Source organism: Herpetosiphon llansteffanensis (assembly GCF_003205875.1).
GTDB classification, from domain to species: Bacteria; Chloroflexota; Chloroflexia; order Chloroflexales; family Herpetosiphonaceae; genus Herpetosiphon; species Herpetosiphon llansteffanensis.
The window spans coordinates 57672-115342 of sequence record NZ_PUBZ01000147.1 but is presented as its reverse complement, the minus strand read 5'-3'; the positions used below and the strand labels follow the sequence as shown (position 1 = coordinate 115342).

General features: G+C 49.9%; 47 protein-coding genes, 1 tRNA gene and 1 pseudogene (2 of these 49 cut by a window edge). 32 read left to right on the top strand and 17 right to left on the bottom strand.

Going from position 1 to position 57671, the window contains the following annotated elements; all coding sequences use genetic code 11:
• The 3 genes from leuC to leuB form a co-directional block, all read left to right on the top strand.
• Positions 1 to 68 carry the 3' end of a 3-isopropylmalate dehydratase large subunit gene (gene leuC / locus C5S61_RS23940; protein ID WP_110519653.1) on the top strand. It extends 1348 nt beyond the left edge of the window, so only the last 68 of its 1416 coding nucleotides appear in the window; its start codon lies off the left edge, out of view; its stop codon occupies positions 66 to 68.
• Between the two features lie 128 nt (positions 69 to 196).
• Entirely contained in the window at positions 197 to 787 is a 591-nt protein-coding gene (gene leuD / locus C5S61_RS23935; RefSeq protein ID WP_110519651.1) for a 3-isopropylmalate dehydratase small subunit, read from the top strand.
• 333 nt (positions 788 to 1120) lie between these two features.
• Positions 1121 to 2194 carry a 3-isopropylmalate dehydrogenase gene (gene leuB / locus C5S61_RS23930; protein WP_110519649.1) on the top strand — a complete coding sequence of 358 codons (1074 nt, stop codon included), beginning with the start codon at positions 1121 to 1123 and terminating at the stop codon, positions 2192 to 2194.
• Between the two features lie 48 nt (positions 2195 to 2242).
• On the opposite strand, the gene C5S61_RS23925 is transcribed toward leuB, so the two are convergent.
• From C5S61_RS23925 to def, 7 genes are all read right to left on the bottom strand, one after another.
• Positions 2243 to 3397 carry a glycosyltransferase family 4 protein gene (locus tag C5S61_RS23925; RefSeq protein WP_110519647.1) on the bottom strand — a complete coding sequence of 385 codons (1155 nt, stop codon included), beginning with the start codon at positions 3395 to 3397 and terminating at the stop codon, positions 2243 to 2245.
• 369 nt (positions 3398 to 3766) lie between these two features.
• Positions 3767 to 4240 (bottom strand): DinB family protein, encoded by a 474-nt coding sequence (locus tag C5S61_RS23920; protein ID WP_110519645.1) that lies wholly within the window; start codon positions 4238 to 4240, stop codon positions 3767 to 3769.
• A 7-nt stretch (positions 4241 to 4247) separates the two neighbouring features.
• The gene (locus tag C5S61_RS23915; protein ID WP_110519643.1) at positions 4248 to 5408 is read right to left on the bottom strand and encodes a lysylphosphatidylglycerol synthase transmembrane domain-containing protein; all 1161 of its coding nucleotides are present in this window, start codon (positions 5406 to 5408) and stop codon (positions 4248 to 4250) included.
• A gap of 53 nt (positions 5409 to 5461) precedes the next feature.
• A complete protein-coding gene (locus C5S61_RS23910; RefSeq protein ID WP_110519641.1) occupies positions 5462 to 6415 on the bottom strand; it encodes a GDP-mannose 4,6-dehydratase in 954 nt (317 codons plus the stop codon).
• On the bottom strand, positions 6412 to 7836 hold the full coding sequence (locus C5S61_RS23905) for an O-antigen ligase family protein (RefSeq protein ID WP_110519639.1): 1425 nt from the start codon (positions 7834 to 7836) through the stop codon (positions 6412 to 6414). Before C5S61_RS23905 ends, C5S61_RS23910 begins: the two co-directional genes overlap by 4 nt.
• A gap of 96 nt (positions 7837 to 7932) precedes the next feature.
• Positions 7933 to 8889, bottom strand: a complete 957-nt coding sequence (locus tag C5S61_RS23900) for a UDP-glucuronic acid decarboxylase family protein (protein ID WP_110519637.1) — start codon at positions 8887 to 8889, stop codon at positions 7933 to 7935.
• Between the two features lie 109 nt (positions 8890 to 8998).
• Entirely contained in the window at positions 8999 to 9637 is a 639-nt protein-coding gene (gene def, locus C5S61_RS23895; RefSeq protein WP_110519635.1) for a peptide deformylase, read from the bottom strand.
• 155 nt (positions 9638 to 9792) lie between these two features.
• Here def and C5S61_RS23890 point away from each other — a divergent pair, with 155 nt between their 5' ends.
• The 4 genes from C5S61_RS23890 (at position 9793) to C5S61_RS23875 (ending at position 14652) form a co-directional block, all read left to right on the top strand.
• Positions 9793 to 11556: a PhoX family protein gene (locus tag C5S61_RS23890; protein WP_110519633.1), complete on the top strand. Its 1764-nt coding sequence runs from the start codon at positions 9793 to 9795 to the stop codon at positions 11554 to 11556.
• A gap of 72 nt (positions 11557 to 11628) precedes the next feature.
• Positions 11629 to 11949: a site-specific integrase gene (locus C5S61_RS23885; RefSeq protein ID WP_110519631.1), complete on the top strand. Its 321-nt coding sequence runs from the start codon at positions 11629 to 11631 to the stop codon at positions 11947 to 11949.
• 298 nt (positions 11950 to 12247) lie between these two features.
• Positions 12248 to 13846 carry a sensor histidine kinase gene (locus C5S61_RS23880; protein ID WP_124033501.1) on the top strand — a complete coding sequence of 533 codons (1599 nt, stop codon included), beginning with the start codon at positions 12248 to 12250 and terminating at the stop codon, positions 13844 to 13846.
• A 2-nt stretch (positions 13847 to 13848) separates the two neighbouring features.
• A complete protein-coding gene (locus C5S61_RS23875) occupies positions 13849 to 14652 on the top strand; it encodes a response regulator (RefSeq protein ID WP_110519627.1) in 804 nt (267 codons plus the stop codon).
• 8 nt (positions 14653 to 14660) lie between these two features.
• Here the strand turns inward: C5S61_RS23875 and C5S61_RS23870 are convergent, their stop codons facing one another.
• From C5S61_RS23870 to C5S61_RS23855, 4 genes are all read right to left on the bottom strand, one after another.
• Positions 14661 to 15320 carry a redox-sensing transcriptional repressor Rex gene (locus tag C5S61_RS23870; RefSeq protein WP_110519625.1) on the bottom strand — a complete coding sequence of 220 codons (660 nt, stop codon included), beginning with the start codon at positions 15318 to 15320 and terminating at the stop codon, positions 14661 to 14663.
• A gap of 225 nt (positions 15321 to 15545) precedes the next feature.
• Positions 15546 to 16139: a hypothetical protein gene (locus C5S61_RS23865; RefSeq protein WP_110519623.1), complete on the bottom strand. Its 594-nt coding sequence runs from the start codon at positions 16137 to 16139 to the stop codon at positions 15546 to 15548.
• A gap of 25 nt (positions 16140 to 16164) precedes the next feature.
• Entirely contained in the window at positions 16165 to 16503 is a 339-nt protein-coding gene (locus tag C5S61_RS23860; RefSeq protein ID WP_110519621.1) for a hypothetical protein, read from the bottom strand.
• A 716-nt stretch (positions 16504 to 17219) separates the two neighbouring features.
• Entirely contained in the window at positions 17220 to 17837 is a 618-nt protein-coding gene (locus C5S61_RS23855) for a class I SAM-dependent methyltransferase (protein ID WP_110519619.1), read from the bottom strand.
• Between the two features lie 194 nt (positions 17838 to 18031).
• Between C5S61_RS23855 and fsa the strand changes: the two genes are divergently transcribed.
• The 6 genes from fsa (at position 18032) to C5S61_RS23825 (ending at position 23231) form a co-directional block, all read left to right on the top strand.
• Positions 18032 to 18697, top strand: coding sequence for a fructose-6-phosphate aldolase (fsa, locus tag C5S61_RS23850; RefSeq protein WP_110519617.1), 666 nt, complete (start codon positions 18032 to 18034; stop codon positions 18695 to 18697).
• Between the two features lie 108 nt (positions 18698 to 18805).
• Positions 18806 to 19411 carry a CDP-diacylglycerol--glycerol-3-phosphate 3-phosphatidyltransferase gene (gene pgsA, locus C5S61_RS23845; RefSeq protein ID WP_164689756.1) on the top strand — a complete coding sequence of 202 codons (606 nt, stop codon included), beginning with the start codon at positions 18806 to 18808 and terminating at the stop codon, positions 19409 to 19411.
• Between the two features lie 9 nt (positions 19412 to 19420).
• Positions 19421 to 20035: a glycerol-3-phosphate 1-O-acyltransferase PlsY gene (plsY, locus tag C5S61_RS23840; RefSeq protein ID WP_110519613.1), complete on the top strand. Its 615-nt coding sequence runs from the start codon at positions 19421 to 19423 to the stop codon at positions 20033 to 20035.
• 84 nt (positions 20036 to 20119) lie between these two features.
• Positions 20120 to 20773: a uracil-DNA glycosylase gene (locus C5S61_RS23835; RefSeq protein WP_110519611.1), complete on the top strand. Its 654-nt coding sequence runs from the start codon at positions 20120 to 20122 to the stop codon at positions 20771 to 20773.
• A gap of 59 nt (positions 20774 to 20832) precedes the next feature.
• Complete coding sequence (locus C5S61_RS23830; protein ID WP_110519609.1) at positions 20833 to 21354, top strand: hypothetical protein; 522 nt, start codon at positions 20833 to 20835, stop codon at positions 21352 to 21354.
• A gap of 167 nt (positions 21355 to 21521) precedes the next feature.
• The gene (locus C5S61_RS23825; RefSeq protein ID WP_110519747.1) at positions 21522 to 23231 is read left to right on the top strand and encodes a ribonuclease J; all 1710 of its coding nucleotides are present in this window, start codon (positions 21522 to 21524) and stop codon (positions 23229 to 23231) included.
• A gap of 105 nt (positions 23232 to 23336) precedes the next feature.
• Here the strand turns inward: C5S61_RS23825 and C5S61_RS23820 are convergent, their stop codons facing one another.
• Entirely contained in the window at positions 23337 to 28682 is a 5346-nt protein-coding gene (locus tag C5S61_RS23820; RefSeq protein WP_110519607.1) for a carboxypeptidase regulatory-like domain-containing protein, read from the bottom strand.
• An 839-nt stretch (positions 28683 to 29521) separates the two neighbouring features.
• Here C5S61_RS23820 and leuS point away from each other — a divergent pair.
• From leuS to C5S61_RS23805, 3 genes are all read left to right on the top strand, one after another.
• Complete coding sequence (gene leuS / locus C5S61_RS23815) at positions 29522 to 31966, top strand: leucine--tRNA ligase (protein ID WP_110519605.1); 2445 nt, start codon at positions 29522 to 29524, stop codon at positions 31964 to 31966.
• A 108-nt stretch (positions 31967 to 32074) separates the two neighbouring features.
• Positions 32075 to 32890 carry an STAS domain-containing protein gene (locus C5S61_RS23810; RefSeq protein WP_110519603.1) on the top strand — a complete coding sequence of 272 codons (816 nt, stop codon included), beginning with the start codon at positions 32075 to 32077 and terminating at the stop codon, positions 32888 to 32890.
• A 110-nt stretch (positions 32891 to 33000) separates the two neighbouring features.
• Complete coding sequence (locus tag C5S61_RS23805) at positions 33001 to 33816, top strand: STAS domain-containing protein (protein ID WP_110519601.1); 816 nt, start codon at positions 33001 to 33003, stop codon at positions 33814 to 33816.
• A 32-nt stretch (positions 33817 to 33848) separates the two neighbouring features.
• Here the strand turns inward: C5S61_RS23805 and C5S61_RS23800 are convergent, their stop codons facing one another.
• The 3 genes from C5S61_RS23800 to C5S61_RS23790 form a co-directional block, all read right to left on the bottom strand.
• Positions 33849 to 35342, bottom strand: coding sequence for an STAS domain-containing protein (locus tag C5S61_RS23800; RefSeq protein WP_110519599.1), 1494 nt, complete (start codon positions 35340 to 35342; stop codon positions 33849 to 33851).
• A gap of 612 nt (positions 35343 to 35954) precedes the next feature.
• Positions 35955 to 36587 (bottom strand): hypothetical protein, encoded by a 633-nt coding sequence (locus tag C5S61_RS23795; RefSeq protein ID WP_110519597.1) that lies wholly within the window; start codon positions 36585 to 36587, stop codon positions 35955 to 35957.
• Positions 36588 to 36661: 74 nt separating this feature from the next.
• Positions 36662 to 40093 carry a hypothetical protein gene (locus C5S61_RS23790; RefSeq protein ID WP_124033500.1) on the bottom strand — a complete coding sequence of 1144 codons (3432 nt, stop codon included), beginning with the start codon at positions 40091 to 40093 and terminating at the stop codon, positions 36662 to 36664.
• 915 nt (positions 40094 to 41008) lie between these two features.
• Between C5S61_RS23790 and C5S61_RS23785 the strand changes: the two genes are divergently transcribed.
• From C5S61_RS23785 to C5S61_RS23740, 10 genes are all read left to right on the top strand, one after another.
• Entirely contained in the window at positions 41009 to 41911 is a 903-nt protein-coding gene (locus tag C5S61_RS23785; RefSeq protein WP_110519594.1) for a poly(ethylene terephthalate) hydrolase family protein, read from the top strand.
• A 135-nt stretch (positions 41912 to 42046) separates the two neighbouring features.
• Positions 42047 to 42619 (top strand): hypothetical protein, encoded by a 573-nt coding sequence (locus tag C5S61_RS23780; RefSeq protein ID WP_110519592.1) that lies wholly within the window; start codon positions 42047 to 42049, stop codon positions 42617 to 42619.
• 160 nt (positions 42620 to 42779) lie between these two features.
• Positions 42780 to 42866, top strand: a tRNA-Leu gene (locus C5S61_RS23775).
• 109 nt (positions 42867 to 42975) lie between these two features.
• Positions 42976 to 43650, top strand: a complete 675-nt coding sequence (locus C5S61_RS23770; RefSeq protein ID WP_110519590.1) for an adenylate kinase family protein — start codon at positions 42976 to 42978, stop codon at positions 43648 to 43650.
• A 97-nt stretch (positions 43651 to 43747) separates the two neighbouring features.
• Entirely contained in the window at positions 43748 to 44089 is a 342-nt protein-coding gene (gene trxA, locus C5S61_RS23765; protein WP_110519588.1) for a thioredoxin, read from the top strand.
• A 127-nt stretch (positions 44090 to 44216) separates the two neighbouring features.
• The gene (locus tag C5S61_RS23760) at positions 44217 to 44726 is read left to right on the top strand and encodes a glycine/sarcosine/betaine reductase selenoprotein B family protein (protein WP_164689755.1); all 510 of its coding nucleotides are present in this window, start codon (positions 44217 to 44219) and stop codon (positions 44724 to 44726) included.
• A gap of 18 nt (positions 44727 to 44744) precedes the next feature.
• Positions 44745 to 45053 carry a hypothetical protein gene (locus tag C5S61_RS23755; RefSeq protein WP_110519584.1) on the top strand — a complete coding sequence of 103 codons (309 nt, stop codon included), beginning with the start codon at positions 44745 to 44747 and terminating at the stop codon, positions 45051 to 45053.
• Between the two features lie 83 nt (positions 45054 to 45136).
• On the top strand, positions 45137 to 46630 hold the full coding sequence (locus C5S61_RS23750; protein ID WP_164689754.1) for a sensor histidine kinase: 1494 nt from the start codon (positions 45137 to 45139) through the stop codon (positions 46628 to 46630).
• Positions 46627 to 47043: a response regulator gene (locus C5S61_RS23745; RefSeq protein WP_110519580.1), complete on the top strand. Its 417-nt coding sequence runs from the start codon at positions 46627 to 46629 to the stop codon at positions 47041 to 47043. Before C5S61_RS23750 ends, C5S61_RS23745 begins: the two co-directional genes overlap by 4 nt.
• A gap of 26 nt (positions 47044 to 47069) precedes the next feature.
• Positions 47070 to 47783: a hypothetical protein gene (locus C5S61_RS23740; RefSeq protein WP_110519577.1), complete on the top strand. Its 714-nt coding sequence runs from the start codon at positions 47070 to 47072 to the stop codon at positions 47781 to 47783.
• Positions 47784 to 47813: 30 nt separating this feature from the next.
• Here C5S61_RS23740 and C5S61_RS23735 read toward each other — a convergent pair whose 3' ends face one another.
• Positions 47814 to 48641 carry an alpha/beta fold hydrolase gene (locus C5S61_RS23735; RefSeq protein ID WP_110519575.1) on the bottom strand — a complete coding sequence of 276 codons (828 nt, stop codon included), beginning with the start codon at positions 48639 to 48641 and terminating at the stop codon, positions 47814 to 47816.
• Positions 48642 to 48784: 143 nt separating this feature from the next.
• On the opposite strand from C5S61_RS23735, the gene C5S61_RS23730 reads away from it, so the two are divergent.
• The 5 genes and pseudogenes from C5S61_RS23730 to C5S61_RS23710 all read left to right on the top strand — a co-directional run bounded on the left by C5S61_RS23730 (position 48785) and on the right by C5S61_RS23710 (position 55524).
• On the top strand, positions 48785 to 49756 hold the full coding sequence (locus C5S61_RS23730) for an A/G-specific adenine glycosylase (RefSeq protein ID WP_110519573.1): 972 nt from the start codon (positions 48785 to 48787) through the stop codon (positions 49754 to 49756).
• A gap of 1027 nt (positions 49757 to 50783) precedes the next feature.
• A complete protein-coding gene (locus C5S61_RS23725) occupies positions 50784 to 51203 on the top strand; it encodes a MarR family winged helix-turn-helix transcriptional regulator (RefSeq protein WP_164689753.1) in 420 nt (139 codons plus the stop codon).
• Positions 51204 to 51304: 101 nt separating this feature from the next.
• Positions 51305 to 53719, top strand: coding sequence for a 3-hydroxyacyl-CoA dehydrogenase/enoyl-CoA hydratase family protein (locus tag C5S61_RS23720; protein WP_110519569.1), 2415 nt, complete (start codon positions 51305 to 51307; stop codon positions 53717 to 53719).
• A 170-nt stretch (positions 53720 to 53889) separates the two neighbouring features.
• Positions 53890 to 54353 (top strand): annotated as a pseudogene (locus C5S61_RS27630) (four helix bundle protein).
• A complete protein-coding gene (locus C5S61_RS23710; protein ID WP_110519567.1) occupies positions 54346 to 55524 on the top strand; it encodes an acetyl-CoA C-acyltransferase in 1179 nt (392 codons plus the stop codon). The pseudogene C5S61_RS27630 and the gene C5S61_RS23710 overlap by 8 nt, the downstream one beginning before the upstream one ends.
• Positions 55525 to 55700: 176 nt before the next feature.
• Here C5S61_RS23710 and C5S61_RS23705 read toward each other — a convergent pair whose 3' ends face one another.
• On the bottom strand, positions 55701 to 56669 hold the full coding sequence (locus C5S61_RS23705) for a C45 family autoproteolytic acyltransferase/hydrolase (RefSeq protein WP_164689752.1): 969 nt from the start codon (positions 56667 to 56669) through the stop codon (positions 55701 to 55703).
• Positions 56670 to 56840: 171 nt separating this feature from the next.
• Between C5S61_RS23705 and C5S61_RS23700 the strand changes: the two genes are divergently transcribed.
• Positions 56841 to 57671, top strand: partial view of an acyl-CoA dehydrogenase family protein gene (locus tag C5S61_RS23700; protein WP_110519563.1) — the 5' portion only. Its footprint extends 330 nt past the window's final position; the window shows 831 of its 1161 coding nt (coding positions 1-831); it begins with the start codon at positions 56841 to 56843; its stop codon lies beyond the right edge, outside the window.

The following is a 57671-nucleotide window of genomic DNA, read 5'->3' as shown; positions in this document are numbered from 1 at the left end:
CCAGCCCATTGACCGCCGCCGCCACCGCCATCAACGGCCATATCGTCGACGTGCGAGAAATTTTATAGAAGTATGAATTATGAAGGATGAGGGATGAAACCAGCGAAGTATAACTTATGAAGGATGAAGAATATATTGATGATATATATTCATACTTCATCCCTCATCCTTCATCCTTTGAAATAGGGGGTAAAAAATGCAGCCAATTAATACATTTCAGGCCAAAGCAGTGGCCTTGCCAATTGAAAATATCGACACCGACCAGATCATTCCTGCGCGCTATTTGAAAGTTACCGATAAAAATGGCTTGGGCGAAGCGCTGTTTACTGATTGGCGCGGCGAGCCAGATTTTGTACTCAACCAACCTTACGCTCAAGGTGCTGGCGTGCTTATTGCAGGCCATAACTTTGGCTGTGGCTCTTCGCGCGAGCATGCACCGTGGGCCTTGCAAGGCTTTGGCTTCCAAGCAGTCATCAGCACCTATTTCGCTGATATTTTCAAAGGCAACTCTTTGAAAAATGGCTTGTTGCCAATTGTGGTCGATGCGCCAACCTTGGCTCGCTTGACCGAGCAATGCTTAGCCAACCAAACGATCGACGTGAGCGTCGACCTTGCCAACCAACAAGTGCATGTTGCTGGCGAAACCATTAGCTTCCCAATTGATGCCTTCTCCAAACATTGCTTGTTGCATGGAGTCGATCAATTAGGCTATATTCAAGCCCAAGAAGCTGCAATCCAAGCCTACGAAACCAACCATGCCGCTCGCGTCAACACCGTCGGAGCATAATGAGGCTATTGGCTTTGGGCTATAGGCTATTGGTCTATTGGGTTAGCAACCAGCGTATTCCCACAACCCAACCCCATCCAAGGATCGGGTTCGGCTGCGTACCACGCATCCACAGGTTCATCAAGGGATACGGTTTGGTCGCAGATTGCCCTTGAGGGGGTGCAGGGGGGATTAAAGCCCCCTGCGTCTCCCGCTGGCGGGACGGAAGGGTGGAAAAGCGCCATGGTGGTTAACTTAATGAACCATTACACCTATAGCCTATAGCCCATTTTTGGATTGACGATGGGATATTTACTCCACCGCTTGTTGGTTAACTTAGCAAGGAGTGTTTTGATGCAAGCAACAATTGCCCTATTACCTGGCGATGGCATCGGCCCCGAAGTTGTCGCCGAAGGGGTCGAGGTGCTCAAAGCCGTGGCTGAGCGCTACGGCCATAGTTTTAGTTTTAGCGAAGGCTTAATCGGTGGCTGTGCAATCGATGCCCACGGCACAGCGTTGCCAGAAGCCACCGTCGAGATTTGCAAAGCTGCCGATGCGGTGCTGCTTGGCGCGGTTGGCGGCCCCAAGTGGGATGATCCCAAGGCCAAAGTTCGGCCAGAACAAGGCTTGTTGGGCATTCGCAAAACCTTGGGCTTGTACGCCAATTTACGCCCCGTTGCGGTCACGCCAGCCTTGGCCAGCCGCTCGCCGTTGCGCCCCGATTTGGTCGAGGGTGTCGATATGCTGGTGGTGCGCGAATTAACTGGCGGAATTTACTTCGGTGAAAAAACCAGTTTCTACATTCGCCCCGACGAAGAGCAAGCAATCGATACCTGCGTCTACACGACCAGCGAAATCGAGCGCGTGGTGCGGCGGGCTTGCGAATTGGCACGTGGTCGGCGTGGCAAAGTTACCTCGGTCGATAAAGCCAACGTGCTAGAAACCTCACGCTTGTGGCGGCGGGTCGCTAGCCGCGTGGTAGCCGAAGAATTCCCCGATATTGAGCTTGAGCATATTTTGGTTGATGCCTGCGCCATGCACTTATTGCGCCGCCCAGCAGATTTCGATGTGATTGTGACTGAAAATATGTTCGGCGATATTCTGACCGACGAGGCTTCAATGTTGGCTGGCTCGTTGGGATTGTTGCCATCTGCTTCGCTGGGCAAGGGCAAAGCAGGTTTGTACGAGCCAATTCACGGCAGCGCTCCCGATATTGCGGGCAAGGGCGTGGCCAATCCATTGGCAACCATTTTGAGCGTGGCCTTACTGTTGCGCTATTCGTTGGGGTTGAATGCAGAAGCTGAGGCAGTTGAAAAAGCTGTGTATGCAACGATCGATGCAGGCATTTTGACTGGCGATTTGGCTCCTGCTGGCCAAGCTCGCTCGACCAAAGAAGTTGGCGCTGCGGTTTTGGAGCGCTTGGGCTAGACATTCATTACGCCCCGCGTTCAATGGCGAGCACGGGGCGTTTGTATTTTAGGCGGATTGCCCGAGTAATTCGTATAACCCCAAAACCCCCAAACCAGTGCCTTCCCAGGTAAATTTAGCTGCTTGGCGTGGGCCTGCTTCAACTAAGGCTTGGCAAAATTCAGGCTCGGTTAATACTTTTTGCAAAGCCGCCGTCAGCGCCGCCGTATCGTGGGGATCGACCAGCAAGGCCGCGTTGCCAGCAATTTCGGGCAAACTAGAGATGGTCGAGGTAATCACTGGCGTGCCACAGGCTTGGGCCTCGACAATTGGCACACCAAAGCCTTCATATAGCGAAGGATAAACCATCGCCGTTGCACCACTATAGAGTTTAGGCAAATCGCTGTCGCTGACAAAATCCAAGAAGATGACTGATTGGGCTAGGCCATAGCGTTGCACCGCCGCGTAAATTGGCTCGGCCAACCAACCACGCTTGCCGCCAATCACCAAAGGCTGGCTGCGCAATTCGGCTGGCAACTTGCCAAAAGCTTCGATCAAACGCTCGACGTTTTTGCGTGGCTGCACTGTGCCAACATTCAAAAGATAACGCTCGGGCAAGCCAAGTCGCTGGCGCATTTCAGCAATTTCCCCCGCAGGCCGAGGGTAAAAATCGCTGCCACTGCCCGAATAAACAATCGTTGATTTATCTGGTGCAGTACCAAGCAAGCGCTCCATATCGGCCTTGGTTGCCCGCGAATTAACGTGAATATGGTCGGCGCGGCGAATATTACGCGGCACAACTCCACCCAAATAGCGGCGCAATTCTGGCGGCGCAGTTTCGGGATGGATAATATAAGCAAAATCGTGAATCGAAAGCAGAGTTTTAGCTTTGGTTGGCGGCAGCACAAAATCGGTGCCATGCACCACATCAACCGAGCCAACAATCCGTTCAACCGCCAAGGGAAGCCGCAAACGTTGCCAAAGAATCGTCAGCAAACGCTCGCTGATGGGAATTGGGCGCGGCTTGATATTGGGCAAACGCCGTTGAAGCTCATGCAAGGCCTGCATCTGAGCACTGTTGGGGTCAAGCCCACGCGCTGCATACCACAACGAAAATCGATGTTGGGGCGCTGCCTGCGCGGCAACTTGGGTTATTTCACGCACAAAACGGCCAATTCCACCGCCTTGGCGCACTGCTGCATTGTAATCAATTGCTATGTGCATAAGTTAAGAGCATAGAACATAGAACATAGAACATAGAACATTGATCCACGAAGAGTACAAAGGGCCGCGAAGGTTAAGTTTTTTTGCCACAGATTGGCACAGATTTTTGGGATTATGATTGTGCCAGCCAATAGCCAATAGCCTATAGCCTATAGCCTCATTCCCTCTGCGCCTCTGCGTTAACGTTTTGATCCACGAAGGACACGAAGGGCACGAAGGTTAAGTTTTTTAGCCACGAATTACACGAATTAATGTTCCGATAGCCAAAAGCCTGACCCCTCACCCCTAGTCCCTTCATCCCTCATCACTCTGACTTTTGATTTTTGCCTTTTGACTTTCCCTCATCCCTCATAATTCATCTTTCATCCTTCAGTTCGCTGCTGCTAGGGTTTGGCTAATTTGTTCAAGGTGCAGCTCGCCGTGGCGGGCATAGTAGCGGGCAATCTGCTCAAGCGTCATTTCGCCGTTTTCTGGATGCCAGCCAGTACGATCAAAACTGGCGAGATCAAGCGAATTGACCAAGGTTGCGGCGCGTTCTTGCAAGCCCTGCAAAATCAGCAACGATGGCTCGATTGGGCCAATGCTATCGGCGGTCGTTACCCACGTATCTTGATCGAACGGTTTGAGGGTTGGATGCTCTTCCAACAGCAACAGCTTCATGCGAATAAACAACGTCATGTGAGTATCGGCCAAGTGATGGATATTTTGGGCAATTGTCCATTCATTGGCCAAATACGCCGTGTTCAATTGCTCAAGATTCAAACGATCAACCAACGCATGCAATTGGGCTGGTAGGTGCAAAATCGTTGCTACAAGTGCATCGCGTTCGCTAGCAGTTAACATGGATGGCTCACTTTCGTTTGCTGAAAAGATACAACACTAAGCCCAAAATCACGATGCTCCAGTAGTTGATGATCCGATCGAGGAAGGCGACGGCGGTGCTGGTGGTTTGACCCACATCAAACAACATCATTACGCCAGCAATCCCGACTTCGACCAAGCCCAAGCCGCCAGGCAAGGCTGGCACGGCGGTCAACAGTGAGCTAGCCAAGGCCACGAAAATAATCGCCGATAACGATAAGCCTAATCCGCCCATCGCTTCAATCACAAAAAACAGCCGCATCGACTCGCCCAGCCAAACGACGATCGTCAACAGCAACAGCACAGGCAAGCGTGAAGGTCGGAACGATGAAAGCGTGCCTTCCTCGAAGCGGGCATAGAAATCGTGAAAGCGTTTTGGCAAGGCGCGGCGAATCAACGGGCTAAGATAGCGCATCGACATCAAGCCAATCACCAACAAAATCGTCAAAACGATGCCAATGATGAAGAGCCGTTCCGTCCAGCTATTGAGATGGCCTTGAAAGACCAATAAGCCAGAAACCACCAACATACCAAAGAGCACAATCATATCAACGATGCGCTCGGCGAAAATCGTGCCCAGCGTGCGCGAGAACGAAGCATCGCCGTTTTTCTTAACCAAATAGCCGCGATAGGCATCGCCTAATTTGGCGGGCACAACACAGTTGGCAAACCACGAAAGCCCAATAAATTCGCTGAGCGGCCCAACCCCAGCCCAACGTTTGCGGGATTGCGGGCTATCGACCTCGAAGCCAGCGCTGCGCAAAATAATGCGCCAACGTAACGCGCGCACTGGGAAAAGACCATAAAAAACGATAAACCCAGCAGCATACAGCCAAGGATTGGTCTGGCCGATTTGCCGCCACATGTCAGCCAAGTTAATATCGGCCCGCCAAAAAGCAAAGCCAAGAATCGCAAAGGCAATCCCAAACGAGGCCAATGATTTAATGTTCAGAAATTTATCGCGCAGCGAAAAACCACCAGAACGAACATCGGCCAAATCTTCGGGCATTTGATCAGCAGCTAAGGGTGCTGCTTCAGCCGCCTGTTCGACCAATTGCTCAAGCGCTTCGGTTTCAGCAGGGCGCGGGAAGCCTTGGTCGGTTTGCTCAGGGCGTAAACTCGGCGTATTAGCTTGAGATTGCGATTTCATAATGATCCAATTGTGTATAACACTAGGCCAAATGCCAGCAACTGCTTAATCAGCTAGCAATTGTACTCACTTTTGTACCAATGCCAATAGCGCTCTAGGCCATCCTCAATATCGGTGGTCGGCTTCCAACCAAGCAATTGTTGGGCCTTGTTGGTATCGGCAAAGGTAATTGGCGGGTCGGCAGAGGATAACGGCTTGGCTTCGATAATTGCTTCAATGCCAGTAATTGCTTGCAACGTATCAATAAAGCTGCGCAACATCACTGGCGTTGAGTTGCCAAGATTAAAAATATCAAAAGCACGATCGCTATCGAGCACCGCAATCACCCCCGAAACAATATCGTCAACGTAGGTCCAATCGCGGTAGACATCAACCCCGCCATTGTAAAGCACAATTGGTTCTTGTTTGCGCATGGCCTCAACAAAAATCGTTGGAGTCATGTCGGGGCGGCCTTTCGGGCCATAGACCGTGAAGAAACGCACCACGCGGGTGGGAATTTGGGTTTGATAATGGAAGGTGTAGGCCAGCAATTCGGCAGCTTTTTTGGTGGCCGCATACGGCGATAAGGGCTGATCGGTGGCTAAAGCTTCGTGCCATGGCGTTGGCGCAAGCCCATACACCGACGAGGTTGAGGCTTGAACAAAGGCTTGAATGCCATATTTGATCGCCGCCTGCCACACATTAACCGAGCCTTCAACATTAACTGCGCTATACAATGCAGGGTGTTGCAACGAATAGCGCGGATTGGCCATGCCCGCCAAATGGGCCACATGGCTCGGGCGATGTTGCTCAAACAAGGCCAATAAGCTGGCTGGATCGCGCAAATCGCCTTCCCAGAGCACAAAATTGGGGTGCTTGAGCAAATCAACCACGTTGCGCCGTTTGCGTTCTGGGCTGTAATAGTCGTTGAAATTATCGAATGCAATGACACGTTCGCCACGCTGCAACAGTGTTTCGCACAAATGCGAGCCAATAAAACCCGCACCACCCGTTACTAAATATGTCATGCACGCCACCCTTGGCGCTGTGTCAGAACCACACATAAGGCCCACACCGCGCTCAAATGAATTCCAAAATTCAACACATGGAGATTATCAAAAATGTTGTGCAACTGAATGGCGGTTATGATACCACAGCAGCCAATCGCTACCATCTGCCAAACCGTGCCGCGCGTCGCTTGAATTGCCAAATAGGCTTGGCGATAAACCGCCGCAATCAGCACCAAATAGGCCAGCAAGCCCAACAAACCAGCTTCTGCCGCAATATGAATGTAGTAGTTGTGCGAGTGGCCTTGCGATTCCGACCAGCGGCCAACAAAAAACTCAGGATAAGCCCGATTGAAATTATCGGGGCCAACGCCCAGCACTGGATTGGCTAGAAACATATTTGCCCCTGCTTGCCAATGTGCCATACGTTCGACAACCGCAAAATTTTCATCGGTTACGGTCACGCGTCCAGCATCAAAAATGCGCAAATTGTTGGTTAGGCTGCTAATTCGCTCGCTAATTACTGCGGGAAATAGCTCCGGCTGGCTGATAATTGCCAACAGCAACACGCCGCCAAGCCCAATTAATGGCAAGGCTCGTCGTCGATCAACCGCCAGCAACATCACCGCCAGCGCACCCATAATGCCAATCCAAGCGCCGCGCGAAAAGCTCACGCCAATTGCCGCCAGAATAATTAGGCTGGCTCCGCCGCTCAACGCAGCGCCCAATAAATAGTGCCAGCGTTGGCGTTGCTGCCACCAAAACCAGAGCAAACCCAAGGCCACGCTCAAAGTTAAAGGCCACATCAACTCCAAAAAGCCAGCAAAGGTGTTGGGCTTGCCAATCGTGCCGTAAGCGCGCACAGTTTCGCCAATTGCAAACGGGCCAGCGCCCAGCCGATATTGCTGAATGCCAATCAGCGCTTCGATCACGCCAACAGCAAACATCACCGCAATCAGGCCAATTGCCCGCTTGGGCGTGGTGATGGTGGCAACCGCCACCACGAAAGCCAGAAAAGCCATAAACCAGCGCACAACTTGCTTCAAGGCATCAACCGCGTTGTATTCGGTTAGGCCCGCCGAGAGCAGCAAGGCCATCAAAAAGAGGCCCCATGGCACCAGCAAGGTTGTATCGATGATGATCTTGCGCCGCGCCATGCCATATAGCAGCCACGCCCCCAGCGCCATAATGCCAATCACATGGGTTGCGGTGAGGCCAAGCGGAAAGCTCAGCAACTCTTGGATCATGACGGTGGCAACGGTTAAGCTCAAGCCTACCGCTGGCTGAATCAGCATGCCAACCAACAACATGCCACAAATAATTAATGTTGCTGCTTGGGCAAATGGCAGCAGGCTGATGATTGCTACTCCTGCCAGCCCCAAGCCTGCCAACAGCCAATCTAATGGCTGCACGGCGCGCAAAGTTAATGCTCGACGCTGCATGGCGTTGCGTGGCTCCTCTCTAAAGCTTGTTGGGTATGCCAAAAGCCCGAGCCATCAACGCCGATGCTCAGGGCGCTTTCGTTGCTGCGTTGGGGCTTATTGAATTTCGCCACGTTTGCGTAATTGATCAGCAAACCATGGAATGGTTTTTTCCAAGCCTGCTTGCAAGGTTACTTGTGGCTCCCAATCCAAGACCCGTTTGGCTTTGCTAATGTCGGGCTGGCGATTTTGGGGATCGTCTTTGATGCGCAGTTCAGGCTTGACGACCGTACCAGCTGGATTGTTGGTAATCGCATTGACGATTTCGGCAAACTCGCGCATGTTGAACTCGTGGGGATTGCCAATGTTAACTGGCTCGACCTCATCGGAGAGCAACAAACGATACACACCTTCGACCAAATCGCCAACGAACTGGAACGAGCGGGTTTGCAATCCATCGCCATAGAGGGTCAGTGGCTCGCCGCGCAAGGCTTGTTGAATGAAGTTTGGCACAACCCGTCCATCAGCCAAACGCATACGTGGGCCGTAGGTGTTGAAAATCCGCACAATCCGCGTTTGTACGCCGTGGTAGGTGTGATAGGCCATGGTCATGGCTTCGGCAAAGCGCTTGGCTTCGTCGTAAACACCACGTGGCCCAATTGGATTCACATGGCCCCAATAGGTTTCTGGTTGTGGGTGAACTTGCGGATCGCCATAAACTTCTGAGGTTGAGGCGATCAGGAAGCGAGCACCTTTGGCTTTGGCCAAACCAAGCGCATTGTGGGTTCCGTGCGCGCCGACCTTCAGGGTTTGAATCGGCAGTTCAAGATAATCGATTGGCGAGGCTGGCGAGGCAAAGTGCAGGACTGCATCCAGCGGGCCGGGCAAGAAAATATAGTTGGTCACATCGTGGCGAATAAATTGAAAGCCATCGTGACCAACTAAATGGGCAATATTTTCCGGATTGCCAGTGATGAAATTATCCATCCCCACAACCGAATGGCCTTCGGCAAGAAAACGCTCACACAAGTGTGAGCCTAAAAACCCTGCTGCTCCCGTGATCAACACGCGCATCGTGAACTCCTTCAAACAGAATAGTGGCGCAGAAGTCGCCCTATTCTAAACGCAGATTGCTTGGCTGAAAATTAACTATCTCTAAGCGTTGCTTCGCCGAAGCATGTGCTTATTCATTGGCTGCCGATTCTGGCTCTAGCTCAGCATCGGGGCGTTTTTTGCGCGCCAACAAACCGCGCCGTTTGAGGCGGGCACTTTCACTTTCTTTGCGATAATCGACCAACTTGCTTTCTTCGGTCATGCGGTCGATAAACATAATTCCATCAAGGTGATCAAACTCGTGCTGCGCAATATGGCCAACTTTGTAATCTTCAGCGGGAATATGGCGCAAGCGTTGTTCGCGACCTTTGAGATCGTAATATTTGATCGTGACCCATTTGTTGCGTGGCACTTTGGTGTAGCGGCCTGGCATGCTCAAGCAGCCTTCTTGCAACATATGGGTTTCTTCGCTGGCCTTAACAATCTCTGGGTTGACCATAACATATAAAACCGCAGGCGCAATTTCGGTGCGCTCGCCAGTTTCTTCGTCTTCTTCATATTGGGCTGGCTCTTCAATCACCACCACGCGGCGCGAAACCCCAACTTGTGGCGCAGCAATGCCCACCCCACGAGCCTCGCGCATGGTTTCGATCATATCATCAACCAAGCCCGCCAGGCTTTGGTCAAAACTGGTAATGCGTTTGGCCTTGGCTCGCAAGACCACTGCATCGGTTGGATCTTCTATCTGCAATACCCGTCGTACTGCCATGGGATAACCTCCTTATTGTTGCTAGCGTTCATTATAGCACCCTCATTTCTTAATCTGATCTTTACATACTGATGAGTTGGGCTTGACATGGCGTGGCTAGACTAGCGGCTGTGTCCAGTTGAAGAATGGTGTGTTGCCAAGTTGGAGGGATTTTCATGACCAGCCATGATCAGCGTGCAGAGCGCAAAAGTATTTGGCACGATTTATTAGAACGTCGGATTAATCGCCGGAGCCTTGTTGCGACTGGTGCTGCTGCCGCTGCGGTTGCAGCCTTGCCGTTAGATCTGCAAACTGCTGAAGCTGCCCAATATAACGCTCCAATGTCGGCCCCAGCCTTGGCCCAACGCCAAGCCCAAGGTTCCTTGCCATTCAAGCCAATCGGCACCAGCACTGCCGACGATTTGATTTTGCCCGAAGGTTTTCGCTACGATTTGTTGGCCCACCGCGGCCACGATATGGGCAACGGCAGCATGTTTGGCGAAAATGCCGACTTCTTGGCCTTCTTCCCAATCGATATGCTCGAAAAAGGCCTCGACCAAACTCGGCCTCAATTTGGCTTTACCCGCAGCGATTTATCGAGCAATGATGGCTTGTTGCTGGTCAACCACGAATATATCAACCCCATGTTTATCTCGGGCTACACTGGCTCGGGTGCAAAATCGAGCGATCAAATCAATGCCGAAAAGCATATGGTTGGCATGAGCGTGATTCGGGTCAAGCGCAACAGCGATGGCCGTTGGTATTTCGACCAAAGCGATGCCGCCCACAATCGCCGCATCGACGCAACCACGCCAATTACCCTGACTGGCCCTGCTGCCAACATCGATGGCGGCCCAATCGCGATTGGCTCACTTGGCAATTGTTCAGGTGGCGTAACGCCTTGGGGAACGGCGCTGAGCTGCGAAGAAAACTTCCAAGATTATCCCAACGCAGCCCCAACCGGCTACGGCTGGGAGCCAGAAATCTATGCCAAGCGCCACTATGGCTGGGTCGTCGAAGTTGACCCATTCGATAAAAATAGCACGCCACGCAAGCACACCGCCTTGGGCCGCTTCCGCCACGAAAATGTGGCCGTGCGCGTTGGCGGCGACGGCACAGTTGTGGCCTATATGGGCGACGACAAAGCCGATTCATGTGTCTATAAATTTGTGGCCGAACGCAAATTGACCAACTTGGCTGATCGCCCAGGCAATATGCAAATTCTCGAAAGCGGCCAACTCTACGCCGCCGACTTTGCCAATGGCAAATGGATTTTGCTCGATTACAACAGCCAAAGCGCCTTGCAAAGCGCCAAAGATAGCAAAGGCAATTTGCTCTTTACCTCGCAAGCAGATGTACTGGCCGATGCCCAAGCTGCTGCCATGGTGCTCAAAGCCACGCCCGTTGATCGCCCAGAAGATATTGAAATTCACCCACTCGACGGCAGCGTTTATATTGCTTTGACCAACAACACTGGCCACGGCAACTTCCACGGCCAAATTGTGCGCTTAGCCGAAACCGATGGCAACCCCGCCGCGATGAGCTTCGATTGGAGCATCTTTGCAGTTGGTGGCTCGCAAAGCGGCTTCTCATCGCCCGACAACTTGGTGTTCGACGGCGAAGGCAATTTGTGGATGGTAACCGACATCTCATCATCACGCACCAACAAAGGCATCTACAAATTCCAAGGCAACAACGGTCTGTTTTTCTTCCGCACCAGCGGCCCCGATGCAGGCATCGCCTTCCAATTTGCCTCAGGGCCAGTTGAATGCGAGCTAACCGGGCCATGCTGGTCGCCTGATGGCCGCACCCTGTTCCTCTCAATTCAACACCCAGGCGAAGAATCGAAGAGCCTGAGCGAATTGAGCAGCCACTGGCCAATCGGTGGCAACGAAGTACCACGTTCAGGGGTTGTCGCCATTACTGGCTTCAAACGCTAGAAAAAAGATCGCAGCTAGAGCGCAGCCTCCAACGCCGTGGGCTGCGCCTTGGTTTGATTTGGGAGTTTAGCCATGACCATGCAAGAATTTTTGGTTCACGAACGCACGTTGTTGGGCGCTTTAGATAGTTTTAGCGGAACCTTGGTGCGCACCCGCCCGCAACTCGCCGCCGATTACAACGAATATCTCGACGATTTTGCCCAGCGCTGGCTCGATAGCGGCTATCCCAACGAACTCGATAGCATTTCGACCTATTGGGTACAGGCTTATTTGAGCAGCCTCAGTCTTGCTGAACGCGAAGTTGCCAAAGCAGCCTTGCACAGCTTTTTCGATTGGGCAATCAGCCAAGCATTGATCGAGCAAGCACCCTTGGGCGGTGGCTATCTTTCGTGAATGGTGCTTGCATATACCAAACCTCAATTCGCCCAACGGCCCCAAATTCTCTATTAAAGTAAAGACCCCTCACCCCAACCCCTCTCCCGTGGCGCGGGCGAGGGGCTTTACTTTAATAGTTCAGCCGCAATGCGTGCTACAAAACGGCAGCTCCCCCTCGCCCGCGTCCAGTGGGCGAGGGGGTTGGGGGGTGAGGCAACGCTCCACAGCCGACCAATCGCAAAAAACCTACCCTTATTGGGGTGAGGGAACAATAATCCCAATTGCCTCAAGCGCTCGCCTCGCGTACAATCGCCATATGCATGAACGCTGGCATCGCTGGTTATATAGCCGTTGGTGGTATGCGGCGGCGCTTCTTTACTTGGCTGCGGCCCTAATCTGGCCCGAACTTGGCAAACGATCAGGCGCAACCAGTCGTTTGGTTGAGGTGCTTATTTTGCTGGTCTGTGTCGGGCGTTTTTGGTTGCCTGCCATCCAGCGCCCACATTCGGCGTTGGCCAAAGGCTGGCGGATTTTGGCCTTACAATGGGGCATGTTGGCACTGTATCGCAGCTTGGGTGGCTCGCTCACCAGCATCAAAGGCCTCAGCCAGGTTGTGCTGCCAATTATTGTCTATGTGCCAACCGTGGTGATGGCTGGGGCGTTTTTTGTGAGCCTGCCATTTAGCCAGCGCCGCCGCAGTAGTATTGCGCTCGATTGGTTTGGCTTGAGCGTTGGCTTGATGATTATTACCACGATTGCGATTCGCCAAGTTGTGCCTAACGTTGCTTGGTACGATGGACTGTTCGTTGGGGCCGATCTCTCGTTGCTCTACGCGCTTGATCTGATTCGACAGCAACAGCCGAAGCGCTGGCAAGCCTTATTTCACCAGCTCAGCAGCGGCATTTTGGCCTTGAGTTTGGTTGATTTGGGGTGGATTTTCGACCGCAGCAAATTAGTTGTGTTACCTATCGGCGCGTTATATTGTGTCGCTTGGCTGATTTTGGCCCAAGCAGCGGCAATTCATCCCAACGATACTAGCCCACTCAGCAATCAACTAAGCATCGATACGCTAGCCAAACGCAGCATTCCGTATGTGATTTTTTTGGGTGGCTTGGGCTTTACAATTGCCACTGGCGAGCTAAATTTTGCCCTTTTGCTGCTGCCACTATTGCTGCTACGCATCAGCGTTGAGATGAGCGAAGCCCAACAGCTTTCGCTTCGGCTTGAACAAGCGCGACGCGAGGCAACCCATGCACGCGACGAGGCCGAATTTCTGCGCGAACTGCTGCGCTCCTCAATTCACGATCTGCGTTCACCAATTGATGGAGCCACAGGCTTGATCAATGTGTTGGAGCGGCAACCGCAACGCATGCAATTATGGAATTTATTGCGAGTGCAAATTGAAGATATTGGCCAGCAAATGCACGATCTATTGGATATTGCTCGCGCTCAAACCAAGGCCATGCTGCAACAAACTCCGGTGAATTTGGCTGAAATCTGTAGTGCCGAAATTGCCCGTTTAGAAGCCAGCGCTGCTTTCGCCCAAAAAGCCAACAAACCGCAAATTCAAGCGACGCTGCAACCAATTCAGGCCCATACCAACCAGCGTTTACTTGGGCGGGCACTGTATAATCTCTTGAAAAATAGCCTTGATCATGGTGGCGATCAGCTGAGTTTAAGCATTGAACTCCAGGCAGCATCCATCAATATTCTGATTCACGATAATGGGTCGGGCTTTCCGCAACATGTGCTTAATTTAGAACCAAGCAGCAGCACTGGCGAGGGCTATGGTTTTGGCTTACGTGGCGTTTTGGCCAATCTAAGCTTAATTGGGGCCAGCCTACAATTGGAAAATCGCCAAGGGGCTTGGGCCTGCATTCAATTGCCACGAAGCGAGCGTTCTAGGAGGATTTAGCGGTGCAATATCGAGCATTTGTGGTCGAAGATAGCGACGTTCATGCAACCTTAGCTGAGTTGCTGTTGCAAGAAGCTGGCTTTGAAGTAACCATTTGGCGCTCAATTCGCCAAGCTTGGCAATGGTTTGAGCACGATCAAACCACGCAACCAATGTTGGGCTTGCTCGATATTAAATTACCCGACCCCAGTTTTCCGCGTTTAGAGGGCACGGTGCTGGCAGCAGCAATTAGCGATGCAGTGGCCCAAGGTCGCCATGCGCCAGTGCAGCTAGTGGCAATTAGCAGCGAACTCAATCCACAGCGTGAGTGGGCGGCGCTGGCAACTGGCTGTAGCGCAGTGCTGAGCAAACCATTAACTCCGCTTAAAGCTCAATGGCTAGCCGAATTAATCACCCAGCCAGTGCCTGCGCTGAGCGATGAAATTAGCGCTGTGGCGTTTCGCCAAGGCCAGCTTGATGTGCTGAATTTATTGGAGTTACAGCAGCGCCCAGCCCCGCGTTTGTGGAATATCGACGACGTGCGCAATCTTTTGGCGGTGCTAACGACGGGGTTTCATGTGGGCGAGCAAGGGCGGCAAGCAGGCATTGGTTTGCAACACGAATTTGGTGGGGCAACCGCCGCCCATGTTGCCTTGCGCTCATGCTTACCGTTGCTGGAAAGCGATCAGGCGCGTTTGTTGGGGCTTTTACTGCATGGAGTTGCCCAACAAACCATCGCTGGCCGTTTAGGGCTAGGTCGACGCAAACTTGAGAGCCAAATTGAACAGCTTTTGCAGCAATTAGCGATTTTGCTGAGCCAACGCTAGGTGTTGGCTCAATGCTCGTTCATCGCGTGGTGTTCGTCTTCGCGCGAGAGATAATAGGTCATGCTATGCAGCAAGGCCACGGGGTCGATATGCCGTACCCAAACATTCTCCGGCGTTTGCACGACCACCGGCGCATAGTTCAAAATACCTTGCACGCCATTTTCGACCAACACATCGACGACTTCTTGGGCGCGCACAGCTGGCACTGCCACAATTGCCAAACGAATGCCATGTTCTTTCAAAATCCTGGGCAAATCAGAATCGGGCTGAACAGTATTGCGGCCTAATTGCAAGCCAATTTTTGAGGCATCGTTATCGAAAACCCCAATAATATCGATGCCTCGCGAGCGAAAGCCCTCGTAGCGAGCAATTGCCTGGCCAAGCGGCCCGACCCCAACCAGCACCACTGGCCAAACTTCGTGCAAACCCAAAATTCGCCGAATATGGCCCAGCAAATACTCGACGTTATAGCCAATGCCCTGTTTGCCAAATTCACCAAAATAGGAAAGATCTTTGCGAATTTGCGCGGCAGTTACCCCAATGCGTTCCCCCAACTCTTGCGAGGAAACTGAGCGAACACCTTCTTCGGCCAAATAACTCAGGCTACGTGCGTAAATTGGCAATCGCCGCACTACAACATCGGGAATTGCGTTGGGGGAGATGTCCATCCCGCACACTCCTTTGGAAACACCACAAAACGAGCCGCTCTGGCCAAGCACCGTTGAGGCTGCTCAAACGAGGCTGGCGCTGCATTGCGCATCTCAATTGATATTGTGAAGTATAGTGCAAACTATGGAGATGTCAAGCGTTTTTAGGCGATTCTAATGCTTTGTTTAGCTAGTGCAGGCCAAAATTTTAAGTTTATTGCCCGATTCGCAAACTGTCGTTAACCATTATTGGGGCGGCAATCCATACTCGTTAATCATCACCTTGTTAGCATCGATAATCTGAGCTTTGAGTGCTGGATTCGTCAAGGGCAACGCCTTCACTTGTAAGCCAGAATTAGCCGCGAAATAAAGCACCTCGCCATTTTCCAAATAGATTTTGGCCATTTGATCAAAATCATTGGGCATATACCCATAAACCACATATTGATCTTGATCGGGTATTTTAAACTGAGCAATCGGTGCCTCAGGAACTTCTGTCCATAAGTTAATTAAGATGCAATGCTTGCTAGTTTCTTGCCTATTGGCATCAAATGTCCGTTCGATAAAGCCAAGACATAATCCAGAATCGCAAATAAACGAGAAGGCAAAGATTTGATTGGCGTTTAAACTAGCGATTGCTTGCACAACCACATTACGAACATTTTGCGACGAAAACGATTGATCAAGCCATTCTGCAAGCACTTGCTCAGTTGAGGGCGATCCAGTGGCAAACTGCTCAGTTGCTTGCAGAGTTGCAGTTGTACGCCGGGCACGCAGCAAACGAACAACCAGAAAACTGCCAAGCAGCAAACATACAATCACAACATAGAGCCATGTCATCATCTGCTCCTCTCACTTTTTAAGTTTAAGATAATGCTTTGAGGGTTTCAATCGTTAGAGGTTTTTGGCGAAACCAGGGATACTCAAACACTCGCTCGCGCTCTTGATCAAGATCCATTGTCTCAGAAGGAAAGCCTGTGCTAGGAGTTCCTTCCGCCTTCCGAACGACTAGAATTGTAATTGGCGGTAGGTTCTGATTTTTACAATAACGCAGCAGATGATCGAGATGCCTTGCAAGACCATGCTGTGGTAACCCAACTAGTTTCCCTAAGGTTGCATAGGTCAGGGTGTGGCGCTGATAGGCAAAACTCATCAACACTTGATAAATTTGCAATCCACGCTCATATGTTGTCATCTCTGGCATAACGGCTCCTTGCTTTACTGTTGAACCCAATACCGATTATCAAGTATTTGCAATCTACCCGTCAATAGGCTATTGGTTATGGGAACAGCAATCAAACAATCATTCGTGCAATTCGTGCAATTCGTGGCTAAAAAAGCCTTTGTGGATCGAACTTTTAACGTAGCGGCGCAGAGGAAGGAGGGCTTTGGGCTAAAGGCTTTTGGCTATCGGAACAGTAATCAAGTGAATCTGTGGAATCTGTGGCTAAAAACCTAGCCTTCGTGCCATTCGGGCAATTCGTGGAAAAAAAGCCTGCGAGTCCTTTTAACGCAGAGGCGCAGAGAAAGGAGGGCTTTGGGCTAAAGGCTTTTGGCTATGGAAACATCAATCAAGTGAATCTGTGGAATCTGTGGCTCAAAGTGGATTGCTTTTAACGCAGAGGCGCAGAGAAAGGAGGGCTATGGGCTAAAGGCTTTTGGCTATGGAAACATCAATCAAGTGAATCTGTGGAATCTGTGGCTCAAAGTGGATTGCTTTTAACACAGAGCCGCAGAGGAAGGAGGGCTATGGGCTAAAGGCTTTTGGCTATGGAAACATCAATCAAACGAATCTGTGGAATCTGTGGCTAAAAACCTAGCCTTCGTGCAATTCGTGCAATTCGTGGCCAAAAAAGCCTTCGTGCCCTTCGCGGTTAAGCTGCCCTCCTGACCTCTGACCCCTAACAACTGAATCTTCCGTTACAACCGTTCGATACACGCGGCGACTGAAGCAACTGGCGGCCCAACGCGATTGAGAAATTCGGCTGGATGCAAGGCCAAAATGCGCCAACCACGCTCAGCAGTGAATCGACTGCGAATTTCAGCTTCGGTAATTGCGCGGGGCACATTGACGCTAGCAAATTCAACCCCAAACGCCAAGAGATAATAGCGGCCTTGCGGTTGCAACGCTTGGGCTAAATCAGCAATAAATGGCTCGCTATCAGCATGGTTGAACAAATGATAAAAGCCAGTATCGACGATTGCGCCAAATTTGCTTGGCAACAACGAAGGCTTGAGGCCGTCGCCAACTTCAAAGCTTAGCCGTTGAGCAACCTCGACAGGCAAGGCTGCAACTTTCTCGCGCGCTTGCTCAATCGCGCTTGGCACAAAATCGACACCGACAACACTGTAGCCAAGTTGGGCTAAGCCAATTGCCAAATCGCCTGAACCACACCCAACATCAAGCACCAGATTTTGCGGTGGAAAAGCATTAATCAGGTCGATCAAGGCTGGTTGCGGGATGGCAACATCCCACGGCGGCACAGCAGTATAGACATTGGTAAAAAAATCCAGCGGTTCTTCGCCAAATCGGCCCATCACACACCTCCTAACAATTAACGCTTTTGGGCACTATAACAAAGTAGCGTAGGCCAAAACTCAGCCCTGATACTGAATTTATAAACTAAAGAATATAAACTACCTAGTTATAATGCAGCGCATTATGCTGCTATAATGCAAGAGGAAGTATGAGAGGCATAGGTTCTAACCAGGGCAATCAAAGGAGCAACTGGATGAAAATCTTTTTGGATACTGCTGATGTTGAAGAAATTCGCCAAGGTGTGGCGATGGGCGTGGTTGATGGTGTGACCACCAACCCTTCATTGGCAGCAAAAGCAGGCCGCAACTTCCGCGATGTAGTTTTAGAAATTGTTGAAATTTGCCCCGGCCCAGTCAGTGCCGAAACCGTGGCATTGCAAGCCGATGAAATAGTCCGCGAAGGCCGTATTTTGGCCAAATGGGCACCAAATATTGTGGTTAAAGTACCCTTGATGGCCGAAGGCTTGAAGGCAGTCAAGCAATTGACCAGCGAAGGCATCAAAACTAACGTAACCTTGGTCTTCTCGGCCTCACAAGCCTTGTTGGCCGCCAAAGCTGGCGCAACCTTCGTTAGCCCATTCCTTGGGCGGCTCGACGATATTGGCCAAGATGGCATGATTTTGATTCGCGATATTGTGCAGATTTTCAAGAATTACAATATCCAAACCGAAGTTTTGGCAGCTTCAATTCGCCACCCAGTTCACGTGCTCCAATCGGCATTGGCTGGCTCGCATGTTGCTACTATGCCATTCAAAGTGCTGCAACAATTGGTCAAGCACCCGTTAACCGACAAAGGCATCGAAACCTTCTTGGTTGATTGGAAACAAGTTCCCGATGCCGCAACTGTGTTTGCTGAGTAATCAATGAGTAATGCACCTTCATCAGGGCAATCACCGGCTCCGCGTTTTCAACGCAGTAAACGCCCCCCGCTGCTTCGGAGGAAGGAGCGGGCCGGGCGCAAGCCTTGGGTGAACCCATGGAATTGGGCCAATATCTTAAGTTCGATTCGCATCATCGCAACGATTCCGTTGTTGATGTTGTTGCTTAACGACACTGCCGTCAGCTATTTCTGGGCGTTTTGGTTTTATGCAGTCGTGGCGATCACCGATTTGCTTGATGGTCAATTGGCCCGCAAATATGGCTGGGTCAGCAATTTAGGCATCTTCCTTGATCTCACTGCCGATAAAATTTACACTGCCGGAATTCTGATCTGTTTGGTAGCAACTAATCTGCTCGCGCCTTGGGCAGCGATTATTATTTTGGTGCGCGAATTTGTGGTTACTGGTTTGCGCTCACTGGCAGCAGCAGAAGGCGTGGTTATTCCATCTGGGCGCTGGGGCAAGCTCAAAATGATTGTCACAATCCTAGCGCTTGGCTGGATTATGGTTCGAGCCAATCTCGACCGCGCTGGCTGGTTTAATGCAATTGATCTTGGTGGCGGCTTAACCTGGCTCAGCCATTTATCGTCAATTGTCTTGTGGCTGGCTGTGTTGCTCACCATCATGTCGGGCGTTGAATATATCTGGGCTGCTCGCGAAATTTTCCGCCAACCACCACGCCAAAACCAAGACTAAGGAGGCTGCGTGAATTACCTGCTGATTGCTGTGATCAGTTATTTGCTTGGGTCAATTCCTTTTGGATTGCTGATTGGACGCATGGTTGGTGGGATTGATGTTCGCTCGTTTGGCTCCAAGCGTACCGGTGCAACCAATGTGCTGCGCACGATGGGGCCGCGCTATGGCGGGTTGGTCTTTGTGCTCGATGCGCTCAAAGGCATCGCGGCAATTTGGGTCGCTCGTTGGCTGTTGCCCGATAATGCTTGGGCCATGGCGCTGGCAGCAACAATTGCCGTCATTGGCCATATCTACCCAATTTTTGCAGGCTTTCATGGCGGACGCGGCGTAGCCACAGGCTTGGGCGGTGTTTTAGGCCTCTTTCCTTGGGGCTTTTTGGCAGCAGCCTTGGTTTGGTGGGTTGTTGTTTGGCTGACGCGCTATGTATCGCTAGCCTCAATTTTGGCCAGTATTGCGGCAGCGATTACGGCTGGGGTGTTTTTTGCACTCGATCAAAGCCACATCGCCATTGTTACCTACTGCGGCTTGATCGCGTTGGCGGTGGTGGTTTCGCACCGCGATAATATTACCCGCCTACGCAACGGCACCGAAAGCAAATTTGGCCAGCGCGTGAGCGTCAAATAGCTATCCAGAATCAGACAAGCTTAAATTCGTGTACAATACCAAAAGACATGATTTGTATCAGCAACTCTGGGTTTAATGGCGCGTATGACCGATGCAGCAGCAACCTTGGCACGAATTGCTGAAGAAGTCGCCCACTGCACTGCTTGCCCACTTTGTCGCACCCGAATCAATGCAGTGCCGGGCGAAGGCCCAGCCGATGCCGAAATTTTGTTAATTGGTGAGGGGCCTGGCCAACGTGAAGATGCGCTTGGTCGGCCTTTCGTTGGGCCTTCGGGCGATTTACTCGAACAATGGTTGGCCGAAATTGGCCTCGTCCGTGAACAAGTGTTTATTGCCAATGTGGTCAAATGTCGGCCACCTGGCAACCGCGACCCTGAGCCAAGCGAAATTGCTGCTTGTGCCCATTTTCTCGATCGTCAAATTGCGGCCTTGGCTCCCAAGTTGATTGCGACACTTGGGCGGCATTCGATGAACAAATTTTTCCCTGGTGGCAAAATTACCAAAATTCATGGCATTCGGGGCGTGAAACGGGTTGGTCAAACGGTATTTCTACCCTTGTTTCACCCAGCCTATGTGCTGCGCAACATGAACGCCATGCCCGATGCAATCGCCGATATGCGGCTGGTTCCACGGCTGATTGCGCGGCTCAACCAGCGCTTGCACGAAGAAGCAAGCCAACCAAGCGAGCCTGAAATCGACCAGTCAACATCGCCACCACACCAAACATCAATGTTTTAAGGTCTCAGTGCCGAAACCACAGAACATCCGATTGGTTGATTTAGCGAATAGGATTATGCATGAGCTTTTTTCGGCAACGCAGATCATTAATTGTACTGGGTTTGCTGAACACTGGCTTATTAATCGCCACATGGTGGTTGCTGTTTAATCTGTTGGGCTTAGAATTAACTGCTTTGTTTCATTCATGGCAACAGCAAGCCCCAATATGGACTGCTGGCCAAAAAACGACCGCCTTTCTCTTGCTGAGTCTGGGTTTGACCTTGCCGCGCATGCTGTGGCAATTGCTCTTGGAATGGCAAACGAGTTATCAATTTGCAGCTGATGGCTTGACGATTCGCACAATTGGCTTGCTACAATTTTATCCGTGGCAGGCAGTTGAGCAGTTGCGGCCAGCCTATAGCTACGACGATTATGTGCAACGCATCGATGTACTGATGACAAATGCATTCGGCAAAGCGCCATGGTATCGGCGCTGGTTTTATCGCCATTATTGCAATAAAGTGCCCTTGTATGCCACATCTGGCCAATTAACCAGCTTGTTAAGCCAGATCAAGCAGCATTGGCCCAATAATGCAGTTTAGGCCAGCTGGCCTACGCTGTGATCTGAAGAACTGCTACCCATCGTTATGTGGAGTGGTACGACCAAGAAGCTTTATTTAACAACTATCTCAGCCAATGGGGTTGAGATTATCCATGAAAGGAGCCATGACGACAGTGCGAGCCTGCTTGCACTGTGGTTTGTATTCGTATGACTAAAAACAAATTACGGGTTATCCCACTTGGGGGCGCATCGGAAGTTGGCCGCAACATGTGGGTTTTTGAGTATGAAGAAGATATTATCATCTGCGATATGGGCGTGATGTTTCCCGAAAGCGAGATGATGGGCGTTGATTTGGTGTTGCCCGACATCACCTACCTGCGCGATAAAGTTGCCAATATTCGCGGCATTTTGCTCACCCACGGCCACGAAGACCACATTGGGGCCGTGCCTTGGTTAATTGGCGATTTGGGCTTTCCCACGGTCTATGGCACAACCTTGACCTTAGGTTTGCTCTCGAATAAACTCAAAGAACATCGCTTGACCGATAAAGTTTCGACCAAAACGATTGCCCCAGGCGATAAATTCCAGCTTGGCTGCTTCACGATTGAGCCATTCCACATTGCCCACTCGATTCCCGATTCGGTCGGCTTTGGCTTGACCTCGCCAGCAGGCTTGGCCTTGTATATCACCGACTGGAAGCTTGACCACACGCCGGTTGATAACTGGCCAACCGAAATCGATCGTTTGGTCGATTTTGGCCGCCGCAACCCCATCGTTTTGGTGACCGACTGTGTGCGGGTGGAATCGAAGGGCTATACGCCATCGGAGCGCGTGGTTGGCGATGCCTTTGATCAAATTTTTGCCACCGCACCTGGGCGGGTGATTATGGCAACCTTTGCCTCGAACATTTCGCGGGTGCAAATGGCGATCAATGCAGCGATTGATTATGGCCGCAAGGTTGTGCCCGTTGGCCGCTCGATGGAAAATAACACCACGATTGCCCGTGAATTGGGCTATTTGGAAGTGCCTGATGGCATGTTAATTCGGCCAGGCGATATGAAAAACCTGCCCGACGACCAAATTGCCATTGTTTGTACTGGCAGCCAAGGCGAACCAATGGCGGCGCTTTCGCGCATGGCCAACCGCGATCATCGCCAAATTTCAATTCAGCGTGGCGATACGGTGGTCATTTCGGCCTCACCAATTCCAGGCAACGAAGTTTCGGTCTACAAAGTGATCGACAACTTGTATAAACTTGGCGCGAATGTGATTTATGGCTCGGATTTGCCAGTGCACGTTTCAGGGCACGCGGCCCAAGAAGAGCTGAAAATGTTGCTCAACTTGGTCCAGCCTCAATATGTCATTCCCTTCCACGGCGATTATCGCCACCTTGCCCGTTACAAGCAATTGGCCGAGGGCATGGGCTTTAATGGCGACAATGTGCTGATTGCCGAGGGTGGCTCGATTATGGAATTCAGCCAAAACTATGGCAAACTGGTTAGCCGTGCGCCAGTTGGGCATGTCTTTGTTGATGGCGTTTCAGTCGGCGATATTGGTGGTGCTGTGGTTCGCGACCGCCAAATGTTGGCCAAAGATGGCATTTTGATGGTCGTCGTTTCAGTAGAATTGCAAACTGGCAATTTGGTTGCCGGGCCAGATATTGTCAGCCGTGGCTTTGTATCGACCCGCGACTCAACCGATTTGATCGAGGGAGCCAAGGAAGCAGTGCGGGCTTCATTTAGCGAAAGCTACGTTGTGCCAGCGCGGGCCTTCAGCGATGGTGAAGAAACCGCCGAGGGCAACTCGCCAGCAGTTTCATCGCCAGCAGCGCGCAAAATCAAAGAAGTGGTTGGGCGGTATCTCTACGAGCGCACCCGCCGCCGCCCCATGGTTATTCCAGTGGTAATGGAAGTCTAAACCACAAGCAACGAAAGGCCGCCTTGGAAGTGCTCCAAGGCGGCCTTTGCGTTTAACCAAAGCCGTTGGCGGCTACTGAGCAAGCCCAGTAGCGGTCAAGGATATTTAGTTCTTGTTGACCCAAGGCAAGTAGACCTTGCGGGTTGGATCAACATTCTCAGTCACGTTGATCGTTACTGGAATTTGAACGGTTGGATTGGTTGGGTCGTTCGATTGAACACACAGGTTGACCGTGTGGAGACCAGCGGCCAAGCCATTGGTGTTGAATTCAAGTGCCACATTGGCCACACCATCGGCTGCGATCGTGCCGCTATTTGGCACTGCGCGAACCCATGAAGCTGCGTCTGGCGAACAAGCAACACCCAAATCGAGCGAAATATCGTCGAGGAAAAAGTTGCTATTGCCACCAGCTTGAATAACTGCTTCAACCCGCAAGGTGTGGGTTGTCCCAGCATCAAAGTCTGCTGAATCAATTGGCACTTCAACCAAAGTGTAGGTTGGGAAGTTGACTCGTTGTGGATTGGTTACGCGATAGACTTCGTTACCATCGATCAAGAAACGCATATAGTCGTTTGGTCGGTTGGTAGTAGCCGTGATAAACATCCAGAACGAGAGCGTGCCTTCGCTATCGCTTGAAGCGGTGAAGGTTTGCTCAAGTGACGCTTCCTCGGTTGGCACGGTTGCGTTGATGCCGCCGAACCAAGCATAGAATTCGCCAGTATGTGGAACGTCCGAGCTTGAATTTTGATCGCAGTCTGCTGTACACATAACCACATCTTGGAAGTTGGTTGAGGTTTGTGTCCAGAATGGATTGCTGCCATCGGACTCGGTGGCTTCCAAGCTACCGTCTTGTACCACTTCAGCGGCTGGAGCAGTTTGCTTGTTGCCATTCAAGCGATTGCTTGCTGGCACTGGCTTGCGGGTTGCGACTTCGCCATTGCCACTGGTTGGGGCTGGGCGGCCATTAGCAGCCAATTCACCAATCGTCCACGTCAAAGGTGCAGCACCATGGTTTTCCAAGGTGAGGGTTTGGGTGGTGATGGTGTTGATGCCAACGGTTTCGCTGATTGGCGTGGTATCCACTGCCAAACATGGCGCGTTCAAGCGCAGTTCGGCATTTTGGGTCACAGTCCCGCCGGCGGCAACCGTTACGGTGAAGCTTTGGGTCACATAGCTAGCTTTCGAAATCGTAACTGTGTAGGTACCAGCAGATGGTACGAACAAGCTATATTGCCCAGCTGCATCGGTCGTAACAGTTGAGGTCATGCCACTGGTGTAGGTAATGACGACCTTCGCACCATTTGCAGGAGCAGGATTGGTATCGCAGTTACCAGTTGCGGTAACCGTACCAGTGATTCCAGCTTGCGTAGCTGAAGGATTGACAACCATCGTGACTGGAATACTAAAGGTTTGGGTAACCACTGATGAGTAACCCAAGCTCAAGCTGCCAGTGTAGGTACCTGGTTGCAATACAGCTGCTGGATGCCAGCCAATGGCAACATTGGTGCTCGCACCACCAGCAATCACGCCAGATGTGGGAACTTCCTTCAACCATGGAAGGTTGTCTTGGTTGCCAAGCAGGGCTTGCAAGACACGATCAAGCACTAGGCGCTCGACCGTTTCGCCACCAGCAGTTGTCCCAAGGTTAACAAAGTCGGTTGCGAGGTATACAGCCTTGTAGCCATTGCGTTGGATGAAGCTACCGCCAACTGCGTTATTCACATAGCGGAAGATCACCGTTGATGAGCTACCTGGCGTGTAGTAGTCGGGGTATGGATCGGCTGAAGGTGAGTTCACGCCAGCCATCAAATTGACACCGGTTAATGCCCGATTGGCAGCACCTGGATCATCATCAATATAGGTGGAGTCGAGCATAACGCTATAGAACGAGCCTTCGTTGGTGAAGAATCCAATGTCGTTATCGGCAATGAACAGTTTGCCACCAGCGTTAAGATACTGGGTCAGTTTCGCTTCGCTGGGGTTATTCTCGGTTGCAGCCGTTGAGCCAAAGAAGAATACCGCATCGAAGGTTTGCAAGTTGGCCAAGCTACGAGCTTCGAAAGCAACGTTATCGATTGATTCGAAGGTATAGCCAAGCGCCGTCAAAGCAGTCGTTGCAGCTGATGCTGACGTAGTTGAGGTGCGCTGGACAACCAAGATTTTACCGCTCGCAGTGCTGGATCGTTCGCGGATAGTGTAGGTAAATGGTTGGGTACCATTATTGGTCAAGGTCAAACCAACCGTATCGGTGATTGGAGCTGAACCAAAGGTCACGGTACGAGTTAGGCTTGCGGGGGTGTAACCAAAAGCTGGGGTAATTGCCAGATTTTGGGTTGAAGTGACCCCATTCGTAATCGTTAAGTTGGCGCTATTTGCAGCAAAGCCAATCTTCGAAGCCGTCAGCGTATGGCTGCCTGGCTCCAAACGAATTGCAAAGCTACCATCAGCTTTGGTCTTCACAGATTGGTTGTTAATTGCCACCGTTGCGTCAGCCACCGGCGCACCGTTAGCGCTGTTGGTCACAATCCCTGCGACCGCACCAGCGGCTAAGCTGAAGTCTTGGGTAGCGGTGGTTGCATCGGCTACCGTCACAGTTTGTGATTGGGTAACATACTTAGGAGCGCTAACCGTAACGGTGGTTGAGCCAACGTTTGCCACTGGAATGGTATATTGACCAGCAGCGTTGGTGGTGGTGTTATACCCAGGCACCGAAACGTTTGCGCCAACAATTGGGCGACTTGGGGTAAAGGAATCACGCACCGTTCCACTGATTGAGCCATAGCTCAAGGTGAAGTTTTGGGTGGTGGTGACATTTTGGGTAATCGTTACGCTTGGTACAGCTTGGAAAGCACCTTGCAAGCTAGCGGTTACTGCATAGGTACCAACTGGCACAACCATGCTGTAGTTACCACTGGCGTTGGTCAAAGCGCTTGAGCCACCGCTTGTCCGAACGGTTGCACCAACAACTGGGTTGTTGTTGCTTTGAGCAACGCGACCAGTCAAGGTACCGGTTGGGCCAACTGAGCCGTTGTAAACATACAAGGCAAAGTCTTGGTCGGTGGTATCGGCATTGCCAGGAATTGCATCGCCAGCAATGTTGCGGGCAATAACTTTAACTTGGATGCTGCCGCTCGTACCTGCTGGCAAGTACACGCCTTCGATGTTGTTTTTGTTGTCGGCGGTGCCACCAGTGGTCGAAAGTGCGCCGTTGAAGACGTTACCTTTGTAGGTTTGGCCGCCAACGGTTACTTCTAAGTCAAGGTCGTTGACATAGCTGTTACCAGTCGTGCTACCTGGAGCATCAGTCCAAGCCAAGGTAATCCGCACAGGTTTGGTTGATTCAGCAATTTGGCCAATTTGGGTGAATTCTTCACCAGTTGCGCCAAAGGTGCGGGTTTGGTCAACCACAATCCGTGGGGTGCTATCCAAGGCTGGTGCCAAGTTTACATCGCCCCAACCTTGGTTGTTCGATGGCAAGGTGCCGCCAGTGCCAGTGCCGTTAAGATAACGGGTTGAAGCCAACAAATAGGCTTTCAACATGGCTGGGCTTGGCGCAACGCCACCGCCGAAGCTGGTGCGGTATTTGGTGTAGAGCAACGAAGCCGAGCCTGCAACCGCTGGAGTTGAGTGGCTAGTGCCGCTCGACCAGGTATACAAGGTTTGGCCGTTTGGATAGTGGGTGCCGCTAGCTGGGCCACAAACGCCAGTCCCATCAAAGGTGGCAATTTGCGAGGCCGGCCCCATCACGTGCGTCCCGGGAGCCATAATGTCGGGCTTAACCCGCGCATCATCGGTTGGGCCACGGCTTGAGAAGCTAGCAATATCATCGGCGTTATCAGCATTCGTTTCGCTACAGTTGTTACCATCAGCAACGCCTTCATCGCGCACGTTTTCGGTTGCGCCAACGGTGATAACGTTTTTGGCAGTCCCAGGTGAGCCAACCGTGTTAGCCCCTGAACCAGCATTACCAGCGGCCACAATGTGGGCCATTTCTTGGTTGCCAGCGGTTGTGCTGCTTGCATCACGGGTGCCTTGGTCGAAGGCTTGTGATGAAGCACCATACGCACCAGCACTGTTTGAACCCCAACTGTTGGATGAGATAGCAGCACCATGGCTATAAGCCATTGAGATAATCCCAAGGTAGTTGCTACCACCGCCACAGTTGGTCAAATCAAAGCTACCACCATTGTTGAAAATCTTGGTGCTCGACATACGGCCAAATGGCGAGATGCCTAAGCCAACACGATAGCCACCAGCAATGCCAGAGCTTGCTTCGTCAACATAGGGGAAGCCCGTCAGATTATTGTAGCTACCAACAACCCCGATGTTGAGGTTGCCGTGGCCTGCTTGGCCGTCACCAGTCGCGTCGGCAGTACAGTTGCCAACAGCGGTGATCCGTGAGCTACCAGGCCGAACCCCATTGACATAGAAGTCAGGATGGTTTGGCGAGGTCGTCCCATTATCAACACCATCATCGACAACATCGATAATTGGATATTGGGTAGGATCGGTTGGCACGCCTTGGCTTTGCAACCATGCGAGGTAGCCTGGGCCGTTTGGCACAACTTTACCACCAGCAGTGGTGACGTTACCAGCCAAAATTTGGCCTTGGCGCTCGTCCATCTTTTGGGGAGCTTCCCACGATTCAATGTTGTAGACATTGGCGCGGCGGGCAATTGGCCCCAATGCGTCTTCGCTCACTTGCACCGAAATCGTGGTGAAGTTGAGCACTTGCCATGGCGTTGCATAAACTTGGGCGCTGGCTTTCAGCACTTCGTTCACATCTTGCGCAACCGTGGCACTGTTGTAGAACTGAATCGTAACATCGACCAGACCCTTTGCATTGGGTTTGCTGGCTTTTTGGCGCAATTCAGGTGCCAAGCGATATTCTGGGTGGTAAGCACCAGCCCATTGAATCGCTACATTGCTCTTGCTAAGCGAATCGAGTTTGGCCAAGGTTTGGCCGTTTGCCCAAACGAGGTAGGCGTTGTTGGGCATGTAGATGACACGTTCGGCCCCAGCCTTGGTGATTTCATCCAACCAAGCGTCCTTGAGTGGCCCCGCAAATTGCACCAACCACAGTTGTGGGTCGGCAGTTGGGCTTTGGCTCAAGCTTGATTGCACCGTGGGAACGTTCTTTAAAGGATTAAAGCTAATCCCGCGCAAGCCAATCGTATCCAGATCGGCGGCTTGGGCACCAGCTAATTTGTTCAGGCTGTTGACGTTGCTATCGGCAACTTGCCAAACAGAAAAAGAACCATAATCGGCAATTAACGTGCCATTTGTGCGGACAAATTTATTAGCTGGGCTGTTGGGTTCAACGAGGAATTTGGTCGTCGCAGTCGGAGCACGCAATACTTCTGCACGGGCTGGTTGCGCCGCACCTTGAAGTCCCAATGAGAGCGTCATCGCAATGAGGGCTGCTTGCCGAATGAAGGGGAATTTGGCCATGCCATCCTCCACACACGTGTGTGTATGTAATACCAGTCAATTTCCAAGCGGTACGATGGTGAGCAAGTGGCTAAAATGTCAAAATACGAATACTACGCTGCATCCCTCCTTTCATCAAAAGGGGATTGTCGCAAATGAGTGAGAGTTATAGCTTAAAGAAGCCCGTTCACTGGTTCTCGGCGTATGTTAACGCTTCAGTTTGAGGCGCTATGGGGCAACAATCTCTTAAATCCATATCCCGTTGGGGATAGGACTATTGTACTAGCAAGCATTTCTTTATGCAAATTTAACCATATTGCTCATTCTAATCAGCAAAAGCTTCGTTTTGCTTAACTTAAATCGCTTGCAAATGCGCATTTTTAGCGATCTTAGACCAATGAGTTTCAAAAGCGAGGTATGTAGTTAGCTATGATCACAACTAAACAGCTAATTAGGTTTAGTTCTAGTACTTTTGTTACTCTCAGGTCGCGCAAGCTATACAATTACCCATCAATTCAAATAGCTCAATCCAAAGATTGATGTCTGCTGATCAAGCCGTGGTATAATCGCGATTAATCGATACGTATTGGTTCGCGGGAGTATTAAGCGCGTTTTTGCAGAGAGTAGCTGGCTGGTGCAAAGCTACATCAAGCGCCCAACTCGCCCGTTTATTGCCCCACCAGGGAACAGCCTCGGCTGCGTAGTTGGTGGCGGGTGCGCCCGTTATTGCGCCTACAAGTGATGTGCTTCGGCTCATAAGCAGGGTGGTACCACGGGGTTTTGCTCCGTCCCTCGCATGAGTTCGGGGTTTTTTGTTTTAGATTTTGCCAATTCAGATATGATTAACCAAGGAGTTGAGTATGGCCACTCGTTATGACAGTAGCGTCACCGAGCCAAAATGGCGCGAACGTTGGGAACGTGATGGAATTTATCGTTTCGAGCCAGACAGCGATAAACCAAAACATTATGCAGTCACCATGCTGCCCTATCCATCGGGCAATTTGCACATCGGCCACTGGTATGCCATGTCGCCCAGCGATGTGCATGCCCGCTATATGCGCATGCAGGGCTACAATGTCTTTTTCCCAATGGGCTTCGATGCCTTTGGCCTGCCCGCCGAAAACGCCGCGATCAAAAATAATTTAGATCCGCGCAAATGGACCTATTCCAATATCGAATATATGCGCGGTCAGTTGCAATCAATGGGCATGATGGTCGATTGGCAGCAGCAGATTATCAGCGCCGACCCTGAATATTATCGCTGGAACCAGTGGTTTTTTATTCAGTTTTTCAAACGTGGCTTGGCCTATAAAAAATTCTCAGCTGTCGATTGGTGTCCCAAGTGTAATACCACCTTGGCCCGCGAACAGGTTGTGGGCGACGAACGCCGCTGCGAACGCTGCGATAGCTTAGTCACCAAGCGCGATTTGGATCAATGGTATTTCAAAATTACGTCCTATGCCGATGAATTGCTGGATTTCTCAGGCTTGGATTGGCCAGAACGCATTACCTCGATGCAACGCAACTGGATCGGGCGCTCGGAAGGTGCCGAAATTACCTTTAAATCTGAGGCTGGAGATCCAATCACGGTCTTTTCAACCCGCCCCGATACCTTGTGGGGCGCAAGCTTTATGGTCTTGGCTCCCGAACATCCCTTAGTTGCCAAATTGACCAGCGCCGAGCAAAAAGCCAGCGTCGATGCCTATGTCGCCGAAGCAATTCGCAAAACCGAAGTTGAGCGCCAATCAACCGACGACGAAAAACCCAAAACTGGCGTTTGGATCGGTGCTTATGCGATCAATCCGGCGAGCCAAGAGCGCGTGCCAATTTGGATTGCCGATTATGTGCTGATGACCTATGGCACCGGGGCGATTATGGCCGTGCCAGGCCACGACGAACGCGATTTTGCGTTTGCCACAACCTTTGGCTTGCCAATCAAACGTGTGGTTGTGCAAGCAGAGCAAACCGCCGCAACGCCCTTGGAAGCAGCCGAGCCAGCCTATGGCACGGTGGTTAATTCAGGCCAAATTGATGGTTTAAGCTCAACAGATGCCAAAGAAGCAGTCATTAAATGGTTAGAAGCTGAACAATTGGGCAAACGGGCAATCAACTATCGCTTGCGCGATTGGTTGGTCAGCCGCCAACGCTATTGGGGCACGCCAATCCCAATGATCTATTGCCCAACATGTGGTACTGTACCCGTGCCGGAAGATCAATTGCCTTTGTTGTTGCCCGATGAGGTCGATTTCAAGCCAACTGGCGAATCGCCCTTGAAATTGCACCCAACGTGGCGATTTACCACCTGCCCCAATTGTGGCGGCGAAGCTGAGCGCGATACCGACACCATGGATACATTTGTCGATTCATCGTGGTATCAAACGCGCTACTTAAGCCCCCACGATGCCAACGCACCATTTACCAAAGCCATTGCCGACAAATGGTTGCCAGTTGATCAATATACTGGTGGGCGCGAACATGCAGTGATGCACTTGTTGTACACTCGCTTTTGGTGGAAGGCCATGCGCGATATGGGCTTGGTCAGCGCCAACGAACCAATGACCCGCTTGATCAACCAAGGGGTGATTTTAGGCGAAGATAGTAATAAAATGTCCAAATCACGCGGCAACGTGATTGACCCTGATATGCTGGTAGCCCAATATGGGGCCGATACCGTGCGCACCTTCTTAATGTTCATCGGCCCATGGGAGCAAGGTGGACCTTGGAACAATCGCGGCATCGAAGGTTGTGTGCGTTTCTTAGATCGTGCTTGGCGCGTCGTAACCGATACGCCGCAACGCCACGATGCAGCGGGCAATGCCAGCACCTTGGAACGCCAAACCCATCGCATCATCAAAAAAGTTGGCGATGATATTCAACGGTTTGCCTTCAACACCGCGATTGCTGGCTTGATGGAATTCGTCAACGAATTGATGAAAGCACGCGAAACCGATGTTTATGGCAGCGAACAGTGGCGCAAAGCCAGCGAGGCCTTAACCTTGTTGTTAGCCCCAATCGCGCCGCATATTGCCGAAGAATTGTGGGAATTCTTGGGCCATAGCGAAAGCGTGCACTTGCAAGTTTGGCCAAGCTACGACGAAGCCTTATTAATTGATGAATCAATTGAATTGCCGGTGCAAATCAATGGTAAAGTTCGCGGTAAAATACAGGTAGCCGCCAGCGCCGATGAAGCAACAATTATTGCAGCCGCGTTGGCCGATGAAAAAATTGCACCGTTGGTCGAAGGCAAGACCATCGTCAAGCAAATTGTTGTGCCAAACCGCTTGGTCAACATCGTCATTAAATAAGTGTTTGGCGTTGCAACGGAAGGGTCGTAGAGAAACCCTTCCGTTGGCCAAACCAGAAGCGAGATACCTTGGCAATCGGGAAACCTTGCCAGCATTCAAGGAGCCTGCATGACCAGCTATTATCAAATGTTCAAGCAGCACGAAGAAGTCATTGTCGATCGCGTTATCAACGCATTACAAAGCCAAATTCCCACCTACGGTTCAATGCCCAGAGATGATGTGCGCAAACGGGTAATAGCTGGGCTTGATCCATATGCCTGCGATCTCGACAGCGACAAACCCCAGGCTTTCCCTGATTATTGGCGACAAACCAGTTATTTACGCGCCCAACAAGGCATTCCGATTGGCGCTTTCTTAGAAGTATTGCTCGTTTCCACCGATATTATGATTAAAAGCTTGCGCGAAGCCTACAGCGATAGTACCGACGATCAAATTAATGTGATTGAAAAAGGTCATCAAATTACTACCGCCGCAATCGCCGGGGTCTACGAGGGCTTTCAGCAGCACAAAGATGAAATTATTTCATCGCAAACCTATGCGCTGGCCGAAGTTTCATCGCCAATCGTGCCCGTCTATGAGGGCGTGTTGGTCTTACCATTAATTGGCTCCATCGATTCAATGCGTGCAGGCCAAATTATGGAATCGCTGCTTGAATCGATCAATAGCTATAGCGCCGATGTGGTAATTTTAGATATTACTGGCGTGCCAGTCATCGACACTGGCGTTGCAAATTATCTCTTACAAGCTGCCCGTGCCGCGCGCTTGCTTGGCTCAACCGTTGTCTTGGTTGGCATCGGAGCCGAAATTGCCCAAACCATCGTTCAATTAGGTATCGATTTAACCGGCATTATCACCCGCGCCAACTTACAATCGGGCATTGAATATGCCTTAGATTTACAAGGCTTGGCTATTCGCCCACGCTAATCACGCCCAAACGCTGTTAAATCAGCATAGTTAGAGACTCGGCAGATCGCAGTAGGTTGGTATTTTTTATCGCAATCCAAAAAACCTAACTTTTAGGAGGGCTCGCAACTGTGGCAGATTTAGCAGCTTTTTATACCAAACACTTCGATGAAATTATCGAAGCCACGATCGGGGTCATTCAAACCAATGTGGTTGAATATAGCAAAATGCCGCGCGAGGAACTTAAGAAACGCACAGTTGCCTCAATGGATGCATTAATTCAAGATTTGCGTGATCCAGAGAAGCATGCCTATCAGCAACATATGCGCGACATCAGCTACGATCGCTTTCGCCAAAATATTCCTTTAAATAGCGTTCAACAAGTGTTGCGCAGCGCCAACCAAGCCACTGCTAGCGTGTTACGCAACTATTATGCAGACGATCCGGTCTTCTTGCTCGAAATGCTCGACCGCTTACATGAGCTAACCGCCGAAGGCATGATGGGCATGTTCAATGGCTATGAAGATGCCCAAGTCGAAATTATTTCCAACCAAGAATCAGCCCTCGCTGAGGTTTCATCGCCAATTGTGCCAGTCTATGGCGGCATTTTGGTACTGCCGCTGATTGGCTCGGTCGATTCGCGTCGTGCAGGCCAAATTATGGAAGCCTTGCTCGAAGCGATCAATACTTATAGCGCCGATGTGGTCATTTTGGATATTACTGGCGTGCCAGTCATCGATACTGGCGTTGCCAACTATCTCTTGCAAGCAGCCCGCGCCGCCCGTTTGCTTGGCTCAACCGTCGTGTTGGTCGGCATCGGGGCCGAAATTGCCCAAACGATCGTTCAATTGGGCATTGACCTAACCGGCATCGTGACCCGCGCCAACTTGCAAGCTGGGGTTGAATATGCGCTCGAATTGCAGGGCTTGGCAATTCGCCCGCGCTAATACCAACCCATACGAGCCACATCAGCGAGTTTTTAGCGCTTGATGTGGCTCTTTTTTGCAATAATTTGGCCAATTGCTGCTTGCAACGTTGCTGCTGTCGCCACAGTGTTCAAATCGGCTCCCATACTCACCAATGATTGAGCAACATCAGGCCGAACCCCAATTAAGGTTGTTTGTGCTCCCAGCAAGTAGGCTGCACGCAAAATCCGTTGCATGCCAATTGCGCCCTGATCATCAATCAACTGCACCCCAGTCAAATCAATTAATAAGCGTTGTACAGCTTGCTGATTGAGTGATTCCATCAATACCCGCTGGCATTCAGCAATTCGTTGCTGATCGAGCACGCCAATCAATGGCACAACCAACACGCCAGGCAAAACCGGAATCGTTGGAAACGACAGTGCTTGCACCGCCTGCGCCAATTGATTGCGCTGTACTTTTTCTTGCTCAAGCTGTTCTACCGTGCTACTCAGCCGTCGCCGTTCTTGCTCAAGCAGCGCCGTGCGCCGTTCCAATTCAGTAATATCACGAATAAACAACATTGTGCCTTGAATTTGCCCAGCACTATCCAAAACTGGCGAGACCGTATTTTCAAGCAAACGCAATGGCTCACCTAAGGCCAAGGTTTGAATAAAAGGCTGAAATGGATCTTGGGCTAATGCCTGCTGCAAGGCCGCAACATCATCAGTAGCAACCCCAATTGTGGCTAAATTATCCTGAAGTGGTTGTTGATTCTGCAAGCCGAGTTGTTGAGCAGCATAATTGAGATACACCAACATGCCTTCACGATCAACCACAACCATGGCCTCGCTCATCGTTTGCAGCGCATGCTGCACCGCCACTTGTTTGGTTTGAAATAAACTCCCACGCAGCACAATGTAGGTTAGGCTTAAAACCAATGGCACGGTTTGCAAAATACTCGCGAGCTGCCCACTTGAATCCAACTTAATAATTCCCAAGACCGAGTTAGTAAGTGCTGCAAATAGAATTGCGAACATGAGCCAGCTAATCGAGCGCCGCGTTGCCGGATTACGCCAAAATGCCGTTGCCAACAAACCAAGCTGAACCAACCAACCAAGGCTGAATAAACCCAACATCAAACCAGCCGCCGCGCCAGCAATTGGCCGATAAATCCCTTTCGATAGTTGAATGCCTGCCGTAAACCAGCCAAATTGCCCAATCAGATCAAGTGCTAACACGCCAATTGCGCCAACATACACCAGACTGATCCAACGAATTGGGCGCTGGCCTTCCCACCACTGAGGCATAAACAGCGCCGCAAACAGTAGCAGCATTAATAAACACAACAGGCCTAAGCTTATAAGCGCAACACAAACCAACATATATGAGGCCGTCGGATCAGTGTTTAGATTTCGAGCCAGCGCCGTGCTATTGATCACGACCAAGCACAGGGTTAAACAAAAGAAGATTCGGGCAGGCCGATACTGGCTTGCTCGCGCCAGAATAAACGTACCTAAAGCAGTTTCAAGGACCACAAATACCAGATTAATCCAATAAGCAAGCATCGAAGTTGTATCCTAGGTTGATTGGTGTAACCATGCTATGATAGCTGATCACCTAGCCCTTGCACAGCTTTACAAACCAAGTTTTATGCTCAATCTTGCTAATTGTAATCGTTTGCTCATCCAGCATTTGCCTACAAACCAATGCCAAGTTGAATTGCTTATTGCAACCAGCGAGCTTATTTTCGCTGCTGCAACGTGCGCCATGGCTTAGCTCGGTAGCATGCATATACCGCGAACATCGCCGAAAGCAGCGTTACCACAGCCCAACCTGATCAGCATCACTAAAATATACGTGCTCGAACTCAGTCATAAACCCATTAATCAGCAATAAATCAATCCCTATCGTTCCAAAGGTTCTAGTTGAATAGCTCTTTTGCCAGATAAACGAATTCAAGAGTAATACACCTATCGGAAACCAGATAAATGCTGCAAAATTTAAATCATGGCGAGGATCGTTAAGCCCCCAAGCAATAATGGTTGAAGTTTAAAAAATCGAGATATAGCTCGCTAACGAATACAGACCAATATTAATCAGATAAAGATATTTTTGGATGCTAACCTGCTGCCAGCGGTGTGCTTTTGCTTTTGGAACTTGGTACATAACTACTTCTCCTATTTACAAGAATCTTGATACTGCTCTTCTCGAAGCCTAATCGACTTTTTCGCGTCAACATCGTTGATCATGTCACACCACGTCACTATTGCCTGGTGAATTTCACTAATATCTCCTTTTTGGAGCATAGATTCAGGTATTTTTTCAGTAAAAGCTGTAATATGATCATACAATTGCTGAATTCGAGCACGACTTGCAGCACTAACTGATCCTTCTTTTTCAATAATACTGCTAATATGACTTATTTCAACTGAATAATAATCAAATAATTGCACAAATCCAATCACATTGCCTGAGCCTAAACTTAAATTCCACCATGCTTTAACTGGCCATTTTAGTGCAGCATTGTAATTGTAGATAAAGTGTCTTGATAATTGACAATAAAGTTGTGCATTGGAAAGATAGTTCATAACGTTTGCTTGATTATTCTGATCAGCTGCACTCAAAGCAAAATCAAGCTCTTCAATGCAGTTATACCAACTAAACCATAAGGATTGCCCTGTTGTAGCAATTTGCCCACGCTGGCGTGCTTCGATAACTTTTAAATTGTGATTAATTGTATAACTATAGAAACTAAGCACCAAACAGCTAATCAGCGAGGCCGCCAGCAACCAACGTTGAAATGTATTCATAGCCATTCCTTTACTACTAGTGTAAATTAGCCGACCTTTTAGAGGCCGGCTAACTTACACGTGATTCAAACTAGCTACTTGTTACAAGGACCACTCTTATAATCAATTAAAAAGCTTTTATTATATAAATTAGGGTTTAACTCTTTTCTTGTAACATTATCGTAAAGTGGAATATCCCAAGATACTTTTAACTGCATATCTCGATTAATATTTTGCTTCTTACATGCAACAGTAACAAAAACTACAAAATAATCTCGTTGCTTAACCAGTACAGATTGCTGAAATGGCACTCGTAAGACTTTTATTTTTGTATTAGGATTATCATCCCAATCATTTAATATCATAGTGTTTACTAAAGATGGTCTATCTCCCATATCTGGCGTACTTTCTGGGAATAATTGGGATACATCACCAACAGTAATGGGGACTGAAAAGAGTTTTGAAACCATATCAACTGATTTAATCAAATCCCCAATAAATTGATCAAACCAAAGCTGATTACCCTTAAATCGAGTTGCATCACCTCCAAAGGTTGCATCACTCAAATAATCACCTTGCGCAGCATTGCCAGTTAAACCATTACCTGAGGACACAAATTTAACAGTCACGGGATCATCTTTGGAGCCTAAGGTAACGCCAGCATTATCAGCATCATAAATATCACATGAATCTGCTGGCCAAGACTGTCCAGGTGTCACATAACCATTAGAGATTGAGCCCAATACTTCTAGTTGCGATCCAAAATCACCATCATTCACCCCAATATCATATGGTTTTGTAATCACTAGCCCAAAATCAAGCCGTTGTAATAATGAGCAATCTTTGCCAATCGTCGTGCGCTTCCATGTCCACTTCTTTTCATCAGGATCACCCAATGCTTCAATAGTGGAGTTGGGTTCAAGCAGCTTGCCAAACCAGTAATCGTCAGCATAGCTCGCATTCGTAAGCGCTGGCAGCTCGAATATAGAGCTTAACGATGCACTAAGTGAATCATCTAAGCCTAGATCGATTAATGTAGCCTCTCTGGTTCCATGACGTTGGATATATAACGAGAGATTTTGATTAAGTATTGAAGGGTTAGCTTGCGGCCCAAAGGGTTGTTGACGGAGCGCAAAATAAAGAGCTTCAAATGTTCCAGTGGTGTCTTGAAGCTCAGCCACAATATCGCCTGGCGTACCCAGGCTAGAGTGATACAAATCACCAGTCAAGGCAAATGGATAAGTCAGATTGCTATAATGCACTTGCCCCGCCACATCCATATATTCATCATAAATAACCAAGGAGTTTATTGTCATTGTTGTTGGGGTAGTAGTTCCAGCTAATTCAGCAAGTGGTACATTCAAATACGTCACGCCAGGCACATCAATCGGGCCAGCGATGCTTGCTCGCGGACTGAGCAAGGCAACCTTATCAATTCGGGCGATTGGTGCAGAAGCCCAACTAGGTGCAATAAAGCGAATTTTGATCGTTTGATTTTGGAATTGCTGAATCGGCAATTGTGCTATCTTCCAGCCATCGTTAAGCGAATGATACAGTTGATTCTGATCGATTCGGGTAATAGTTGTAAAATTGGCCCCTGAAAGTACTTCAACAGCCAAATGATGTTGAGCATTGCCATGATCCTTATTGCCAACTTGATAGACAAAGCGCAAGAATTGGCTATCACTGGCAACTTCAAAACCAGAACTTGTAACATGCTGCCAAGTCTGTGAGATTTCGATAAATGCATGATCAGGGGCATGGTAGGCTGCTTGTTTTGCCCGGGTTGCGCCAGCAATGAGCTGAAGATTATCCAGCCAAGACGTGGAATAGCCATGACCTTGATGCCTAAATTGGAGTTTAATCGTTTGGCCTTGAAATTGAGCCAAACCTAAACGTGCTTCATGCCAACCATTATTTGGGTCATTGCCATGACCATAGACCAAACCTGCATCAATCGGCGTAACGATTTCAAAGCCATCGCCACTCAATACATAAACCTCAATCACCGAACGCCACCACGCATCAGGGTGTTGGGTTTTATAGTTAAATTGGAGGGCTTCAGTATCGGATAAGACAGTCCATGCATCGCTGGTAAAGTGTGCATTATTCCCAGCAAATCGCACAACCTGTCGATTCGAATCACTTGTTTCGAGCATAATTGGCGTATGCTCGCTGCTCGACCAGCCAGTTAAAACGTGGCCGACTTGAACATTATCCAAACGCAAATAGGCGGTATTATGGGCTTCCAACGTGAATTGAAGCTTAATTGTTTGATCTTGGAAGCGCTGCAAATCAAGCGCTAAAGCTTGCCAACCTTGATCTGTTGAGCCAAGCAAAGAATTAGCAGGAAGTGGATGGATAATTTCAAAGTTACGCCCACTCAAGATGTTGATTGCAACCCGCTGGCGTGCAGTAGGATTATCGCTAAAGCCAGTTTGATAATCGAAGTGCAGCTGTTGCGCAGTCAGCGGAACAGTAAAATCGAGCGAGGTAAGCTGCGTTGCATGGCCATGCAGATAGACATGATTGCCTTGGGTTGGATTCTGATCAAGGCTAAGCAATTGATGATTTTGGGTTTGCCAAGCAGGCACATCTTGGACAAGCTTTAGTTGTCTCATCTGGCTGCTTGGGCGACCATAGGCATCATTAATGAACTGTAGCTTGATGGTTTTCCCACGATAGCCAACCAGATCAAGTCGGCCCTGTTGCCAGCCTGCTTGGCTCGAACCCACAAAGGTATGACCTTGGGGGAACTCAAGAATTTCAAAGTTTTCGCCACTTAATATTGTTATCAGTAGCCGGCGGGTAATAGCAGGATCATCAAGATCGCCGAGCAGATATTCAAAATGAATACTGGTCGCAGTAGGTGGCACGGCAAAATCAACACTACTGGCCCTTGTTTGAAGTCCTTCAAGATTGATGAGTGGCTGTTGCGGTTCAGCTAATATGAGCTGAGGTTGTTCAAAATCAGCGTTTTCAATCACATCAAAGGCCATAAAATCTTGCCCAAAATCAACGTTTAATGCAGTTCCTGAGGGGAGTGCTGCTGTCTTGGTTCGCACAAACCTTGCATTTGAAATATCCCAACCAGGCACAGCCCTATTTAAGCTGAAACTATCAATCGAGGTAACTTGGGGATGATGTTGCCACCAATCGTTGATGATTTTGATTTTGATCGTTTGACCACGAAATGCCTGAAGATCAAGCACTGCTTCATGCCAACCATCAGTTAAGCGTCCTTGCAAACTCCATTGATCAATGTTGGTTATCGTTGCAAATGCTGCGCCACTCAAAATCTCAACAAAAAGCGGCGCACTTCCATCGCTCTGCCAACGCCCAGTACGATAGCGAAACGAAAGGCTTTGAACTTGCTGATTTAGGTTTATCGGGGCGGAAATAAGACTGGCACTTGCACCAGTAATTACCGCATACGCCCCAATCAAATAATCATTGTGAATTGCAAATTCGCCACTATTCGATAGCTCCCAATCGGGGATTTCTTGAGTTAAACGCAGATTGCGCACGTGGGCCGATGGCTGATCAACCCACCACCAATCGTTAATAAAGCGCAGCTTAACCGTTTGGCCACGAAAGGCTTGAATATTTAAGCGACCTGTTTGCCAGTCAAGCCGATATTGGCCCTTAATGCGCCAATTGCTAATGTTGGTAACAGTCGCAAAATTTGCTCCACTCAACACTTCTACGTGCAGCGGGGTCATGCTATCAGCGGTTTTACGCCCAACTATGTATTCAAACAGCAGCATTTGGCTAGCATCGGGCACAACCAATGCTTCGGTTGTAAAGGCTTGGCCTGCATTTTCGATGCTGAATGATTCAGGGCTAAACGTTGCCAAAATTTCTTGATCGCGAGCAAATTCGCAGTTCAATGGGTAGTTTGTAGATGGTAAAGCTTGGTTAGTATGCTTGACTGAGGCATTTTGCGGCTGATTTGGTGCTGGATCTAATTCAGGTAAATCAACACTGGCAGCAGGCTCAGGGCACGGATCTGGTTCCAAATCAAAGGGTGAATATTCGGTGGCGGCAACCGATAGCTCGCTATCAATATAAAAGACATCTTGATCAGTTTTGGGCAAAATAGTTGCAACATTCGAGGGCTGGCCGCTAGTCAGCACTTGATAATCATCAGCATCAAGCAGCATATCGTTTAATGCGGCATGCTTGGCGACGGGCTGAACAGTGGACGCGGTTGATTGAACAGCTTTTGAAGGGACGATACCAATCATCATACTACTTACAATCAACATACTCATAACACGGCGTATTGGAATCATCGCAGCCTTCCTTGTGATGTAGAAACTGACAATCGTAGCGCTACAATCAACCCTAGATACACAAACCACAGATTTTTGGCATGCGAGAAGCACCAATTTGCTAAATTGGCTAAAATGAGCGTAATTTGGCTCGGAATGAGGTGGCACATGGCACGCTATAAAAAGTGGTTTTGGGGAATTGTAGGCAGTTCGATCGTGGTATCAATTCTTTGCATTGCTGGGCTGAAATTCACTGCTGGTAAACGTAGCAGTTACGACTATGACACTGCGTATCCGTTGGAATTTGGCTATGCGCAACCTGGAAGCTTAGCAATTATCCATAATCAAGTAAGTCTTGCTGATCAGCAAAAAGCAATTATCTACTATCCAAGTGATTTATCTCGTGCTTATCCAGCAATTATTTGGGGCAATGGCACGATTGCTTCGCCAGCAAAATATGCTGGTTTATTCGAGCATCTGGCAAGTTGGGGATTTATTGTGATTGATAGTTATAGTGAAACTACTGGCGATGGTGCGGCAATTATTCAAACGCTCGATTATTTAATTTCCGCTAATGCAGATCCAAGCAATAATTTATTTCAAAAAGTTCAGCTTGATCGAATTGGCGCGGTTGGTACATCGCAAGGCGCAACCGGAATAATCAATACCTACAATCGCTATCCACAAGGGCAGATGATTAAAACGTTGATCACCAATGCGCTACCACAGCAACGCTGGACAGATGAAGCACACACCTATGATCCAAGTTTAATCGCCGTTCCATGGCTCATTTTGAGTGGAACCCGCGATCTGATTGTCTCGCCTGCTGCGGCCAACCAAAGCAGTTTAGAGCAATCAAGCGTCCACAAGGGCTTTTTGGCAATGTCGGTTGGCGCTGGACATACCGAAATTGAAGCCGATGGCGGCAGTTATCGCGGCTATTTAACTGCTTGGCTGCGCGCATATCTCGCTGCCGATTCCAACGCATTGAGCATATTTGAACCAACCCATGGCGAAATTTGGGCGAATCCACATTGGACGCATGTTGTGGAGTATTCAAGCGCCAAATAAGCAAAATTGGCCTTACGACAACCAATCAAAGAGTTAACGAGCAAAAAGGCTGCTTTTCGCTTGACACAGAACGCATGTTCTACTATACTCACAGCCAGCATATTTGTTCTAACGTTGACTCACAGGAGGTTCGCTATGGCCATTACAAGTCGCGATCTACGTTCAGCGGAGGTTGTGCGCCGCACGAGACCTACCACCGTCATTACCCTGCCACAAACGCGGCAGCGGTATGCGAGTCGCTCGATGTCGTTTGGTGTGCATAACAAGTTTGCCTATGCCATCACCATTATTTTGGCGTTGATTTTGGCCAATGCGATGTTCAGCCCAATTGTCTCGTGGTTCAAAGTTAAGTACGACGATGTGAAATATGGCCGCCCGCGCACAATGCAAACCACCGCATTTGTTGGCCACGACGAAACCAACGGTTTGCCTTCGCACTTTGTCGCAATGAATATGGAACGCCGGATCGTCATTGTCGAAATGCCTGGTGGCGACCCAGCCAAGGCCCGCACAATTGTTGGCCCATACCTCTTTGGGTCGGGCGAAGATTTAACGCCTGTCAGCCTGCGCTTTGCTGATGTCAATGCTGACCAACGTTTGGATATGTTGGTGAGCGTCAAGCAAGAAGAGATGGTCTATATCAACGATGCCAGCAGCAACCAATTTCGCATGATTACCAGCGAAGAGCTTGCCAAACTGCAACAATAATTTTTGAAATTTCAGGGCAACCGAGAGTCAACAGCAAATATGTGAGTATCTACACCACTTCAGAGTCGCAACTGCGGCTCTGAAGTTTTTTAGCCCCAACTTGCACAATCGTTGAAAATTTGCTATACTTGATGACGTTGCTTTAGCAGCAAATCCCTTAGCCGATGTGGCGGAATTGGCAGACGCGCTACGTTCAGGGCGTAGTTCTCGCAAGGGAGTGTGGGTTCGACTCCCACCCTCGGCACCAAAAAACAATCGCGAATATTCGCGGTTGTTTTGTTTTAAACCCGCTACATCAGCACTAAACTGCTGTGATAAGATATTGGATATTATTTGTTTAATGCCGAGGTATAGGGATGAAACCACTTAACCTCATTCTTTTTGGCCCCCCAGGTGCGGGGAAATCGACTCAAGCAGCCTATTTGGATAAATTAGCAGCGATTGATTCAATCTCGACTGGTCAACGTTTGCGCCAAACTGTCGAAACTGGCTCTGAATTAGGCCAAGAGGTTGCACAGGTCATGGCCGCTGGCCGCTTGGTCGACGATACATTAATGAACAAGCTTTTGAATGAATGGCTGCTGACTATTCCCAGTGAGGTTGGCGTGCTGCTCGATGGCTATCCGCGCACGCTGAGCCAAGCCCAAAGCCTTGATCAATTGATGCAAGCAATCAACCGCCCGCTTGAAGTGGTCATTGCGCTCACGCTCTCCGATGAAGAGGCAATTCGGCGCTTAAGTGGCCGCCGCATCTGCCGCATCAAAGGCCAGCCCGACCAAATTTTGCACATCAGCGATCAAGCAGCCTTAGACCATTGTCGGGCTAGTGGCGGCCAACTGATCGAGCGCGATGATGATCGACCAGATACAATCAAACGTCGTTTAGCTGAATATAATGCCAAAACTGAGCCATTGCTCCAATTCTACGGCGAACGCGATTTGTTGATTTTGATCGATGCTGATGGCACGCCAAATGAAGTTTCTGCTGCAATTGAGCAAGCCTTGCAACAACGCTTTAATGGCGCAGAGTAGCACCTAAACATTAATATAACGCTTATTAGCTTTTATCAAAAACGTGCTACACTACATGCAGGTGCAGCAATGCACAAGCTATCAAGGAGGACTTTCAATGGCCAAGCCATTAGCAGTTAGCGATGCCGAATTTGAATCAGCAGTGATTAATTCCGATATTCCCGTTTTGGTTGATTTCTGGGCACCATGGTGTGGGCCTTGCCGCTCAATCGCCCCAGTGCTCGAAGAATTGGCCGATGAATACCAAGGTAAATTGTTAATTGCCAAGGTAAACACCGATGAAGATAGTGGCAACGCCATGAAATTCGGAGTTCAAGGTATTCCTACCTTGATCTTCTTCCAAGGTGGTCAAGAGGTCGATCGGATTGTTGGCGCAGGCCCCAAGAAGATCTACCAAGAACGCATCGAAGCGATTCTTAACCAAACAACCGAAGCCTAATTACGCTTACTCGTAAGCGACAGCAGCACTAATCGTTGTGATTGGTGCTGTTTTTTATTGCCCAGCAATTGTTGCCATGCTACACTGCCAACAGCACAATTGCGCATTTGATGATTGGGGTTTGGCAATGCGACGAGCATTCAATCAACTTGGGGCTTGGTTGTATCGGGCGCTGCCTGGGCTTGGCCAACGTTGGGCCAAACGCTTTCAGGTACAAACAGTCGCGGCCCACATTCCATGGACGGCGGTGCGTGGAACATTGGCCCAGCAACGAATTAGTTTAATTACAACTGGCGGCGTGCATCTGCGCAGCGATCCAGCTTTTGATATGCACGATCCCCATGGCGACCCCAGCTTTCGTTTGATTCCTGCGGATACTAAACCCAATGATTTGATAATTACCCACGATTATTATGATCATCGTGATGCAGATCGGGATGTGAATATCGTGCTGCCAATCAGCCATTTTCAACAGCTGGCAGCGCAGGGCACAATTCAGCAACTTGGGCCATGCTACAGCTTTATGGGTCATATTACCGACGAGCATATTGATACATTAATTAACCAAACCGCGCCAGCAGTTGCCCGAAATTTACGTGCAGCCGGAATTACAGCAGCAGTATTGACTCCTGCCTGAGGCATTTGTAACCAGTCCGTGGGACTGATTGCGCGGGTCTTGGAAGCGGCTGGGATTAGTACAGTCAGCTTTTTTCTGCTGGCTGAAATTGCGCAACAGCTTGGCGTGCCGCGCGGCTTGAGCGTCAAGTTCCCCTTTGGCCATGTGTTAGGCGAGCCAGATAATAGTGTTCAGCAACAACTGTTGATCAACCATGGCTTAGATCTCTTGATGCAGGCCAGCCAAGCAGGCACATTCGTGCAATTGCCCTATCGTTGGAAGCGCGAAGATTGGGCTGGCTTGGCACAAGCGCAACAGGCTGATTTAGCGCAATCAGACGCACAATAATTATAAAAACATGGTATGATTTTGAGCCATAATCAAGCATTTGCAACCTAATTAAATTAATGAAACTGAACGGTGGCCCCACGATGGAAGAACGCGATCAAATTGATGCCAGCCTTCAGGAAAATCTCCTATCGTTTCGGATCGACACACTCACGATTTTGGTCTATTTGTGCTTGGGCTTTGGGGTATTTTGGTTTGCCATGTTGCTGACCCAAGTTACTGGCAATCCAGGTAATTATGCGCGCAGCGGCCCGCCATGGGCTTTGTTTGCGGTTGGCACAGGCGTGGCATTTTTGGGCTTGCGCTACAACAAAATTCGCTTAGCCCGGGGTGCATTCTTCTTCTCGATTGTGGGCACGCCAACCATTAGTTTGTTTCTCCTGCCTGGCACAACCCAATTTATGGCCTACTCGCTGGTGCTCGCAGTGATTGTGGCTGGGATTTTGTATTCGCCACGTGCACCGTTTACCGTAGTTTGCTTAGTTATCATTATCTTTTTATCCGTCGGCTTTGCGTCGGCCACCAATGTTACCAATCATTATGGCTCGATTACCCAATTTATCACCACCTTTACGCCGCCAATCGTCATTTTGGTTTTGGCAGCACTGACCAGTTGGCTCGCCACCCGCGACTTAGTAGCAACCGTCGAATGGGCCATGGAAAGCCATCGTTTGGCCGAGCGCCGCGCCGAACGCTTGCGAGTCAGTGAGGCTCGGGTAGCGCGCACACTCTTGGAGCTTGAAGGCGCATATGAGATGCAATCGCGCTTGAATAGCCAGTTGCAAGTGTTGAATAAAGAGCTTGAAGTAGCCCGGACTGTTGCCGACGAAGCCAATACCTTGAAAACCCGCTTCTTGGCCAATATGTCGCACGAATTGCGCACGCCGCTTAACGCAATCATCAACTTTACTCAGTTTTTGGGCAAACCACGCTATGGCGATCTAACTGCACGCCAAATTGAGCTGCAAGAACGGGTGCTGGTCAATAGCGAGCATCTGCTTGGCCTGATCAACGACATCTTAGACCTTTCGAAAATTGAAGCTGGACGGATGGAATTACAGCTCGAATTGCTTGATTTACAGCCAATTTTCAATGGGGTGATGGCAACTGCGGTTGGCCTGACCAAAAGCAAAGGGCTGAACCTCGAATCGGATGTTGAGGAAGAAATTCCGCCGGTGCGCGGCGATAAAGTGCGGGTGCGCCAGATTCTGCTTAATTTGCTCTCCAACGCCGCCAAATTTACCGATAGCGGTGGCATCACGCTGCGAGCCTTCGAAAGCGATGGCATGGTGCAAATTTCGGTGATTGATACAGGCGCTGGCATTCCTGCTCACGAACTGCCCTTGGTTTTTGAAGAATTTCACCAAGTCGAGCAGGCTGCTTCGGCACAACGCCAGCAAGGCACTGGCTTGGGCTTGCCAATTAGTCGGCACTTGGTAGAATTACAAGGCGGCACAATGTGGGCTGAAAGCCAATTTGGCAGCGGTTCGAGCTTTAGCTTTACCCTGCCGATTGCCGAAAACCTTACGCCCGAAGTTGTGATTTTTGATCCACAGACGAAACAGACAGCGCTATGATAGACCCAACATTTGCCCATGTGCTGGTCGTTGAAGATCGTGACGATACCTTTTTTGTCGTGCAAGATCTATTGCTTGCTGAAATTGGCGTGCGTTCGTGTGTCCGTTGCCGCGATGGCCGCTCGTTAATTACGATGCTTGATGCACCGACATCAGGCTTGTTTGACTTAATTTTGTATGATATTAAACGGCCTTTACGTGCAGCATTTGCTCAATTGCCAATATTAAGAGTGCATCCAAAATTAATTGGCACGCGGATTGTTGCCTTAACTGCCAATATTATGATCGATGATGTAGAACGAACACGGAATGCTGGTTTCGATGGTTTTATTGGTATTCCAATTAATCAAGATCGTTTTCCCAACCAAATTTGGCGCATTCTCCATGATGAATGGGTTTGGGAACCACGCTAGCCAACCCAATAATCAGGAGCGCTTTTATGCAAACAATTTGGATGCTTGCCGCAGGCGATTTGCTTACCTTTTTATTAACTTCAGCAGCGTTGTGGTGGATCACCAGCATGATCGGCTTGATGGATGAGGAAAGTGGCTATTTGGCGGGGCTTGGCGCATTGATGATTAGCATTGGCGGCGCATTATCGTCGTTCAATCGCTTCAGCAAATTAAGCTCTGGGCAAAGCCTATTTGGCTGGTCGATTGATCTGTTTCAATTTTTAACTCCAGGTTTTGTGTGTTTGGCCTACGCGCTTTGGCATGGCCAGCAAGCCTTGCATTTGCGGCGCTCGGCCCAGATTTGGATCGCGCCAATCCTCACGATTGTCGGGATTCAAGGCTTTACTGCATTAATGCTTGGCCGCCAAGCAGGCCCAAGCAAATTTTTTTTGTTGCTTAGTTTCACCAGCATTGCCACATTTATCGTGATTGGCTTATGCATTCGCCAAGCTCGTTGGCAACGCTTGCGCACGGTTATTCTGTTTTCAACTGCTTATTTGACGATGATTAGCAGCATGAACATTATTGCGCATAGTTTCAGCGCGCCATCTGATCTCATGGTTTCAATGGTTTTGACCACGAATATGCTCGCTTCACTCTTTTTTGCTGGGGCTGGCTGGATTTTGTATCAAACAACCAAGCGGCGGCAACACTTGCACCGCACAATCGCCATGCTTGATGATACATTGGCCCAACCCTGATTAAATGATCGGGCTGGGCCAATCGATTAATTACAAGTGATTGCGATCGATAAATTCGTCAATAATCCGATTGAATTCTTGGGGCTTCTCTAGGCTGACCATATGTGCTACATCGGGGAAGGCCACATATTGGGCATTTGTTACGTGTTCGGCTAGATATTTAGCTGCTTCAACACAATCTGCTTCATCAAGTAGGCCAATAAAAATCAACAGTGGCACTTGGATTTCGGCCAAACGGCCAACCGCTGGTGGGTCTAATGGCTGGGCATCGGCCTCGACTGGTTGATTAATAAAATTCTCGTAGGTCATCGAGCGCACAGCTTCGTAGACAGCATTATCGGCGCGACCTGCTGGCTGATTTGGCCCATCGGCCCAAAAGCGAGCCTCTAATTCAGCTAATAAAGCCCAATCTTTGGCTTCTTGGGCGGCTTGCATTTTGCCAATTGGCTCCACCAAATCGGGTGGAATTTCTTCTGAGCCAAAGCCACCTAAACCTGAGCCAAGCACCACCAAGCCCTTGACCCGATCGGGAAAGCTCAAGGTTGAATCAATCGCAATACTACCACCGCGTGAATTCCCAATCAAAATCGCCTGATCAACCTTACAATGATCAAGCACAGCCAAAAGATCTTGGCGATTGGAAAAACTGACGGCTTCGGTTTTCGAGCGGCCAAAGCCACGAGTATCATAGCGAATCACGCGATATTTGGGTGAAAAATGGGCAACTTGGGCATCCCACATGCGCGAATCGGCAACCCCAGCGTGGACAAAAACCAACGGCAAGCCACTGCCTACCGCTTCATAATACAATTCACCACCATCAACAGCGACATAGCCTGTTTCAAGCGTCTGACTCATCAAGAGTCCTCCTCATACAATCGATAGTGAGTCTAGTATAGCCGCACAGTTGTTCGTTTTCTAGCGCCAAAAGACTGAGATTTCAGCCAATTTGCCAAGTTTATGGTACGATCAAGCTAGAACATTTTAGAACAGAAAGAGCTATGAACGAGACAAGCGCATTGCAAACTGACCTGTTGGCGTGGTTTCAGGCCAATGGCCGCGATTTACCCTGGCGACGCACCCGCAACCCCTACTATATTTTGGTGTCGGAAACCATGCTGCAACAAACCCAAGTTGATCGGGTGATTCCCAAATACGAGGCTTTTTTGGCGTTGTTTCCTACCGTCGAAGCATTGGCTAGCGCCTCAACTGCCGATGTCATTCGTTCGTGGCAAGGCTTGGGCTACAATCGGCGGGCGGTTAATTTGCAACGTGCCGCCCAAGCGATTGTTGCTGCTGGCTATCCCGCCGATCCTGCTGGCTTTCCCGATACGCCCGAAGGCTTGCGCAATTTGCCAGGCATCGGCGCGTATACCTCGGGAGCGGTGGCATGTTTTGCCTTCGAGCGTGATGTAGCATTTCTCGATACCAATATTCGGCGCGTGGTGCGGCGCTTGTTAGTTGGCCCCGAAGATGCGCCGCCAGCAACCAATGAACAAACCCTGATCGAGTATGCCCAACAACTGATTCCACCAGGCCAAGGTTGGGCTTGGAACCAAGCAATTATGGAGTTGGGAGCCTTGATTTGCACCGCAGCCAAGCCCCAATGTTGGCGCTGCCCGCTTAATCAGCATTGTCGAGCGTATGCGATTTGGCGCGAAGCCAATACCCAGCTTGATATGTGGCAACCACCAGTGATCAAACCCCGCAAAAAGGCTGCCGAGCAACCATTTCATAGCTCGAATCGCTATTTTCGCGGGCGAATTATTGATGCATTGCGGGCGCTTGAAGCGCAACAAAGCCTCGATTTGGCAAGCTTGGGGCCGCAAGTCAAACCAGATTGGCTGGGCAACGAGGCTGATCTAACCTGGCTTGCCAAGCTGGTGAGTGGGCTAGCCCAAGATGGTTTGTTGATTTGGCAACAACAGCCGGAGCAGGATTTGGCTGGCTGGAGTGTGCGGTTGCCAGCCTAAGCAGGTGAAGGAGTCGCTACGATACGTTGCGAAAGTATTTCATTGATTATGCCGAAGCAGCAGTATCCTATATCCATAAACAAACGAGGCCACGTGAAGCATCATCACTGCTGGACACAATCGTCAGAGCAATTCTGCTCAACGAAGATGCTACGCTTCACAGCCTAGTTTCAACAAAGCCCTTCATACGAAGGCAGGCAGCAATCAAATATCGCCGTTGGCACGATTCATGTCGTGGGTAATGCTAGGCCATTGCAACCACCTGAATCGCCAACAAAGTTCGAGGGTTAGCCGTCGCAATGCCTGAACCGAGTATCTACCAGCGCTCAACTGGTTCGCAAACCTGAAGCTGGGCTTACTCATTCGGTTGACACAAGAACTTGATATTTGCAGCACTGTTGCTACCAAACTTGGTAGCGTGTTGAGCTAGGATTCTCTGATTGCCGGTCTGCGGCCAAGGCCCTCCTTTCCACGATCGCTATCGTGGTGCTATTGGCCAACATAATGCCGGATGTTCTGGCCTTGATCTGTGACTGTTGCCGTGACTTGGCACCCCATGGATTGGCGCAAATTCCACCGCGCCTCCTGCTAAGCCAGCAACGGTGTAGACACCTCCTTCCGCCGCACCTTTGCCCAGCGTCCCCCTCGCTGGGCAAAGGATTTTTAGTTGGCTAAAATTCTCATCGCAAGCAGCCACTTCGTAGCAAAATTCTCAATCTTGACAAAGCATAACGCACTGCGTATAGTTAGTTTGTGTACGGACTATTTGTACACGAGAGATTGAAGAACATAGCGCAAAGAACATAGAACATAGGAATTTGGGGATCGGTTGTTGGGGTAGGATTGAAGAGCATAGAGCAAAGAACATAGAACATAGGGAGAAATTGGATAGGAGAGGTGAAGTTCAACCATAAAGAACGCAAAGGTTCACGAAATAGAGTATGAGAATTGAACTGATTCTAGCCAACTATTATGTTCTATGCTCTATGTTCTATGTTCTTTATCATCACTACAAGGACGTAGCATTGTGGAAGCGCACTATCATTTGTGTTTTCAAGTTGGGCGTGTAGCCCGCCAATTGATCAGCCACTACAATCGGGTGTTGGCTCCCTTGGGGCTGACCACCGCCCAATACTTCGTTCTCGTAGCCATGAAGCCCGATGAAGCTCCAACCATGGGCGAACTTTCCAGCCGCACGTATCTCGATAATTCAACCCTAACGCCAATCATCGACCGCCTTGAGCGCGATGGCTGGCTCGAACGCATGCCCGACCCCAATGATCGGCGCACAACTCGCATCCTCTTAACCAGCAGTGGTTTAGAGCGTTTGCCCGATGCCCGCCAACGTGGCGATGCGGTCGAAAATGCTATGCGCCAGCAATTGGGCGATCCGTTGGTCGATTTGTTGACCGATGGCTTGCGCCAAGTTGCCCGCATCGAACTTTAATCGTTTTTCCAAGCTGTAATCAGCCACTAGCGCTGCAAAACCTCGCTGATTCCAGTTGATCGTTTATTAAATCGCTTCCAACCAGAAAGAAAGGTGGTTCAATGACGTACCGCATTCAACGGGCAGTGGTAATTGGCTCAGGCACTATGGGCGGTGGCATCGCCGCCCATCTGGCCAATGCTGGCGTTCGCACCGTGTTGTTGGATATTGTGCCAAGCACGCTAACGCCTGAGGAAGAGGCCAAAGGGCTTTCGTTGCAAACCAAAGCTGTGCGCAATCGCGTTGTGCAAACAGGCTGGGATCGGGTGGTCAAGAGCAGCCCCGCCGCGCTAATGAATAAAAAAGCTGGCGAGTTGGTGCAGCTTGGCAATCTCGAAGATGATTTTGCGGTGATCAGCGAAGCCGATTGGGTGATTGAAGTTATCGTTGAGAAACTCGAACCCAAGCAGCAACTCATGGCCCGAATCGATGAAATTCGCAAAGCTAACAGCATTATTTCATCAAACACCAGCGGGATTCCGATTCACAAAATTGCTGAAGGCCGCTCGGACGATTTCAAAAAGCACTTCCTTGGCACTCACTTCTTCAACCCACCACGCTACCTGAAATTGCTCGAAGTGATTCCAACTCCAGATACCGATCCAGCGATTATTGACTATATTCGCAGTTTTGGCCAAGAACGCTTGGGCAAAGGCGTGGTTATCGCCAAAGATACACCAAACTTTATCGCCAACCGCATCGGCACCTTCGGCGGCGCATATGCCATGAAATATATCGTCGATAACGACTACACGATTGAAGAAGTCGATGCCCTAACTGGCACGCTGATCGGCAATCCCAAATCGGGAACCTTCCGGCTTGGCGATTTGGTCGGGATCGATGTGATGGTTGGGGTTGCCCACAACCTCTACAATCTCGTGCCAAACGATGAATCACGCGATGCGTTGCTGGCTCCGGCTCCAGTTCAAGGCTTGATGGAACGCGGCTGGCTCGGCCAAAAATCTGGCCAAGGCTTCTACAAAACCGTCAAAGGTGCCAATGGCAAGGAATTTTGGGTGCTCGATTGGGAAACTGGCGAGCATCGCGCCCCGCGTGAAGTCGATTTGCCGATCATCAAGCAAGCAAAAAAACAGGGCAATTTGGCTGCACGCTTGCGCTTCTTGGTCAACCAAAGCCAAGATCGTGGCGGTAAGTTGATTGCCGACACCTTGCTGCCATCATTGGCCTACGCCGCCCGCCGCGTGCCAGAAATTAGCGACCATCTCTACGATGTCGATAATGCTTTGCGCTGGGGCTTTGCCAAAGAGATGGGACCATTTGAAATGTGGGATGCCATTGGCCTCGCCGATGGCGTGAAGCTAATGCAAGAACGCGATATTCAGGTGGCCGATTGGGTGCTGGCGTTGCTTGAAAAAGGCCATACGTCGTTCTATCAAACGGTCGATGGCGCTAAACAAGCCTACAGTCCCGTCACTGGCGAATACGAAGCCGTGCCAAGCTCCGAGCTAAAAATCGACCTTGATGAATTGCGCACCACTGGCAAAGAAGTTGCAAGCAACGATTCGGCCAGCTTAATCGATTTGGGCGATGGCGTACTGTGCTTTGAATTCCATTCCAAGATGAACGCGCTGGATAGCGAAATCACTGAAATGGGTTTCAAAGCCTTAGAATTGCTCAAAGACGATCGCTGGACAGGTATGGTTGTTGGCAACCAAGGCTCAGATTTCTGCATCGGGGCCAACATCTTTATGCTGATGATGGCTGCTCAAAACGATCAATTTGATCAGCTTGAGCAAATGTTGAAAACCTCGCACGACCTGATGCAAGGCATGCGCTTCTCGCCCAAGCCAATTGTGACTGCGCCTTTCGGGCGGGTGCTTGGTGGTGGCGCTGAAGTTTCGATGCACGGCTCGCGCATGTGTATCGCCGCCGAAACCTACATGGGCTTGGTCGAAGTTGGGGTTGGCTTGATTCCTGGGGCTGGCGGGGTCAAAGAATTTGTGCGCCGCGTCATCTCTCCTGCAATCAAATTGGCTCCTGAAAGCGATCCAACGCCCTATCTGCAACGAGTATTCGAGCAAATTGGCATGGCCAAAGTTGGCACCAGCGCCTTCGAGGCTCGCGATCAAGGCTTTGTCACCGAAGCTGATCGGATTGTTATGAACAGCGATGAGTTGCTGGGCCGCGCCAAGCAATTCGTGCTCGATTTGGCAGCTGCTGGCTTTACCCCACCAGCCCGCGAAAAGCTCTATGCCGCTGGCCGCGATGGCTTGGCTGCAATGCGGGTCGGCGTATGGATGATGCAACAAGGCGGCTATATTTCCGAATACGATGCCTTTATTGGCAACAAACTAGCCTATGCTATCGCTGGCGGCGACCTCAGCAGCCCCCAATGGGTTGATGAAGAGCATTTCTTGGCGATGGAACGCGAAGTGTTCTTGGCACTTTGCCACGAACCAAAAACTATGGAACGCATCATGTTTATGTTGCAAAACAACAAGCCGTTGCGAAATTAGTAAAGACTGGGGGCTGGTTGTTGGGGGCGGGGGCTGGTAGATTAACATTCTAGTAAAGCCCAACCCGTTGCGATTCGAGAATTGGGATTTGGCTGTTGGGTGGCAGGGTTCGAATGCGCGCTAGATTCATTGTACTTTCAAGCGACAAGCGATTTGGATTGAGGTGCTGAATGGCAATCCGCAGTTTCAAAGATTTGGAAGTTTGGCAAAAAGCAATGGATCTAGCAGCAAATGTCTATGCTGTGACTCAAACAATGCCGCCCGAAGAGCGATTTGGACTAACCAATCAAGTACGTCGAGCAGTAACATCAATTCCGGCTAATATTGCCGAAGGCCACGGTCGGCTCTATCAAGCCGAATCCATTCGATTTTATCAATTGCCCGTGGCTCGCTGATGGAAGTTGAAACTCATATTCTGCTTGCAGAACGTTTGAGATTTCTTCAATCGGATCAAATAACTGAAACTAAAGGATTAATCGGTCAAGTGGGACGTTTAATCAATGGCTTGTTACGCTCGCTTCGAGCAAATCAAGCCACTGGTCGGATCAGTGAAACTGGTATTGATTACCAATCCGATCCCCAGTCCCCAACACCCGATCCCCATATCCACAAAGGAGTATTCAACGATGAATGAAGCTGTGATTGTTGCTGGTGCGCGAACCGCCGTCGGCAAATCCAAGCGCGGGATGTTTCGCAATAGTCGGCCTGATGATTTGGCAGCAGCAGCGATTAAAGCTGTGGTTGAACAAGCTCCCGGCCTAGACCCGCGCGAAATCGAAGATTTGATTTTGGGTTGTGCTATGCCTGAGGGCGAGCAAGGCCTGAATATTGCGCGGATTGCCGCTTTACGTGCTGGCTTGCCAATTGATGTACCAGCCCAAACCGTCAATCGCTTTTGTGCTTCGGGCTTGCAAACCATTGCCCTCGGCGCAGAACGCATTATGGCAGGCGGCGCTGATGTGATCATCGCTGGCGGCGCTGAATCGATGAGCATGGTGCCAATGTCGGGCAACAAATTTGCCCCCAACCCATGGATGGCCGAGCACTATCCAGAGATTTACATCAACATGGGCCTGACCGCTGAAAACGTCGCCCGTAAATTCAACATCAGCCGCGAAGATGCAGATGCTTTTTCGTATCGCTCGCACATGAAAGCGATCGATGCGATTCAAGCAGGCCGCTTTGCTGATGAAATTGTGCCTGTTGATGTTGAGTTTGCCGAAGCTGAAGCCGGCGGCACGATCAAGCGCAGCAATGCGACGGTTAAGGTCGATGAAGGCCCACGCCGCGACACCAGCTTGGAAGGCTTAGCCAAATTGCGGCCTGTATTCCATGTCAAAGGCACGGTAACCGCTGGCAATTCATCGCAAACCAGCGATGGTGCCGCAGCAGTGCTGTTGATGAATCGCCAAAAAGCCGATGAACTTGGCCTCAAACCCTTGGCTCGCTTTATTGGCTTTGCAGTTGGCGGCGTTGGCCCAGAAGTTATGGGCATCGGCCCAGTCGTGGCAATTCCGAAGGTTTTGAAAAAGACCGGCTTGAATCTGAGCGACATCGATTTGATCGAATTGAACGAAGCCTTTGGTGCACAAGCCTTGGCCGTGATTCGTGAGCTTGGCATCGACGAAAGCAAAACCAACGTTAATGGTGGCGCAATTGCCTTGGGCCACCCACTCGGCTGTACCGGCGCAAAACTGACCGTTCAAATCATCAACGAATTGCGTCGCCGCAATGGCCGCTATGGCATGGTAACGATGTGTGTTGGTGGCGGCATGGGCGCTGCGGGCATTTTCGAGTTGTTGTAGGAATTGAAACCACGAAGAACACGAAGAGCACTAAGCACGATTAACCAAAGCTTCGTGAAACTTCATGTCCTTCGTGGTTAAACAAGCCTAAAACTCCAAATTGAAACCACCAAGAGCACGAAGAACAATAAACCAAAGCTTCGTGAAACTTCGTGTCCTTCGTGGTTAAAACAAGCCTAAAACTCCAGCTCTCGATAGCCGACTTGGCAGGGTGCGCCAAAACTATAGGCCACTCGTTGCTGAGTTAGTTCATACAAACCAGACCAAAGCGTGCTCGAAAACTCTTTATGGCAACAAACCGGAGTTTGGTGATCACTCATGGCTTGGGCGGTTTGCAGCCAAGGATCGCCCTGCTCATGGCCGACAGCAGCACATAAAAAAGCTTCACGCGCCTTGGAATCACTCAACGGACGGCGGCCTTGCAATGGGATCAATTCTGGGTGATTGAAGTGGTTGGTGGTTGCCAGCAGCGTATCCGATTCTAAAACGCCAATTGGCTGGCCAGGATAGCACTCTAAACGCGCAAAATGACCATGGCGATCAGCAACAGTATAGTTAAAGGATGAAAGCTGGGGTAATTCGCGAAACAAGCTAATTACTTCGGCGGTGCTGGTACATAAATCTAAGGCCAAACGCGGCAGCAGATGAAACGGCACACCTGGTTGCAAATGCTCTTGCCGCTCGGCCATAATTTTATGCAAACCCACAAACAAGCCATGTTCGTTGATGCCATCGTAGCGACCGCCAACCAAGCCGCCGTTCATGCCAATATGCTTATAGCCGTAGCTGCTACTGGTGGCGAGCAAATCGCGGGTTGGCATATTGATATAAAAATCGTAGTTGCGCCCAACGAATACTTGGCCGCTGGAATGTTGCCAAGCCACTGCTGAACAGGCTTGAGGCAAGGCCGCAGCCCGCAAAAACAAACTGCGTTCTGCTGGTGCATCAAAGGCAGCAGCAAACGTCGCCAATTCATCCCACAAGGCCGAATGGGTATGCCGAATAATCGCCGCACATTCAGCCAAAAAGGCCAAATCATGCTCCCACGAGCTTGAGCGAAACGGCGATGTAACCCGTTGCAGCATACTCGCCAAATAGCACCCAATCTCGCTTGGCGAGCCAATTAATTGCAGAAAACGATACATAGCAAGTATGAAGGATGAATTATGAAGGATGAATCGATCTTGGACATATAGATAGTTTAGCATGAAATTGATGAATTATCGGATACCATTCATCCCTCATCTTTCATACTTCATCAGTTTCTTCATCCTTCATCCCTCATAATTCATTCTTAATTTTAGGAGGTTTCCCCAATGGAACTCAACGAAGAGCTACGCATGTTGCGTGAAACCGTTCGCGATTTCGCCGTCAAGGAAATTAAGCCGATCGCTCGCGAGGTAGACGAAGCAGAGCGCGTGCCATTCGAAACGATTCGCAAAGCAGGCAGTTTGGGCTTGCTTGGCATTCCCTTTCCCGAGGAATTCGGCGGCGCTGACGCAGGGATCGTCGGTTATTGTATTTTGCAAGAAGAAATTAACCGCTATTGCGCCTCAACTGGCACGATTATCGGCGCACATGCTCAGTTGTGTGGGATGTCGATTTTCCTTTCGGGCAACGATGAGCAAAAATCACGCTACCTTAGCAAGCTCAACGAAGGCAAATTATTGGGCGCTTGGGCGCTGACCGAGCCAAATGCAGGCTCCGACGCTGCTAGCATTACTACCACCGCAACCCAAGATGGCGACGATTGGGTCATCAACGGCGGCAAAATGTGGATCACCAATGGCTCGTTTGCCGATGTGATTGTCGTGTTTGCTTCGACCAATCGCGAGCGCGGCGCACGTGGCGGCATCACGGCATTTATCGTCGAAAAAGATTTTGCAGGCTTCAAAGTTGGCAAAGTTGAGGAAAAAATGGGCTTACGCGCTTCGCATACGGCCTCGATTTTCTTTGAAAATTGCCGCGTACCAGCCAAAAACGTGCTTGGCGAAGTTGGCGCAGGCTTCGGCGTAGCCATGAAAACCCTCGATATTGGGCGCTGTGGCTTGGGTGCAAGCGCGCTTGGCTCGGCCAAAGAAGCCTACGATTTGGCCTTGCACTATAGCGTTGAACGCCAACAATTTGGCCGCCCAATCGCCGATTTC

What these genes read in the sequence shown, in the direction of transcription:
- C5S61_RS23750 (WP_164689754.1), top strand. Translation starts at nt 45,137, where the DNA reads ATGGAAGAACGCGATCAAATTGATGCCAGCCTTCAGGAAAATCTCCTA.
- C5S61_RS23925 (WP_110519647.1), bottom strand. Translation starts at nt 3,397, where the DNA reads ATGCACATAGCAATTGATTACAATGCAGCAGTGCGCCAAGGCGGTGGA.
- C5S61_RS23920 (WP_110519645.1), bottom strand. Translation starts at nt 4,240, where the DNA reads ATGTTAACTGCTAGCGAACGCGATGCACTTGTAGCAACGATTTTGCAC.
- C5S61_RS23890 (WP_110519633.1), top strand. Translation starts at nt 9,793, where the DNA reads ATGACCAGCCATGATCAGCGTGCAGAGCGCAAAAGTATTTGGCACGAT.
- C5S61_RS23735 (WP_110519575.1), bottom strand. Translation starts at nt 48,641, where the DNA reads ATGAGTCAGACGCTTGAAACAGGCTATGTCGCTGTTGATGGTGGTGAA.
- def (WP_110519635.1), bottom strand. Translation starts at nt 9,637, where the DNA reads ATGGCAGTACGACGGGTATTGCAGATAGAAGATCCAACCGATGCAGTG.
- C5S61_RS23730 (WP_110519573.1), top strand. Translation starts at nt 48,785, where the DNA reads ATGAACGAGACAAGCGCATTGCAAACTGACCTGTTGGCGTGGTTTCAG.
- C5S61_RS23860 (WP_110519621.1), bottom strand. Translation starts at nt 16,503, where the DNA reads ATGCCAGAGATGACAACATATGAGCGTGGATTGCAAATTTATCAAGTG.
- C5S61_RS23820 (WP_110519607.1), bottom strand. Translation starts at nt 28,682, where the DNA reads ATGGCCAAATTCCCCTTCATTCGGCAAGCAGCCCTCATTGCGATGACG.
- C5S61_RS23745 (WP_110519580.1), top strand. Translation starts at nt 46,627, where the DNA reads ATGATAGACCCAACATTTGCCCATGTGCTGGTCGTTGAAGATCGTGAC.
- C5S61_RS23720 (WP_110519569.1), top strand. Translation starts at nt 51,305, where the DNA reads ATGACGTACCGCATTCAACGGGCAGTGGTAATTGGCTCAGGCACTATG.
- trxA (WP_110519588.1), top strand. Translation starts at nt 43,748, where the DNA reads ATGGCCAAGCCATTAGCAGTTAGCGATGCCGAATTTGAATCAGCAGTG.
- C5S61_RS23910 (WP_110519641.1), bottom strand. Translation starts at nt 6,415, where the DNA reads ATGACATATTTAGTAACGGGTGGTGCGGGTTTTATTGGCTCGCATTTG.
- C5S61_RS23830 (WP_110519609.1), top strand. Translation starts at nt 20,833, where the DNA reads ATGAGCTTTTTTCGGCAACGCAGATCATTAATTGTACTGGGTTTGCTG.
- C5S61_RS23800 (WP_110519599.1), bottom strand. Translation starts at nt 35,342, where the DNA reads ATGCTTGCTTATTGGATTAATCTGGTATTTGTGGTCCTTGAAACTGCT.
- C5S61_RS23880 (WP_124033501.1), top strand. Translation starts at nt 12,248, where the DNA reads ATGCATGAACGCTGGCATCGCTGGTTATATAGCCGTTGGTGGTATGCG.
- C5S61_RS23825 (WP_110519747.1), top strand. Translation starts at nt 21,522, where the DNA reads ATGACTAAAAACAAATTACGGGTTATCCCACTTGGGGGCGCATCGGAA.
- C5S61_RS23885 (WP_110519631.1), top strand. Translation starts at nt 11,629, where the DNA reads ATGACCATGCAAGAATTTTTGGTTCACGAACGCACGTTGTTGGGCGCT.
- leuB (WP_110519649.1), top strand. Translation starts at nt 1,121, where the DNA reads ATGCAAGCAACAATTGCCCTATTACCTGGCGATGGCATCGGCCCCGAA.
- C5S61_RS23780 (WP_110519592.1), top strand. Translation starts at nt 42,047, where the DNA reads ATGGCCATTACAAGTCGCGATCTACGTTCAGCGGAGGTTGTGCGCCGC.
- C5S61_RS23740 (WP_110519577.1), top strand. Translation starts at nt 47,070, where the DNA reads ATGCAAACAATTTGGATGCTTGCCGCAGGCGATTTGCTTACCTTTTTA.
- C5S61_RS23770 (WP_110519590.1), top strand. Translation starts at nt 42,976, where the DNA reads ATGAAACCACTTAACCTCATTCTTTTTGGCCCCCCAGGTGCGGGGAAA.
- C5S61_RS23710 (WP_110519567.1), top strand. Translation starts at nt 54,346, where the DNA reads ATGAATGAAGCTGTGATTGTTGCTGGTGCGCGAACCGCCGTCGGCAAA.
- C5S61_RS23810 (WP_110519603.1), top strand. Translation starts at nt 32,075, where the DNA reads ATGACCAGCTATTATCAAATGTTCAAGCAGCACGAAGAAGTCATTGTC.
- leuS (WP_110519605.1), top strand. Translation starts at nt 29,522, where the DNA reads ATGGCCACTCGTTATGACAGTAGCGTCACCGAGCCAAAATGGCGCGAA.
- C5S61_RS23870 (WP_110519625.1), bottom strand. Translation starts at nt 15,320, where the DNA reads ATGGACATCTCCCCCAACGCAATTCCCGATGTTGTAGTGCGGCGATTG.
- C5S61_RS23905 (WP_110519639.1), bottom strand. Translation starts at nt 7,836, where the DNA reads ATGCAGCGTCGAGCATTAACTTTGCGCGCCGTGCAGCCATTAGATTGG.
- C5S61_RS23865 (WP_110519623.1), bottom strand. Translation starts at nt 16,139, where the DNA reads ATGACATGGCTCTATGTTGTGATTGTATGTTTGCTGCTTGGCAGTTTT.
- leuD (WP_110519651.1), top strand. Translation starts at nt 197, where the DNA reads ATGCAGCCAATTAATACATTTCAGGCCAAAGCAGTGGCCTTGCCAATT.
- C5S61_RS23705 (WP_164689752.1), bottom strand. Translation starts at nt 56,669, where the DNA reads ATGTATCGTTTTCTGCAATTAATTGGCTCGCCAAGCGAGATTGGGTGC.
- C5S61_RS23760 (WP_164689755.1), top strand. Translation starts at nt 44,217, where the DNA reads ATGCGACGAGCATTCAATCAACTTGGGGCTTGGTTGTATCGGGCGCTG.
- C5S61_RS23900 (WP_110519637.1), bottom strand. Translation starts at nt 8,889, where the DNA reads ATGCGCGTGTTGATCACGGGAGCAGCAGGGTTTTTAGGCTCACACTTG.
- C5S61_RS23795 (WP_110519597.1), bottom strand. Translation starts at nt 36,587, where the DNA reads ATGAATACATTTCAACGTTGGTTGCTGGCGGCCTCGCTGATTAGCTGT.
- C5S61_RS23855 (WP_110519619.1), bottom strand. Translation starts at nt 17,837, where the DNA reads ATGGGCCGATTTGGCGAAGAACCGCTGGATTTTTTTACCAATGTCTAT.
- fsa (WP_110519617.1), top strand. Translation starts at nt 18,032, where the DNA reads ATGAAAATCTTTTTGGATACTGCTGATGTTGAAGAAATTCGCCAAGGT.
- C5S61_RS23785 (WP_110519594.1), top strand. Translation starts at nt 41,009, where the DNA reads ATGGCACGCTATAAAAAGTGGTTTTGGGGAATTGTAGGCAGTTCGATC.
- C5S61_RS23915 (WP_110519643.1), bottom strand. Translation starts at nt 5,408, where the DNA reads ATGAAATCGCAATCTCAAGCTAATACGCCGAGTTTACGCCCTGAGCAA.
- C5S61_RS23835 (WP_110519611.1), top strand. Translation starts at nt 20,120, where the DNA reads ATGACCGATGCAGCAGCAACCTTGGCACGAATTGCTGAAGAAGTCGCC.